The organism is Winogradskyella sp. ABM4_392 (assembly GCF_056160445.1).
In genome coordinates, this window is record NZ_JBSWXE010000005.1 from 115,344 (window position 1) to 173,014 (window position 57,671).

At 33.1% G+C, this 57,671-nt stretch carries 56 protein-coding genes (2 of these 56 cut by a window edge); 26 read left to right on the forward strand and 30 right to left on the reverse strand.

The genetic code is table 11. From position 1 onward, the window contains the following. The 5 genes from rplQ to ACXAFS_RS12170 form a co-directional block, all read left to right on the forward strand. Positions 1-79, forward strand: the 3' portion of a protein-coding gene (gene rplQ / locus ACXAFS_RS12150) for a 50S ribosomal protein L17 (protein WP_475307230.1). 398 nt of this gene lie to the left of the window's left edge; the window shows 79 of its 477 coding nt (coding positions 399-477); its start codon lies beyond the left edge, outside the window; it ends in the stop codon at positions 77-79. A gap of 114 nt (positions 80-193) precedes the next feature. Next, positions 194-1,297 carry a glutamine-hydrolyzing carbamoyl-phosphate synthase small subunit gene (gene carA / locus ACXAFS_RS12155; protein ID WP_475307231.1) on the forward strand — a complete coding sequence of 368 codons (1,104 nt, stop codon included), beginning with the start codon at positions 194-196 and terminating at the stop codon, positions 1,295-1,297. Between the two features lie 151 nt (positions 1,298-1,448). Beyond that, complete coding sequence (eno, locus tag ACXAFS_RS12160; protein WP_475307233.1) at positions 1,449-2,741, forward strand: phosphopyruvate hydratase; 1,293 nt, start codon at positions 1,449-1,451, stop codon at positions 2,739-2,741. 164 nt (positions 2,742-2,905) lie between these two features. Continuing rightward, positions 2,906-4,192 carry a citrate synthase gene (locus ACXAFS_RS12165; RefSeq protein WP_475307234.1) on the forward strand — a complete coding sequence of 429 codons (1,287 nt, stop codon included), beginning with the start codon at positions 2,906-2,908 and terminating at the stop codon, positions 4,190-4,192. A gap of 144 nt (positions 4,193-4,336) precedes the next feature. Next, entirely contained in the window at positions 4,337-5,248 is a 912-nt protein-coding gene (locus tag ACXAFS_RS12170; protein WP_475307235.1) for a dimethylarginine dimethylaminohydrolase family protein, read from the forward strand. A gap of 12 nt (positions 5,249-5,260) precedes the next feature. On the opposite strand, the gene ACXAFS_RS12175 is transcribed toward ACXAFS_RS12170, so the two are convergent. The 6 genes from ACXAFS_RS12175 to ACXAFS_RS12200 all read right to left on the reverse strand — a co-directional run bounded on the left by ACXAFS_RS12175 (position 5,261) and on the right by ACXAFS_RS12200 (position 10,313). After that, complete coding sequence (locus tag ACXAFS_RS12175) at positions 5,261-6,136, reverse strand: sterol desaturase family protein (protein WP_475307236.1); 876 nt, start codon at positions 6,134-6,136, stop codon at positions 5,261-5,263. Between the two features lies 1 nt (position 6,137). Further along, positions 6,138-7,064 carry a sulfurtransferase gene (locus tag ACXAFS_RS12180; protein WP_475307238.1) on the reverse strand — a complete coding sequence of 309 codons (927 nt, stop codon included), beginning with the start codon at positions 7,062-7,064 and terminating at the stop codon, positions 6,138-6,140. Next, positions 7,048-7,515, reverse strand: a complete 468-nt coding sequence (locus ACXAFS_RS12185) for a monoheme cytochrome C (protein ID WP_475307239.1) — start codon at positions 7,513-7,515, stop codon at positions 7,048-7,050. Before ACXAFS_RS12185 ends, ACXAFS_RS12180 begins: the two co-directional genes overlap by 17 nt. Beyond that, positions 7,515-8,735, reverse strand: a complete 1,221-nt coding sequence (locus ACXAFS_RS12190) for a sulfite oxidase (protein WP_475307240.1) — start codon at positions 8,733-8,735, stop codon at positions 7,515-7,517. Before ACXAFS_RS12190 ends, ACXAFS_RS12185 begins: the two co-directional genes overlap by 1 nt. 106 nt (positions 8,736-8,841) lie before the next feature. Further along, positions 8,842-9,303, reverse strand: coding sequence for a nucleoside-triphosphatase (locus ACXAFS_RS12195; protein ID WP_475307242.1), 462 nt, complete (start codon positions 9,301-9,303; stop codon positions 8,842-8,844). Beyond that, positions 9,303-10,313, reverse strand: a complete 1,011-nt coding sequence (locus tag ACXAFS_RS12200) for a hypothetical protein (RefSeq protein ID WP_475307243.1) — start codon at positions 10,311-10,313, stop codon at positions 9,303-9,305. Before ACXAFS_RS12200 ends, ACXAFS_RS12195 begins: the two co-directional genes overlap by 1 nt. Positions 10,314-10,448: 135 nt before the next feature. Between ACXAFS_RS12200 and ACXAFS_RS12205 the strand changes: the two genes are divergently transcribed. Continuing rightward, positions 10,449-11,135 carry a hypothetical protein gene (locus tag ACXAFS_RS12205; RefSeq protein ID WP_475307244.1) on the forward strand — a complete coding sequence of 229 codons (687 nt, stop codon included), beginning with the start codon at positions 10,449-10,451 and terminating at the stop codon, positions 11,133-11,135. A 9-nt stretch (positions 11,136-11,144) separates the two neighbouring features. On the opposite strand, the gene ACXAFS_RS12210 is transcribed toward ACXAFS_RS12205, so the two are convergent. From ACXAFS_RS12210 to rsfS, 6 genes are all read right to left on the reverse strand, one after another. Beyond that, positions 11,145-11,411 (reverse strand): acyl-CoA-binding protein, encoded by a 267-nt coding sequence (locus ACXAFS_RS12210; protein ID WP_475307246.1) that lies wholly within the window; start codon positions 11,409-11,411, stop codon positions 11,145-11,147. Further along, a complete protein-coding gene (locus ACXAFS_RS12215; RefSeq protein WP_475307247.1) occupies positions 11,412-12,065 on the reverse strand; it encodes a phosphatidylserine decarboxylase family protein in 654 nt (217 codons plus the stop codon). After that, on the reverse strand, positions 12,055-12,876 hold the full coding sequence (locus ACXAFS_RS12220) for a phosphatidate cytidylyltransferase (protein WP_475307248.1): 822 nt from the start codon (positions 12,874-12,876) through the stop codon (positions 12,055-12,057). Before ACXAFS_RS12220 ends, ACXAFS_RS12215 begins: the two co-directional genes overlap by 11 nt. After that, positions 12,876-13,484 (reverse strand): LUD domain-containing protein, encoded by a 609-nt coding sequence (locus ACXAFS_RS12225; protein ID WP_138434804.1) that lies wholly within the window; start codon positions 13,482-13,484, stop codon positions 12,876-12,878. Before ACXAFS_RS12225 ends, ACXAFS_RS12220 begins: the two co-directional genes overlap by 1 nt. 102 nt (positions 13,485-13,586) lie before the next feature. Next, entirely contained in the window at positions 13,587-15,530 is a 1,944-nt protein-coding gene (ftsH, locus tag ACXAFS_RS12230; protein ID WP_475307250.1) for an ATP-dependent zinc metalloprotease FtsH, read from the reverse strand. Positions 15,531-15,548: 18 nt separating this feature from the next. Continuing rightward, positions 15,549-15,920 (reverse strand): ribosome silencing factor, encoded by a 372-nt coding sequence (gene rsfS / locus ACXAFS_RS12235; protein WP_475307251.1) that lies wholly within the window; start codon positions 15,918-15,920, stop codon positions 15,549-15,551. A gap of 95 nt (positions 15,921-16,015) precedes the next feature. Between rsfS and ACXAFS_RS12240 the strand changes: the two genes are divergently transcribed. Then, complete coding sequence (locus ACXAFS_RS12240) at positions 16,016-16,747, forward strand: biotin--[acetyl-CoA-carboxylase] ligase (protein WP_475307252.1); 732 nt, start codon at positions 16,016-16,018, stop codon at positions 16,745-16,747. On the opposite strand, the gene ACXAFS_RS12245 is transcribed toward ACXAFS_RS12240, so the two are convergent. Beyond that, positions 16,744-17,139, reverse strand: coding sequence for an SRPBCC family protein (locus ACXAFS_RS12245; protein WP_475307254.1), 396 nt, complete (start codon positions 17,137-17,139; stop codon positions 16,744-16,746). The two genes, ACXAFS_RS12240 and ACXAFS_RS12245, sit on opposite strands and share 4 nt — an antisense overlap. Positions 17,140-17,244: 105 nt before the next feature. Beyond that, entirely contained in the window at positions 17,245-17,889 is a 645-nt protein-coding gene (gene pyrE / locus ACXAFS_RS12250) for an orotate phosphoribosyltransferase (protein ID WP_475307255.1), read from the reverse strand. A 121-nt stretch (positions 17,890-18,010) separates the two neighbouring features. Here pyrE and ACXAFS_RS12255 point away from each other — a divergent pair, with 121 nt between their 5' ends. Continuing rightward, on the forward strand, positions 18,011-18,592 hold the full coding sequence (locus ACXAFS_RS12255) for an NUDIX hydrolase (protein ID WP_475307256.1): 582 nt from the start codon (positions 18,011-18,013) through the stop codon (positions 18,590-18,592). Between the two features lie 17 nt (positions 18,593-18,609). Here ACXAFS_RS12255 and ACXAFS_RS12260 read toward each other — a convergent pair whose 3' ends face one another. Next, positions 18,610-20,349, reverse strand: coding sequence for a M14 family metallopeptidase (locus tag ACXAFS_RS12260; RefSeq protein ID WP_475307258.1), 1,740 nt, complete (start codon positions 20,347-20,349; stop codon positions 18,610-18,612). Between the two features lie 184 nt (positions 20,350-20,533). Between ACXAFS_RS12260 and ctlX the strand changes: the two genes are divergently transcribed. After that, positions 20,534-21,466: a citrulline utilization hydrolase CtlX gene (ctlX, locus tag ACXAFS_RS12265; protein ID WP_475307260.1), complete on the forward strand. Its 933-nt coding sequence runs from the start codon at positions 20,534-20,536 to the stop codon at positions 21,464-21,466. Positions 21,467-21,478: 12 nt separating this feature from the next. Here the strand turns inward: ctlX and ACXAFS_RS12270 are convergent, their stop codons facing one another. Both ACXAFS_RS12270 and ACXAFS_RS12275 read right to left on the reverse strand, forming a co-directional pair. Further along, a complete protein-coding gene (locus ACXAFS_RS12270) occupies positions 21,479-23,527 on the reverse strand; it encodes a tetratricopeptide repeat-containing sensor histidine kinase (RefSeq protein ID WP_475307261.1) in 2,049 nt (682 codons plus the stop codon). A 386-nt stretch (positions 23,528-23,913) separates the two neighbouring features. Next, positions 23,914-24,285 carry a bleomycin resistance protein gene (locus tag ACXAFS_RS12275; protein ID WP_475307262.1) on the reverse strand — a complete coding sequence of 124 codons (372 nt, stop codon included), beginning with the start codon at positions 24,283-24,285 and terminating at the stop codon, positions 23,914-23,916. Positions 24,286-24,404: 119 nt separating this feature from the next. On the opposite strand from ACXAFS_RS12275, the gene argS reads away from it, so the two are divergent. Next, positions 24,405-26,186: an arginine--tRNA ligase gene (argS, locus tag ACXAFS_RS12280; RefSeq protein ID WP_475307264.1), complete on the forward strand. Its 1,782-nt coding sequence runs from the start codon at positions 24,405-24,407 to the stop codon at positions 26,184-26,186. 116 nt (positions 26,187-26,302) lie between these two features. Continuing rightward, positions 26,303-27,598: a carboxypeptidase-like regulatory domain-containing protein gene (locus ACXAFS_RS12285; RefSeq protein ID WP_475307265.1), complete on the forward strand. Its 1,296-nt coding sequence runs from the start codon at positions 26,303-26,305 to the stop codon at positions 27,596-27,598. 52 nt (positions 27,599-27,650) lie between these two features. Here ACXAFS_RS12285 and ACXAFS_RS12290 read toward each other — a convergent pair whose 3' ends face one another. From ACXAFS_RS12290 to ACXAFS_RS12305, 4 genes are read right to left on the reverse strand one after another with little or no spacing between them, the layout of a single operon-like run. Then, on the reverse strand, positions 27,651-28,196 hold the full coding sequence (locus tag ACXAFS_RS12290) for a YfiT family bacillithiol transferase (protein ID WP_475307266.1): 546 nt from the start codon (positions 28,194-28,196) through the stop codon (positions 27,651-27,653). A 10-nt stretch (positions 28,197-28,206) separates the two neighbouring features. After that, positions 28,207-30,504 carry a TonB-dependent receptor domain-containing protein gene (locus tag ACXAFS_RS12295; protein WP_475307268.1) on the reverse strand — a complete coding sequence of 766 codons (2,298 nt, stop codon included), beginning with the start codon at positions 30,502-30,504 and terminating at the stop codon, positions 28,207-28,209. After that, positions 30,497-31,387 carry a FecR family protein gene (locus ACXAFS_RS12300; protein ID WP_475307269.1) on the reverse strand — a complete coding sequence of 297 codons (891 nt, stop codon included), beginning with the start codon at positions 31,385-31,387 and terminating at the stop codon, positions 30,497-30,499. The genes ACXAFS_RS12295 and ACXAFS_RS12300 overlap by 8 nt, the downstream gene beginning before the upstream one ends. Positions 31,388-31,447: 60 nt before the next feature. Then, positions 31,448-31,963 (reverse strand): RNA polymerase sigma factor, encoded by a 516-nt coding sequence (locus ACXAFS_RS12305; RefSeq protein ID WP_475307270.1) that lies wholly within the window; start codon positions 31,961-31,963, stop codon positions 31,448-31,450. A gap of 96 nt (positions 31,964-32,059) precedes the next feature. Between ACXAFS_RS12305 and ACXAFS_RS12310 the strand changes: the two genes are divergently transcribed. The 4 genes from ACXAFS_RS12310 (at position 32,060) to ACXAFS_RS12325 (ending at position 37,495) form a co-directional block, all read left to right on the forward strand. After that, positions 32,060-34,336, forward strand: a complete 2,277-nt coding sequence (locus tag ACXAFS_RS12310; protein ID WP_475307272.1) for a hypothetical protein — start codon at positions 32,060-32,062, stop codon at positions 34,334-34,336. Between the two features lie 181 nt (positions 34,337-34,517). Beyond that, entirely contained in the window at positions 34,518-35,849 is a 1,332-nt protein-coding gene (gene ffh / locus ACXAFS_RS12315) for a signal recognition particle protein (protein WP_076620409.1), read from the forward strand. Positions 35,850-35,872: 23 nt separating this feature from the next. Then, positions 35,873-36,757, forward strand: coding sequence for a bifunctional 5,10-methylenetetrahydrofolate dehydrogenase/5,10-methenyltetrahydrofolate cyclohydrolase (locus ACXAFS_RS12320; RefSeq protein WP_475307273.1), 885 nt, complete (start codon positions 35,873-35,875; stop codon positions 36,755-36,757). 9 nt (positions 36,758-36,766) lie between these two features. After that, a complete protein-coding gene (locus ACXAFS_RS12325; protein WP_475307274.1) occupies positions 36,767-37,495 on the forward strand; it encodes a YwaF family protein in 729 nt (242 codons plus the stop codon). On the opposite strand, the gene ACXAFS_RS12330 is transcribed toward ACXAFS_RS12325, so the two are convergent. The 8 genes from ACXAFS_RS12330 to ACXAFS_RS12365 all read right to left on the reverse strand — a co-directional run bounded on the left by ACXAFS_RS12330 (position 37,477) and on the right by ACXAFS_RS12365 (position 43,811). After that, positions 37,477-37,899, reverse strand: coding sequence for a VOC family protein (locus ACXAFS_RS12330; RefSeq protein ID WP_475307276.1), 423 nt, complete (start codon positions 37,897-37,899; stop codon positions 37,477-37,479). The two genes, ACXAFS_RS12325 and ACXAFS_RS12330, sit on opposite strands and share 19 nt — an antisense overlap. A gap of 33 nt (positions 37,900-37,932) precedes the next feature. After that, entirely contained in the window at positions 37,933-38,883 is a 951-nt protein-coding gene (locus ACXAFS_RS12335) for a YybH family protein (protein WP_475307277.1), read from the reverse strand. A gap of 73 nt (positions 38,884-38,956) precedes the next feature. Then, positions 38,957-39,724, reverse strand: a complete 768-nt coding sequence (gene rluF / locus ACXAFS_RS12340) for a 23S rRNA pseudouridine(2604) synthase RluF (protein WP_475307278.1) — start codon at positions 39,722-39,724, stop codon at positions 38,957-38,959. Between the two features lie 24 nt (positions 39,725-39,748). After that, entirely contained in the window at positions 39,749-40,471 is a 723-nt protein-coding gene (locus ACXAFS_RS12345) for an acetolactate decarboxylase (protein WP_475307280.1), read from the reverse strand. 9 nt (positions 40,472-40,480) lie between these two features. Then, positions 40,481-41,308 (reverse strand): alpha/beta hydrolase, encoded by an 828-nt coding sequence (locus tag ACXAFS_RS12350; RefSeq protein ID WP_475307281.1) that lies wholly within the window; start codon positions 41,306-41,308, stop codon positions 40,481-40,483. Between the two features lies 1 nt (position 41,309). After that, positions 41,310-41,678: a cupin domain-containing protein gene (locus ACXAFS_RS12355; RefSeq protein WP_475307282.1), complete on the reverse strand. Its 369-nt coding sequence runs from the start codon at positions 41,676-41,678 to the stop codon at positions 41,310-41,312. 17 nt (positions 41,679-41,695) lie between these two features. Continuing rightward, entirely contained in the window at positions 41,696-42,253 is a 558-nt protein-coding gene (locus ACXAFS_RS12360; RefSeq protein ID WP_475307284.1) for a hypothetical protein, read from the reverse strand. Positions 42,254-42,272: 19 nt separating this feature from the next. After that, entirely contained in the window at positions 42,273-43,811 is a 1,539-nt protein-coding gene (locus tag ACXAFS_RS12365; RefSeq protein WP_475307285.1) for a helicase HerA-like domain-containing protein, read from the reverse strand. Positions 43,812-43,949: 138 nt separating this feature from the next. Here ACXAFS_RS12365 and ACXAFS_RS12370 point away from each other — a divergent pair, with 138 nt between their 5' ends. After that, entirely contained in the window at positions 43,950-44,582 is a 633-nt protein-coding gene (locus tag ACXAFS_RS12370) for a 7-carboxy-7-deazaguanine synthase QueE (protein WP_475307286.1), read from the forward strand. 53 nt (positions 44,583-44,635) lie between these two features. On the opposite strand, the gene ACXAFS_RS12375 is transcribed toward ACXAFS_RS12370, so the two are convergent. Then, on the reverse strand, positions 44,636-45,184 hold the full coding sequence (locus tag ACXAFS_RS12375) for a DUF2911 domain-containing protein (RefSeq protein WP_475307288.1): 549 nt from the start codon (positions 45,182-45,184) through the stop codon (positions 44,636-44,638). 234 nt (positions 45,185-45,418) lie between these two features. On the opposite strand from ACXAFS_RS12375, the gene asnB reads away from it, so the two are divergent. From asnB to secDF, 10 genes are all read left to right on the forward strand, one after another. Further along, on the forward strand, positions 45,419-47,080 hold the full coding sequence (gene asnB, locus ACXAFS_RS12380) for an asparagine synthase B (RefSeq protein WP_475307289.1): 1,662 nt from the start codon (positions 45,419-45,421) through the stop codon (positions 47,078-47,080). Positions 47,081-47,275: 195 nt separating this feature from the next. Beyond that, positions 47,276-47,845 carry a magnetosome magnetite crystal formation protein family gene (locus tag ACXAFS_RS12385; RefSeq protein WP_475307290.1) on the forward strand — a complete coding sequence of 190 codons (570 nt, stop codon included), beginning with the start codon at positions 47,276-47,278 and terminating at the stop codon, positions 47,843-47,845. Positions 47,846-47,866: 21 nt separating this feature from the next. Further along, complete coding sequence (locus tag ACXAFS_RS12390) at positions 47,867-48,574, forward strand: lysostaphin resistance A-like protein (RefSeq protein WP_475307292.1); 708 nt, start codon at positions 47,867-47,869, stop codon at positions 48,572-48,574. A 324-nt stretch (positions 48,575-48,898) separates the two neighbouring features. Then, positions 48,899-49,378 carry a lysostaphin resistance A-like protein gene (locus ACXAFS_RS12395; RefSeq protein ID WP_475307315.1) on the forward strand — a complete coding sequence of 160 codons (480 nt, stop codon included), beginning with the start codon at positions 48,899-48,901 and terminating at the stop codon, positions 49,376-49,378. Positions 49,379-49,782: 404 nt separating this feature from the next. Further along, entirely contained in the window at positions 49,783-51,720 is a 1,938-nt protein-coding gene (gyrB, locus tag ACXAFS_RS12400; protein ID WP_475307317.1) for a DNA topoisomerase (ATP-hydrolyzing) subunit B, read from the forward strand. A 156-nt stretch (positions 51,721-51,876) separates the two neighbouring features. Next, on the forward strand, positions 51,877-52,893 hold the full coding sequence (locus ACXAFS_RS12405; protein WP_475307293.1) for a DUF6588 family protein: 1,017 nt from the start codon (positions 51,877-51,879) through the stop codon (positions 52,891-52,893). Positions 52,894-53,029: 136 nt separating this feature from the next. Then, on the forward strand, positions 53,030-53,956 hold the full coding sequence (gene mdh, locus ACXAFS_RS12410; RefSeq protein WP_475307294.1) for a malate dehydrogenase: 927 nt from the start codon (positions 53,030-53,032) through the stop codon (positions 53,954-53,956). Positions 53,957-54,040: 84 nt separating this feature from the next. Further along, positions 54,041-54,700, forward strand: a complete 660-nt coding sequence (locus ACXAFS_RS12415) for a DUF4412 domain-containing protein (protein WP_475307296.1) — start codon at positions 54,041-54,043, stop codon at positions 54,698-54,700. 69 nt (positions 54,701-54,769) lie between these two features. After that, positions 54,770-55,384, forward strand: a complete 615-nt coding sequence (locus ACXAFS_RS12420; RefSeq protein ID WP_475307297.1) for a hypothetical protein — start codon at positions 54,770-54,772, stop codon at positions 55,382-55,384. A 153-nt stretch (positions 55,385-55,537) separates the two neighbouring features. Continuing rightward, positions 55,538-57,671 carry the 5' portion of a protein translocase subunit SecDF gene (secDF, locus tag ACXAFS_RS12425; protein ID WP_475307298.1) on the forward strand. 923 nt of this gene lie beyond the right edge of the window, so the window shows 2,134 of its 3,057 coding nt (coding positions 1-2,134); it begins with the start codon at positions 55,538-55,540; its stop codon lies off the right edge, out of view.

The window sequence follows — 57,671 nt, forward strand, 5'->3', positions numbered from 1 at the left end:
TAGAAGTAGAAGAGGTGGTAAGAAGAGCACAACTGCTGTTCCGCCAGTAGAAACTCAAGCTTCAAACGAAGAAGAATAATCGATGTTAATAATCATTGATAAATATAAAGGATAGACTTTTTAAGTTTATCCTTTTTTTTTGGAATTTTGTAAAACTTTTTCTGTCAAGGCAGAAATCTCATAAACATTGCACATGAAATATAAACAAAGAAAAAAAGCACTGATTCTATTAGAGGATGGTACAATTTTCTATGGTAAGTCCATAGGCAAAGACGGTACAGCATTTGGTGAAGTATGTTTTAACACAGGTACAACTGGCTATCAAGAAATTTTTACAGATCCTTCTTACTATGGTCAACTTATGGTAACTACAAATGCTCATATTGGTAATTATGGTACTAAGGAAGATGAGATGGAATCTGAGAATGTAAAAATTGCTGGTTTAATTTGTAAAAACTTTAGTTTTGAATACTCTCGTCCTGCAGGCGATAGTTCATTAGAAGATTTCTTTGAAAAATACAATACACTTGCCATTGCAGATGTAGATACAAGAGCTCTGGTGAGCTATATAAGAGATAATGGAGCGATGAATGCTGTTATTTCTACCGAAGTAGAAGATATAGATAGTCTTAAAAAACAACTAGCAGAACAGCCAAATATGAAAGGGTTGGAGCTAGCTTCAAAAGTGTCAACAAAAGAACCGTATTATTTTGGTGATGAAAATGCCACTTATAAAATTGCTGCATTAGATATAGGAATAAAAAAGAATATTCTTAGAAACTTAGCAAAGCGAGATGCTTACATAAAGGTATTTCCATACAATTCTAAATTTGAAGATTTAGAAGCATTCAATCCAGATGGTTACTTTTTATCAAACGGACCAGGTGATCCTGAACCATTGGTAGAAGCGCAAACAGTTGCAAAAGAAATTATTTCCAGAAATAAGCCATTATTCGGTATATGTTTAGGTCATCAAGTTATTGCTTTAGCTAATGGAATTTCTACTTATAAAATGCATAATGGACATAGAGGTATAAACCATCCGGTAAAAAATCTTATTACAGGAAAAGGTGAGATTACGTCTCAAAATCATGGCTTTGCTATTAATAGAGAAGAAACCGAAGCCAATGAGAATGTAGAAATAACGCATGTGCACCTTAATGATAATACAGTAGCAGGTATAAAAATAAAGGATAAAAATTGTTTTTCGGTACAGTATCATCCAGAAGCAAGTCCTGGACCTAACGATTCAGTGTATTTATTCGACCAGTTTATTGAGAATATTAAAAACAACTAATAGAAAAAACGCAACAAAAATTCAGATTTGTTGCGTTTTTTTAGTTTCGAAAACATTATAGTAAATATTAATCGTAATTATGATTTTTGTTCTGTTTTACGGTCTATATTTTCGTAATTTTGGAATAATCAACAATTAAAAAGATAAAGAAATGAGCATTATAGTTAATGTACACGCAAGACAAATTTTAGATTCTAGAGGTAATCCAACTGTAGAAGTAGATGTTGTAACAGAAAATGGTATTATGGGAAGAGCAGCAGTGCCTTCTGGTGCTTCTACTGGTGAACATGAAGCTGTAGAATTAAGAGATGGAGGAGATACTTACATGGGTAAAGGCGTGTTAAAGGCTGTAGAAAATGTGAATTCAACTATTGCACAAGAATTACTTGGTATATCTGTTTTTGAACAAAATATGATTGATCAATTAATGATTGAAATCGATGGAACAAAAAATAAAGGTAACTTAGGTGCCAACGCAATTTTAGGAGTTTCACTTGCCGTTGCAAAAGCTGCAGCTAATGAATTAGGAATGCCATTATATCGCTATGTTGGTGGTGTATCTGCAAACACGTTGCCATTACCAATGATGAATATCATTAACGGTGGTTCTCATAGTGATGCACCAATTGCATTTCAAGAATTTATGATTATGCCTGTTAAAGCCAAAAACTTTACACACGCTATGCAAATGGGAACTGAAATTTTCCATAACCTTAAAAAGGTATTACACGACAGAGGTCTCAGTACAGCTGTAGGTGATGAAGGTGGTTTTGCTCCGAACTTAGAAGGTGGAACAGAAGACGCCTTAGATTCTATAAAATTGGCCGTAGAAAAGGCAGGATATACATTTGGTGAGGACGTTAAGATTGCTTTAGACTGTGCAGCAGCAGAGTTTTATGTAGATGGAAAATATGACTATACAAAGTTTGAAGGTGAATCTGGTAAAGTAAGAACTTCAGCAGAACAAGCAGAATACTTGGCAGAATTGGCTTCAAAATACCCAATCATTTCAATTGAAGATGGTATGGACGAAAACGATTGGGATGGGTGGAAAGTTTTAACAGACAAGATTGGCGATAAAGTACAGTTGGTAGGTGACGATTTATTTGTGACTAACGTAGAGCGTCTATCTCATGGAATAGAAAATGGTATCGCTAATTCTATCTTAATCAAAGTAAATCAAATTGGTACTTTAACTGAAACTATTTCGGCAGTAAATATGGCCCATAATGCAGGTTATACTTCGGTTATGTCTCATAGATCAGGTGAAACAGAAGATAATACTATTGCAGATTTAGCAGTGGCATTAAATACAGGTCAGATTAAAACAGGTTCTGCATCACGTAGCGATCGTATGGCAAAATACAATCAGTTATTACGTATAGAGGAAGAGCTTGGAGATGTAGCTTATTTTCCACAAGAGAAAGCCTTTAAAGTGAAGTAAAAAGTCTTTAAGAATAAATTTTAGAGCGATTATCTAACTAGATAATCGCTCTTCTTTTATATAAAGGTTTAAGGTGTTAAATCATTGATAAATTGACTTCCGAAATCGTTTGATATTTCGTAAATTAGCAATCCTTAAAAATTCACAAAAACAAGTAAAAAAATATGTCAGATAAAGCTACCTTAGAAATTAATGGTGAAAAGTACGAACTACCACTCAAAGTAGGAACTGAGAATGAAGTTGCCATTGATATAAAAACCTTGAGAAGTGCAACAGGAGGTGTTATCACCATAGATCCTGGTTATAAAAACACAGGAAGTTGCGAGAGTGCAATAACGTTTTTAGATGGTGAAAAAGGAATACTAAGGTACAGAGGTTATTCAATTGAAGAGCTTGCTGAGAAAGCTGACTTCCTAGAAGTTGCTTATCTTTTAATATTTGGTGAATTACCAACTAGAGAGCAGTTAGATAAGTTTGAAAATGACATAAAGGAAAAATCTGTTGTAGATGATGATGTAAAAAAGATTTTAGATGCTTTCCCTAAGTCTGCTCATCCAATGGGAGTGTTATCTTCTTTAACAAGTGCATTAACGGCATTTTATCCTTCTTCAGTAGACGTAAATTCTGAGGAAGCTATGTACAATGCCATAGTTAGAATAATGGCGAAATTTCCAATTCTTGTAGCATGGACAATGCGTAAGAAGCAAGGATTACCTTTAGATTATGGTGATAAAAATTTAGGTTATGTAGAGAATGTTCTTAAAATGATGTTTAAGAGCCCAAATAGTGAGTACGAACAAAATCCTATTTTGGTAAATGCATTAGATAAATTATTAATTCTTCATGCAGATCACGAGCAAAACTGTTCTGCATCAACAGTAAGAATTGCAGGTTCTTCTCATGCAGGCTTATTTGTATCGTTAGCTTCTGGTATCTCTGCACTTTGGGGACCATTACACGGAGGTGCAAATCAAGCCGTATTAGAAATGTTAGAAGCTATTAAGGAAGATGGTGGTGACACTAAGAAATATATGGCAAAAGCTAAAGATAAAGAAGATCCTTTCCGCTTAATGGGCTTTGGTCACCGTGTTTACAAAAACTTTGATCCAAGAGCAAGAATTATTAAAAAGGCCGCAGATGAAGTATTAGGAGATTTAGGTGTAGAAGACCCTATTTTAGATATTGCTAAAGGATTGGAAAAAGAAGCTTTAGAAGATCAATACTTTGTGGATAGAAAATTATATCCTAACGTAGATTTCTATTCAGGTATTATTTATAGAGCAATGGGTATACCTGTAGAAATGTTTACTGTAATGTTTGCATTAGGTCGTTTGCCAGGTTGGATTGCACAGTGGAGAGAGATGCGCATGCGCAAGGAGCCAATAGGTCGTCCAAGACAATTATATATTGGTGAAACTTACAGAGAATTTAAAACTATCGATAAGAGATAATTTATAATATTGAAAAGCAAAAAAGCTTCATAAAACTATGAAGCTTTTTTTGTGCCTATAGAGATAATAACTATCGAATTTAGTCAAAACTAAACAGAAAGTAAATAGTCAAAGCCATTAGATAAATTACTACAAGCATTTACAATGAAACTTAATATACCAAACGAAACGTCTCGCTTAAGAGCTGTTATTTTAGGAACGGCAAAAAGTAATGGTCCTACACCATCTGTAGAGGATGCTTACGACCCAAAATCCCTAGAGCACATCAAAGCAGATACATATCCTAAAGAAGAAGATATGGTAGAAGAAATGGAAGCCGTAGCTAAGGTATTTGAAAAGTACGATGTAAAAGTTTACAGACCACAAATTATAACAGACTGTAATCAGATTTTTACAAGAGACATAGGTTTTGTAATTGATGATATTTTTATAAAAGCAAACATATTACCTGATAGGGAAGAAGAGTTAGATGCTATTCAATATGTAATTGATAAAATGGACAAGGACAAGGTAACAAGACCGCCTGCAGAAGTACATATTGAAGGAGGTGATGTTATTGTATGGAATGACCACATATTTATAGGTACATACAGAGGAGATGATTATGCTGATTATATTGTAGCTCGTACCAACAAAGCAGGTGTAGATTACATTGCAGAAAAGTTTCCACACAAAACCGTTAAGAGTTTCGACCTGAGAAAGTCACAGACAAACGCAATGGAAAATGCATTGCACTTAGATTGTTGTTTTCAACCCATAGGAAAAGATAAAGCTATACTACATAAAAATGGATTTTTAGAAGAAGCAGAATACCAATGGCTAGTAGATTTCTTTGGTAAGGATAATATTTTTGAAATTACAAAAGAAGAAATGTACCATATGAACAGTAATGTGTTTTCAATTTCTGAGGATGTTATCATTTCAGAAAAGAATTTCACAAGATTAAATACTTGGTTGCGTAAAAATGGCTTTACAGTTGAAGAAGTGCCTTATGCAGAAATAGCAAAACAAGAAGGGTTATTGCGTTGCTCTACATTACCATTGATAAGGGACTAGTCTATATAAAAATCAACTTTTGTTTTTTCCAAAGCCATAGGTGTTTTGCCCTATAAAATCTTGAGGAAATTTATCATCGCCTTTAAAACCTATTTCTATCGTTCCGCTATCTTCAGGAACATAGTTTGTTTTGAAAATGTAATCCCACAGACTTAAACTAATGCCATAATTAACACCATTTTTACCTTCTGGTAAATGATAGGCATGATGATATAAATGCATTACAGGATTATTAAAAATGTATTTTAACGGTCCCCAAGTTATTTTAATATTGGAGTGGTTAAAGTGACCTATAGCTATAGCTATAAAGTGCACTATAAAAGCTTGTTCTGGTTCAAAACCTCCAATAATCATAACACCGAATGTTTTTAATGGCTTATATAAGATGTTTTCCATCCAATGGAATCTTAAGTGAGCTGCAAATCCCATTTCTTTTACACTATGATGAACTTTATGAAAATTCCATAGAAATTTATATCTGTGTAGAAGCACGTGTGTAAACCATTGCACAAAATCTAGAATTATAAAAAATACTAGTAATTGCATTCCAGTAGACCAATTAGACATATCTATCAACGCTAAACTTTTAGCAGTAATATTTACTTCAGCAAATAACAATTCTAAAATCTTATAAAAACCACTGATAACAATAGAAAACATAAAGAAATTAAAAAACATATAAAATGCATCTAACCAAAAGTCGCGTCTAAAAATAGATTGATCCTTTCTCCATGGAAAGGCAATTTCTAATAGCCATACAAAAATAGATATAGCTATAAGTCCCCAAAAATAGTTAGTGTACCATGGCACTTCAAAAACTATTGATTTCCAAGTCCAGTTTAATGTGCCTTCAAATGCGTTAATAAATGCGTCTAAATACTTTTCCATTTTAATTTTTAATTTGTGAGATATGATCACTTTCTATAGGTAAGTCATCAAAATGACTCCATTCGGTCCATGATCCATCGTAGTTCATAATATTTTTATATCCCAATAATTCTGATAGAACAAAAGTGGTATGTGCTGACCGTACACCACTATGACAATATAAAATTATGGAATCTGTTTTTTTAATATTTAAATCTTTATAGATTGATTCTATAGCATCATTGGATTTTAACTTTTTACTTCCGTGATAATCAATAGAATTGGCCCAATCTACATGAATGCTTCCAGGTATTCTACCAGCACGTTTAGCACCAGCTTTAAGTAATTTCCCCGAAAATTCATCTTCTGTTCGTGTGTCAATAATAGTAAAGTTCTTACCTAATGATTCAAGGAGTTTTTCTTTGTTTATATAGTGTTTCATATTAGGTTCTCCAGATAGCTTAAATTCAGATTGTTTTAAAATAGGTGTGAGGGTATCTAAGCTTCCCTCTGATTCAATCCATGCCGAAATGCCACCATTTAAAAGTTTGACAGTATTAAAATTGTAATTTTTTAATATCCACCATAGTCTTGCAGACTCACACATACCTCTGTCATCATATATTATTAAAGTATCTTCAGAGTTGATACCAAGTTTTTGAAACAATGATTCTATCTGTTGTTTACTTGCCATCATTCCGCCATATGAATATGAAGAATCTTCAATATCTGATCTCCATAAGTTTAACGCTCCAGTTATATGCCCATTCTTGTAATCTTCTTTTTTTCTAAAATCTATTATTTTTATTTGTGGTTCATTAAGATATTTTTTTAGGGTGTTTACCTCAATTAAGGCACCAGTTTCCAAATCATTTGGTTCGGTTACTTTTTCATTTTGGCAAGACCAAAAGACAACAGATAATAGAACTAAACTAATCCTCCAACTCATACCATTCTATATTAGTCAATCCCATACGTCTACCTTTGGATTTTGGTGGATAATTAGTGACTAAATAATTCACAATGATTTCTTGATTACCTCCTAAATCCCATAAATTTTGAGTTTCTTGCATCCATTTTATAGTAGTATTCCAACGTTCTTTTGTCATTCGGTTTTGGGTTATAAGTTTTGCGGAATGGCAATTGGTACAGTTATTAACAACAACCATTAAGCCTTCAGCATCAACTAAACCAGTCCTTACATGAATACCATTTTCAATTAAGTCTTCATCTTCTGTTTGTTCTACACTTACCATATCTTTAGAAGTGTTTTTAAACATATCTGGATTATTTGCATAATATAACAGACCACCACTGGCAACAACAAAAAGCACTAATAATGCAAAAAGTGTTTGGTGTAAAGATTTTACTTGATTGCTGAATGTTTTTTCTTTCTCCATCATTTAACTTTCACAGCAATTCGATGACAGGCATTATTAAGATACCCTTTAGGATTCCATCCTGGCAATAACATAGGTTGTGATATGCCATCTGAATCTGTTGCTTTTGCCCAGACTTCATAATACCCTTTTTTAGGGAAACTTATTGAAGCACTAAAATGTTGCCAGGCCAATCTATTGACAGGTGGTTCTACTTTACATTCTTTCCAAGTAGATCCAAAATCAATAGAATACTCCATTGTTGCAACTTCTAATTCTCCTGCCCAAGCATGACCTCTTATATCAAGATTTTTTCCATGTTTAATGATAGCACCTGTTTTTGGGTAAGTAATTAATGATTTAACTGGCATAGATTCAATAATGCACATGTCTTCATCTTTTACTTTCTCACCTGGTGCTACAGTTTCACAAGGAACTCTATAGGCGGTACCAGTCATTTTTGCACCATCATGAATTTTATTTCGTATACTTATTCTATTAACCCATTTACCAGAAACTGAAGCAGGCCAACCACCAGCCACTAAGCGAAGAGGGTAGCCATGAACTAGAGGTATGTCCTTACCATTCATTTCATAGGCTAATAAGGTTTCATCCTGAAGTGCTTTAGACATTGGACAACCTCTTGATATAGGTTCTTTATTTGGGTCTTTGCTAAGATGTTGGTCAACAGCATGATACCCAATATAAACTGCGTTATTTTTAATACCAGCATCTTCTAGAACATCTCTAAGTCTTACACCACTCCAAGATGCGCAATGTACAGCACCAACAGTCCACTGATTACCTTTAGCTGGTGGATCAAATTCTGCTCGACCATTTCCACCACATTCTAGAGTGAGTTGGTAGGTGTGTTTTTTGAACTTAGATTTAAGCTCTTCTAATGTATATATCTTTTTTGTTTTAACAGATTCACCATCAATTGTAAGTGTCCATGTCTTAGCGTCAATAGCTTCTGGTACAAAGCCATTATTTCTAATAAACATTGACGGATTACTTGTAACTTTTTCGTCTAATAAATGGGCTTGAGCTTCAATATTCCAAGGCTTGTCATTTAAGACAATCATATCTTTATGCTTATTGAAGAGTTTGTAGGGATCTGGATCTTGAAGAGCTAAAGGTGTGTACCCTTCTGGCATTTTAGACCCAAAAACAACTTCAGCACCTATCAAAGCTGCTATTGATCCTAAAGTTCCTTTTTTAACAAAATCTCTTCTTTTCAAACCTGTAAAATATTAATGATTAGATTGTAATTTAACAAATTACATTTTAAATGTTTAATGTTATGTAACCATTGTTACATATCTGTCATCTTTAGATGTTGCAATGTTATTTTAATGTTAGATAGTTGGTAATACTATAATGAGAAAGTACTGACTGTAACAAAGATGTTCTTACAACAAGGATGGAGTGTAATTTGTCATTATCTTTCGTTTTTTCAATAACTAGTTTACCAGAATCATGCAGTCCTTTATTTATGAGCTCTAATTTACCAAGTTCATCAACAATAATGTATCCTGAATCTTGATTCATAAGAGCCTCTTCAATTATAGAATTTGCCCTTTTAAATGCTGACTCAAGAAAATGAAAACGTCCAATCGATATTGTAGTTTCATCAACTTTATTTGTCTGTATTTTAAAAGTATCTTTTGATTTTATGTCGAAGACGTGTCTTATATTGTATTTGTCTTTAAGACATAGGATTCCACCAACATTCTCTTTATCTTCTATCCATTTATGAAGAAAAGAACTTTTACCAGATTCAATTTTACCAGAAACTATATAGATCACTATTTAGAAGGATTAAAATGCAAGCTATATACAATACTTTTTGCTAAAAAGTTTTGCATTCTATTAATTCCTTTTAGAGATTTACTTTCTTGCCAGGCATAACGTATTATAGACTTTAAGCTAGGTAAAAGATTAAGAATTTCATTAATTTCTGACTGATATTTTATTTCTTTTTTACCTAGAACGGTATTTATTTTTTTCAGTATAATTGGTGCAAGTACAATATACCATAAACCAATTATTAATAAACTTCTGGCAATTAAATAAAGGCCTGATTTCCATCCGAAATAATTACCGCTGAAGAATATTAATGGTAAAAGAATTATTACAATAGAGGTTAACCAAAAAACAACATACCTATTTAATCGCTTAGACTTATTTCTTACTTCATTATTATTTGAATTATAAATTGAATTAAAATCTAATTTCTTTTCATCTATAGTATTCATCAACTTAATGGTTTTAAGTATAATAATACCTACAACAAAACCAGAAAGAATGTAAAACAATATATAAATAGAGGCCAATAAACCTGATGAAATTTTGAATGATGCGATATTAAACTTAGAAGTTATCCAATCTAGATAAGTGTCAATAGCTAGCCATAAGGATTCTCCATATATAATAGTTAGAGTAAGGAGTTTTTGTATAGCGGACTCAAAGAATGATAAAATACTAAGAGATAAAATGGTAATTTGATTGATGGAAAATAAACTGTATAAAGCCAAACCCATAAAAGCCTGAAAAGAAACAGCAAAGTATGCAGTTACTGGTGAATGTGGACTAACACCCAATTTGACTATTAAAACGATGCATAAAGCTTTGATTAAAGAGGCGCTTATTTGAGTACTATTTAAAGCGATAAGGCTAATAAGTAATACAGAAATTCCACCGACTACAATACCTGTAAAAGGGGAGCTCAACGCATGCATAAATCCACCCAAACCACATTCGTTTAATGCCCACAATGCGGTTAGTCTTGTAATAATAACATTTTGATTGTTAGTCATAAACTCATGCAGGTTAAAAAAACACTTTAGCTTGTAAGTTAATAATATCAGTTATACGAGTAATGTAACAAATGTTACATAAAATTATTGATGTATCTCTAACTTGAAAGATTAAATAGTAAAAAAATTAAGAAAATGGTACATATCCAAAAAGATTTTGAAACAAGATTTACTGGCTGGGCATTTATAATGGGTGCTCTACTTTTATGGTTGGGTTGGGCATTATCTCCACACCATATTGGGGAATATATAAAGGCTTCAGATTTTGAGGCAATAGGCGAGAGTGTTTGGACTTGGATTTGGATGTATCGTATTCATATTTTTGGCTGGGTAACTATGGGAATTGCGCTATTTGCATTGGTTTCTATTACAGCCAGAAAACCATTTAGGGTTTTAATTTTACCAGGTGCTGGTATGGTAATTATTGGTACTTTTTCATTGGCTATAGCAAATGCATACTATTATAATTTTGGTGCTTGGGGAGTTGGTCAGATTACTGGTATGACTCCTGTAGAAGTAGATTCTTTTATGAACGATATCTTATTTACCAACCAATATGTAACATGTTTTATACGTTTTGGTAGAATATTTTCAGGTGTTGGTCTTGTATTATTAGGTTTCGCCTTTTTGAAATGGCATATATTTAGTAAATGGTTGGGCTGGTTTACTTTACTTCTTGGATTAGCTGCTATGGGTATAATTCTAAGTATACCTGATAATTTTGAAGTTTACAAACCACTTTTTCATGTTAAGGTTGTTTGGCTAGTGGCAATGGGATTTGTAATATTAAGGAAAGGTATCCATTTACCAAAAGTTGCTTAAATCAATTAACTAATTTCTGTACAAAAAGTAATTATTCACTAGGTTTATATACTCTTTCTTAGCTTCATCTGGACTTATGTCTTGTACCTGAAAGAGTGCATTGGTCTTAAAAGCATTAATTATAGGCTTACGGCTATTTGGTCTTCCGTAATCATTGGTTGCTTTTTTATAATAGGCATATAGGCGAAGCAAAAAGTCAGCAGGAAATGGATCGGTATGAGCATTAATACGATCTACAGCATTTTCAAACTCTTTATGTAGTTCTTCTGAAGTCATTTATTTCATTTCTGCAATAATACTTTCACCACCTCTTACCTTTTGATTGAGTTTTACTTTAATCTCAGCATCTAAAGGTAAAAATAAATCTACTCTAGAGCCAAATTTTATAAAACCAGAGTCTTCACCTTGCACAGCTTTAGAATTTATAGTAGCATAGTTTACAATACGCTTAGCAAGCGCTCCTGCAATTTGTCGATAAAGTACCTTGCCAAAACTTTCATTCTCAACGACTACTGTAGTACGCTCGTTTTCTTCACTTGCTTTTGGATGCCAAGCCACTAAGTATTTTCCGGGATGATATTTGCTAAAACTTACATTACCACTTATAGGATATCTTGTAACATGGACGTTAATAGGAGACATAAAAACAGATACCTGAATACGTTTATCTTTAAAAACCTCATTTTCCATCACTTCTTCAATTACTACAACTTTTCCATCTACAGGTGATAGAGCATGCTTTTCATTAGCATGCGTATGGCGTTTTGGGTTTCTGAAAAATTGAAGAATAAGGATAAAGAAAATAAGTATAGTTATCATTAAACCTTTTCTAAGCCATTCGTTGGTTATAAACTCATCTATTGCAAAAAATGAGCCTACAACAAGGACTAATGTGATAAATATAATTTTATGACCTTCTTTATGAAACATAGCTTAGTATTCTTAAAAATAAATATATAAATGGTGATGCAAAGATAATACTATCTAGCCGGTCTAAAAGACCTCCATGGCCAGGCATTATAACTCCGCTATCTTTTACACCTGCTTGACGTTTAAATTTTGATTCTATTAAATCACCCAAAGTACCAAATACACTTACAATGATACCCATTATTAACCAACTTGTAAAACCTAAAGTCTCAGTATACTTTGCAATAAAATAACTAGAAATACAAGCAAAAAATAAACCTCCAAGAAATCCTTCAACAGTTTTTTTAGGTGATATGCTAGGAAACAATTTTTGTTTTCCAAAGTTCTTACCAACTAAATAAGCAGCACTATCATTTACCCAAATAAGTATAAAGCTGCCTAATAGCAATAAGGGTGTAAATTCATTTTTATAATTAGCAATAAGGAGCATAAAAATAAAACCACTTGTTAAATAGAAAGTAGTTACAATAAAACTTTTTGAACTAAATATTGGAATACGCTTAGTTGTAAATAAATCTTTTATGAGGATTAGATTGACAAAAATAGTGGTGACTAATAGAATTTGAATTGCTTCATCACTACCGTTTACATTTTTATTTAAAAGACATAAATACCAAAAACCTCCAAATAGAAGTATAAATACTACATACTGAGCAATTGATTTTAGCTTAATGAGTTTACTAAATTCTACTAAGCTTAGCATTCCAAATAAGACTAGTAATGCAGTTAGCGTATTTTGCATATACAAAGATCCAATAAGTAATAAAACATAGATAACGCCAGATATGGCACGTATATAGAATTCTTTCATTACAAATCTTCTAAAAGAAGTAGGTATAGATTTTTTGCACTACTTCCATAGGTGAGAAAATCTTTGTCGTCTGCAGTTTTAAAATGCTTTATAGTAGTAATGTTGGTTGGGATTTTAGATTTACTTTTTGCCTTAATACCTTTTAATCCTTCACCAATATTTTCTGCAAATTGACTTGTTGTGGCATAAATAATAAAATGTTCTGGTAGCTCTTTTAATTTTTTCTCTGCTATTTGATTAGATGATATTAGTAAAGAACCATCATCAGAAATCAAATATTCACAAGTTGATAAAAAGTATTTACTCTCAGAAATTTTATTGGTACTGTTAAGTTTGAAATCCTTAAACAGGTCTAATAAACGTTCGTCAATAACAAATACTTTATCATTGTGCCATTGGTTTTCATGAAGAATAGCATTGAAACTTTCTTTTACCTCGTCCATATTTTCACAATACAAGAACTTGCCTCCGTTTGCCTTGAAGTTTATTGTAAAACGTTCGTCGGCAGGCAACTTAATTTCAGGCATATATTTGCCACGCTCTTGATTTGGTATTTGTTCTTCGGACTGATTTGATTTTTTTCCGAAGAGTTTACGAAATAAGCTCATTCAACTGCTACTATTAATCCTAGGTTAGTGCATTTCTCAAATATAAAAAAACTTAAATTAACTAGAAGTCAATTTAAGTTTTTTATATGATTGCAGTGTAGTTTATTCTTCTTCCTCTACAACTGTTTCTTCTTTGTCAAAAGCACGTTTTCCGAAGATTTTTTCTAGGTTGTCCTTGAAAATCACTTCTTTATCTAATAGCACTTCAGCAAGTTCAGTAAGTTTATCTTTATTTTCTTGTAAAAGTTTTACTGCTCTGTCGTATTGCTTTTCAATAATATCAGAAATCTCTTTGTCGATAAGTTCAGCAGTTTGTTCACTATATGGCTTTGTAAACCCATATTCAGACTGACCTGAAGAGTCATAATAAGTTAAGTTTCCTACCTTATCACTTAAGCCATAAATTGTAACCATGGCTCTTGCTTGCTTGGTTACTTTTTCTAAATCGCTTAATGCACCAGTTGATATTTTACCAAAAATTACTTGCTCAGCAGCTCTACCACCTAATGCGGCACACATTTCGTCTAGCATTTGCTCTGGTCTTACTATAAGACGTTCTTCAGGTAAATACCAAGCAGCACCAAGAGAACGACCTCTAGGAACAATAGTAACTTTTACCAATGGTGCAGCGTGCTCTAGCATCCAACTTACAGTAGCATGACCAGCTTCGTGAAATGCAACTGCTCGTTTTTCTTCTGGTGTTATAATTTTGTTTTTCTTTTCTAGACCACCTATAATTCTATCTACAGCATCTAAGAAATCTTGTTTGTTAACTGCTTTTTTTCCTTTTCTGGCCGCAATTAAAGCAGCCTCATTACAAACATTTGCTATATCTGCTCCAGAGAAACCAGGAGTTTGCTTTGCTAAGAAATCTACGTCTAGAGTTTCTTCTTTTTTAAGCGGACGAAGGTGTACCTCAAAAATTTCTTTACGCTCCCTAACATCTGGTAGGTCTACATAAATCTGTCTATCAAAACGACCAGCACGCATTAAAGCACTGTCTAAGACATCTGCTCTGTTGGTTGCAGCCAGTACAATAACATTTGTATTAGTGCCAAAACCATCCATTTCAGTTAGTAACTGGTTTAATGTATTTTCACGTTCATCATTAGAACCAGAGAAATTGTTTTTTCCTCTTGCTCTACCAATGGCATCAATCTCATCAATAAAAATAATTGATGGTGACTTTTCTTTAGCTTGCTTAAATAGATCTCTTACACGAGAGGCACCAACACCTACAAACATCTCTACGAAGTCCGAACCAGATAATGAAAAGAAAGGTACTTTAGCTTCACCAGCAACAGCTTTTGCTAATAATGTTTTACCTGTTCCTGGAGGTCCTACAAGCAATGCACCTTTAGGAATCTTACCTCCAAGAGAAGTGTATTTTTCTGGGAATTTTAAAAAGTCTACAATTTCTTGAACCTCTTCTTTTGCACCTTCTAAACCTGCTACATCTTTGAATGATGTTTTTGTGTCAGATTTCTCATCAAAAAGTTTAGCTTTAGATTTTCCTATATTGAAAATCTGTCCACCAGCTCCGCTACCACCACCAGATGACATACGTCTCATTATAAAGATCCAAACACCAATGATAAGTATGAATGGTAAAAGTGTAAGTAAGAAATCTCCCCAAACATTTTGTTCAGTTTCATATTCAACAACAGTCTCAAGATTATTGTCTTCTATACTTTTTCTTATGTCTTTTTCAAAATTTTGAAGATCACCAAATTCAAACTTATAATTAGGAATTGGAGTTACCGATGGTAAAATAGTCTGAGGTTTAGAGTTTTTATGAACCTCTTGTTTTTGAGCTTCTTTGGTTAAATAAACTCTAGCTTCACGTTTGTTTACTATTTCTACCTTGGCAACATCACCTTTGTCTAGATAATCTATAAATTGTGATGGATTAATCTGCTTGCCAGTAGATCCGCCAAAACCACCAGAAAATAATTGAATTGATAAGAATATAGCAATGATTACTCCGTAAATCCAATACGGATTTACTTTAGGTTTTTTATTTAAATTTTTATTGTCTTTTGCCATTATTAGCCTTTTCTCTTTTTAGTAACTTGTTTCTATTTGCGTCATTTTAGCGTCTCCCCAAAGACTTTCTATGTCGTAATATTCTCTAATATGTTTTTGAAAAACATGTACTACTACATTTACATAATCCAATAAAACCCACTCGGCATTGTCAGTACCTTCTACATGCCAAGGTTTGTCTTTAGTGGTTTTGCTAACTAACTTTTGTATGGAGTTGACGATTGCGTTAACTTGTGTATTAGAAGTACCCTCACAAACTATAAAATAATCGCAAACCGTATTTTCAATATCTCTTAAATCTAAAATTGTAATTTCTTTTCCTTTAACCTCTTCTATTCCAGCAATGATTGTTGTAATGAGTTGGTCTGCACTAGTTTTTTCTTTCGTCATTAAATTGAATTAAATTTATGCAAAGTTATTATTTTTTTAGTTCTTGTAGACCCTAAATGTCATAAGAAAACTATAAAAATAGACCGTTAATTAGTATGTACATTATCAAACTTGATGCCATTGACTCTACAAACAGTTACCTAAAGGCTATGGCTGCAGTTAATTTACCTAAAGATTTTACGGTTGTAGTGGCTGACCATCAGACAAAAGGAAGAGGGCAGATGGGTACAATATGGCAAACGGAAGAGGGTAAAAACCTTACGGCTAGTGTGTTTAAAGAGGTTGTTACAGTTAATGTAGAGAAGCAATTTTATATTAGTATGGTTGTGGCTTTGGCAATTTGTAAAGCGCTTAATCAATTAAAAATTCCTCAACTTTCTATAAAATGGCCTAACGACATTTTGTCAGCAAATAAAAAGATTTGTGGTACGCTAATAGAAAATGTAATAAAGCAAAACCAGCTTAAAGGTTCTATTATTGGATTTGGGTTAAATGTTAATCAAAAGAATTTTGTGGATTTACCTATGGCTTCATCAATGAATTTGCTTACTGGTATTGTATATAATAAAGATGAAGTTTTATCAGCTATTTTAACGCAATTCCAATTCTATTTTAAGTTATTAGAGTCTAAAGAATATGCCGTAATAAAAAAGCAATATGAAGCACTTTTATTCAGAAAAGATAAACCTTCAACATTTAAAAATGAAGATGGTACTATCTTTTCTGGAATTATAAAAGGTGTAACTGAATCAGGTAAACTTAACGTTTGGACCGAAGATGATGTAATAAAAACTTTTGATTTAAAACAAGTGACCTTGCTTTATTAGATCGCAGTTTTCATATTGGTTACAAGGGTTTCAATAAATTTATTTATTGGTCCTTTTATCATCATTGCCATCATGGTATTAAACTCTCCACTAAAAGTTAACTGTACGTCACTTTTATTAGCTTCAACTTCTGTGATATGACCAATAAGTGAGAAATCTAGCTTTCCGCCAGCTGCTCCTAGAACAATTTTGTTATGCGGAACCTCTTCTTTTTTCTTAAGTACTATTTCTGGCATTCCTTTTAAAGCAAAAAGAAATTTGTCATTGTCAAGAACTTCAAACTTGCTAATGTTCTCAGGCATTAGAGTTTCAAAATTTTTAACGTCTGATAAGAAATTGAAAGTTTCTTCTGGTGTTTTATCTAAGGTTACCTTTGGTGATTCTAAATTCATTGTTTAATAATATTAAGTTGTTTATTTGTTTATGCGTTAAGTTGATGACGTTTTATTTTAATGGATTTAAACGAATCAACAACTAAACGACTCAACGATAATATATCAATTAGCGTTCCATTCACTAGGATTAGCATTCCATTGTGCTAAAATGTCTTGTTCTGCTTTGGTTATGTAGTTAGTATCTAAGGCTTGCTCTAAAAGATTTTCGTAGTTGCCAAGGGTGTGTAATTCTATATTGGCGTCCTTAAAGTTTTTTTCCGCAACATCAAATCCGTAAGAAAAAATAGCAACCATACCTTTTATATTAACTTCAGCCTCTTTTAAGGCAGCAACAGCGTTAAGGCTACTTTTTCCGGTGCTTATTAAATCTTCTACCACAACTATAGTTTGTCCTTTTTCTATGTGACCTTCAACTTGGTTTTGGCGACCATGTTTTTTAGCTTCAGGTCTTACATAAACAAAAGGAAGATTAAGATAGTCTGCCACTAAGGCTCCAATACCAATAGCACCAGTTGCTACACCAGCTATTACATCTGGTTTTCCGTATAGTTCTTCAATCTCTCTAGCTAATGTTTCTCTTATATAGTTTCTTATTAATGGATAAGAGAGTACAATTCTGTTGTCGCAGTATATTGGTGATTTCCAGCCAGATGCCCAAGTAAAAGGCTCTTTTGGTTGTAGTTTTATTGCGTTAATCTGCAGTAAAACTTCTGCGGTTTTTTTTGCGGTTTCTTTATTAAAAATCATGCCGTAAAATTAATGATTTTTATAAGTTTTTAAATTTTAAAACTAATTTAATTCTAAGTTTAAAAGTGGTTTAATAAAAAATAATACTTTTACAATTGATAAGTTATAACTAACCCAATCTATGTACACTATTTATGTAGGCGATAAGCCTATAATTTTAACTAATAAAGTTGAAAAGGAAACAGATTTTAAATCCTTCCTTCTTAAATCTGTTAACATTGGTAAGGTTATAAAAATGCTAAATAGTACAGATCTTAAGGCTGTACATTTAATTCACAATAATCCAGATAAACTTTTAAAACATTTTCTAAAACTGTTGCCAAATGTTGTTGCAGGTGGTGGTAAGGCATATAATGAAAACAATGAAGTGTTGTTTATCTATAGAAATGATAAATGGGATTTACCCAAAGGTAAGATAGAAGGTAAAGAATCTATAGAAGAAACTGCTATTAGAGAAGTAGAAGAGGAGACTGGAGTAGAAGGCCTTAAAATTACCAAAGCTCTGCCGACGACTTACCACATTTTTAAGCGCAATGGTAGGCATAAAATTAAGATTACCTATTGGTTTGAAATGAAAACCAAATTTAATGGTAAGCTCTATCCGCAAGAAAAAGAAGGTATTACTAAAGTAGAATGGTTAGACAAAAAAGCTGCTCAAAAAGCTTTAGAAAATAGTTATGCTAATATTAAGTTATTGGTGTAGCTATTTAGAAAGATCTTTTAGTTTAATCTATAAATAGGGTACTGCAAATGGGCTTTTTCGTAGTGTTTGCTTTTTTTGTGAAGCCAATCTAATTGAGCAAACCAGTTGTTTGCAAACTCTTCATCGTAACTTATTTTAACGTTGTACTCTATTTGTAAGGTTGGATTTTCTCTAAGCACCTGTTTTGCTTTGTCTTCCCAAACATAAGGTGAAAATCCTTCTTTTTGTTGTAATATGGTATCAAAGAAGTTCCAATTAAAAAACGAGTCTGGTGCTGTTGGTTCGAGCGTTTCAATAAGATAACGTATTGCTTTTTGGTCTGTTTTTACTAAATAATCTCCTTTTCTAAAAGTTAAGTTTTCCTTTGTTGTTTTTACTTTAGTATTGTAGTGTGGGTAATGTCCTTCGTATGGAGATGTTCTTGTTTTGTAATCCTCAATTTTATAAGACTCAACGGTTAAAGTGGTGTCCTTTACAAATGGTTTTAAATCTACTTTATTCAACTTTAGTAATTCTACTACATTATGCCAACCTTGAGGAATTACATATGCCTTAGGTATAGTAACTTTATTTGTTGGGACAAAGAAATTTTGGTATTTCACAGGCTTTGTAAACGGTTTAGACCTGTCATATTTTAATCGCTGAGCACCTGTTAGGTCACTCTCTATCATTTGGCCTTCGTAACCTTTAAACTGAAGCGTTGTAGATTGTGTTGTATCGATTGCCCATGAAATAGGATAGTCGTTACCAGATTTCCATTTGTGTTGTTGAGCACTTCTTAACTCAGCTATTTTGTCGGCATCTTCTTCTGTGATTTCTATCATGCTTTTCATTAATTCATATGTGCCTTCAACGCGTTGTTTGTAAGGTTTCAACATGTGTGTTTCGACCATCATACCAAGCGTGTTAAATAAAGTGGTATAACCTGTGGAATAACGTGGAGAGTCCAAAAATTGAGAAAAACCAGACTCAGGTGTGCGATTAAAAACATTGACATATGGAGTGATATCCCACTCTTTTTGTGCCAATTTTTGCTCTAGTTTTGGCATCATTTCCAAATGGAGATAAGCTCCCAAATTACCACCTAACTTGTTGTGTTGGGTAAATAAATGCGTTAGTGTGTATTGGTAATCTGCACCGTTGCTTACATGGTTATCTATAAATACATCTGGCTGTACTGTGTGAAATATTTCAGCAAAAGCCTTTGCATTTTTGGTATCACACTTTATAAAATCTCTGTTTAAATCATAGTTACGTGCGTTACCTCTAAATCCATATTCTTTAGGTCCATTTTGGTTGGTGCGTGTGCCAGAATTTCTATTAAGGCTTCCACCAATATTATAAATAGGAATTGTAACTAAAACGGTATGTTTAGGTGCTTTAACCTTACCTTGTACAATATCTCTATAAAGCATCATAGTAGCATCTATGCCATCAGATTCACCAGGATGAATTCCATTGTTAATTAACATGATTCTATTTCTATCTCTTAATAGTCTAAAATCATTATGAATTTGCGTTGGATTGTATATTACAATATGTAAAGGTTCACCAGAATCTGTCTCACCCATTTCTCGGATTGAAATTTCTCTGTAATTATCTGCTAAATCTGAATAAAACTGAATAGTCTCTTGGTATGTTGCTGTTTCGGTTCCGTTGCTTTTTTCAAAAACTGTTGTGAAATCTATAGTTTCATTGTGGTTACTTTTTTCTGTGCATGATACAAGAAATAACAGAAGAATTATAAGTTTTCTCATTTAGTTAAAAATTTTCAAGAGTTTTTGGTTCAGTAATTTAATTACATGTTTGGTAAAGCTCATTGTATGCCAAATGCCCATTATGGGCTTTCAAACTTACAGATTTTTAATCTAAAAAATGTTAACATCATAAATTTCAAAATAGAAAAAAGACTAATTTTGCATCACTTTCAAAAATTAGATAATGCAACAAACTACAGATACTATTTTAATGATTCGTCCTGTAAATTTTAGGATGAATGAGCAGACTGCTGTTAACAATTATTTTCAGGAGGATATTGATTTAAAAAATGCAGAAATCAATGCTGAAGCTCAAAAAGAGTTTGATGCTTTTGTCGAAAAATTAAAGGCAGTAGGTATTAATGTTGTTGTAGAAAGTGATGATGAATTAATGGATACTCCAGATTCTGTTTTTCCAAATAATTGGGTGAGCTTTCATAGTAATGGTGATATAGCTCTGTATCCAATGTTCGCAGAAAATAGGCGTAAAGAACGACGAGATGAGGTATTTATTAGACTAGAAAATGAAGGTTTTAAAATTGAAAATATTGTAGACTATACTGCTGCTGAAGAGGAAGATGTATTTTTAGAAGGTACAGGTAGTCTTATTTTAGATCGTGTTAATAGAAAGGCTTACTGTGCATTATCACCAAGAGCAGATGAAGATTTGTTAATTGAGTTTTGCGAAGATTTTGAATATACACCAATAGTTTTTGTAGCTAATCAAACCGTAGAAGGAAAGCGATTACCAATCTATCATACCAATGTAATGATGTGTATAGCAGAAACTTTTGCTGTGATTTGTTTAGATACAATTGATGACAAAAAAGAGCGCAAAAATGTAATTAAGCATCTAAAGGAAGATGGTAAAGAAATTATATCAATTTCTGAAGCGCAAATGCATCAGTTTGCTGGTAATATGTTACAACTTAGAGGAAAGGATAATCAGCGTTATTTAATTATGAGTGAAGCTGCACATAATAGTTTAACAAAGGACCAGATTAATAAAATTGAAAAGCACTGTCCTATAATTTCAAGTTCTTTAGAAACTATAGAAACATGTGGTGGAGGCAGTGCACGTTGTATGATGGCAGAGGTGTTTTTACCAAAAGCGTAATACACTATTTTATTAAGCCTTTGGAGCTGACTTAGGAAGTTCTATAAAGAATTTACTACCAACATTTAACGTACTTTCTACCCAAATGCGTCCATTATTTAATTCTACTAAGTCTTTAGCAATAGTTAAACCAAGACCTGTCCCTTTTTCATTTTTAGTCCCAACGGTAGTGAAGTTTTTATTGGCATTAAAAAGTTTGTTAATGTTTTCTTCAGAAATACCAACACCAGTATCTTCAACACAAATTAAAGCTTTACCATTTATATCTTGATTAGATACGGTAATAACATCACCAGTTCTGCTGAATTTTACGGCATTAGTAATTAAATTTTGAATTACAATTTCCACCATGCTCTTGTCTGCATAAACAAAGTCGCGTTGAGATTCATCAATTAGAACAATGCGCTTATCTTCAACCTTTTGTTCTACCAATGCCATTTTTGTATGAAATACTTCCTGAATATTAAATAGTTCAGGGTTTGGTTCTAAATTCTGCATTTGAGATTTAGACCAGTTTAGTAAATTAAACAAAAGTGAAGACGCATTATTTGCATTTTCACTTAACTCAGGTATTAACTCTCTAAATTCTTCTTTAGATATACTGTCTTCTTTCAATAAATCTAAAAAAGCTTTTATGGATGAAATGGAATCTTTTAAATCGTGCGAGACTATTGAGAATAATTTGTCTTTAACTTGGTTTACCTCTTCGAGATGATGGGTTTGCTCTAAGATAGCTTCACTTCGTATTTGCTCCTGTTTTAGTTTTTCTCTCTGTTCTACAATGGTTTCTCTATACTTTTTGTTTTTTAAGTAATTGAGTAATAATAACGTAAGTAGAATAGCAGTAGCAGCAAGAGCACCATAGACAACTAAAGGATTGTTTAACCATGTTTTTATGGTTTTATTGTTGTTTTCTTCTCCTTCAAAATTGTCTATTTCTTCTTCGATTGGGTTAGAGTTAATAAGATCGAGAGGTTCAGTATCAACAGGAAAAACTGGCTGATCTATTTTTGACAATTTATCCTTTAAATCGTAATATTTGTTTTGCCAGAAAAATGCATTCTGAAAATAACCTCGAGTAGAGTCTAAGGCAATATGAAGCTTGTAATTTTCTAAAAGTGCTGGTTTATTGTTAATCTTTTGAGCAATGTTATAAGCTTCATTAAGTTGAATTTCTGCTAACTTAACTTTTCGTTTTTGAAGGTTTAGATTGCCAATGGCATTAAGGGCTAGTAAAATACCTTCATCGTTATTCTGTTTACGGTTATATTTTAATCCTTCAACTAAATATTCTGAAGCTTTATCATATTCTTTAAATTCTAAATATTCACTGCCAAGTTTTGGGAGTATCTCACCACGTAAGTTTTGGTCTTTGGTAGGGTTTAACATTTCTAAGACCTTTTCGTAGTATTCAATAGACTTACGATGTTCTTTTCTAAGTGAATAAAGATCTGCAATGTTTTTTGTAGAAGTGATAATGCCAGTACGATCATCTATCTTTTTTCTAACATCAAGCGCCTTAAAATTAAAATCTATTGCCTTGTCAATCTGGTTGGTTTTAAAATATGCTTCAGCCAAATTGTTGTAAGCCGTACTGAGTTCATCAAAAAGATTTTGTTTTTCAAAAATGTCAATGGCCGAAAGTGAGTTTTGAAGTCCAACAGAATAGTTTCCGCGTTTTATTTCTACAAGTCCAATGCTATTGCTCACTTTCGCTACACCAAGTGTGTCGCTGATTTGTAGATAGTATTTTCTGGATTTATCGTAGTTATCAATTGCATTAAAATAGTCATTGCGCTGGGTGTAGATTAGCGCTCTGTAGTATGTGCTTTCTGCAAGACCTTTGGTGTAGTTTAATTTTTCTGAAAGTTTTGCAGTCTGATTTACATAGAGCAAAGCTTTATCAAAATCTTCAACAGCATATAGTTCATCAATGAGCATTAACGAGAGGTCAACCTTTGTAGAATCAGCTTCTTGGTATGCTAATTTTACCGTAAGGTCGTCTATTCTTTCATTTTGAGAAAAACTAATGAAAGTTAGTAGACAAACAGTTAATGTCATTAACTGCTTCATCATTTAGCGGTTGATAGACGAAGTGTTATGTTTTGGTTTACGTAACTTTTATAGTGAGGTGTAAAAAGTAAGTCAACACTAAACAATAACAATGCGGTTAATGTTCGATTATAAAGCCTCATTTAATGTTTGGGACATTTGTTAATAGCCTACCAAAAATGCCATAATGCACTTAAATACGCTAATTATTGGGATTTAATGCTAATAAATTAGATGAAATGACAGATGAAATTCACAAAAAAAATGATGTATCGATTAACGGCAAAAATCATAGGAAAACGACCATTTTATCGATGAAATGCATGTTTATTGTAATGTTTTGAAATTCAGTATTTTGAGATATGGAAAGTAGTGTGATTGAATTTTTAGTCTTGCTATTGATTTTCAATTTCCTGACCAAATTTAATTAAGTTTCCGTCGAGATCTAAAATGGCAAATTCTCGCATGCCATAAGGATGATTTTTTAAGGTGCCATTTGGGTGAATTACACCAAAAGTTTTTAACTCTTCATAGAGCGTATCGATATCTTCAACATCTACATAACAACTTGTGTTCTCTGGATGAATTTTGTCGTTACATTTCCAAAAATGAACCACAAAATTGTCGCGTGCAATTACTGCATAATTGTCGTCGAGATAACCAACTTTATTAAAGCCAAGTTTAGTTTTATAGAACTCTACAGTCTTTTTAATATTTAAAGAAGCTAAAACAGGAATACCTTTTAGGAGGTGCGATTTTCGTTTCATTTTTAATTGATGTTTTTGTAAGTCTTTAAAAATAGGGAATTATGATGCGCTATTGTCTTAATAGAATAATAAAACTGCTATCTTTGCAAGCGTTTTTAAAAGCCTAAATTAAAATTAATATGAAGCTTCAGGATACTTTAGAATTACACGTAAAAGCAGCTGTAAAGGAATTGTTTCAGGCAGATTTAGAATCTGTAGAATTTCAGGCAACTCGCAAAGAGTTTGCTGGCGACATAACTGTTGTTGTTTTTCCTATGTTGCGCGTGGTAAAAGGAAATCCTGTGGTTATTGGTGAGCAGATAGGGCAATATCTTCAGAATAATGTTACTCTGGTTAAAGGATTTAATGTTGTAAAAGGCTTTTTAAACATAGAAATTGATGATTCGTATTATGTAGATTTCTTCAACAAAATAAAAGATCAAAACAACTACGGTTTTGCAAGCCTTAAAGACGATAAAGCCGTAATGGTAGAGTATTCTTCGCCAAACACTAACAAACCACTACATTTAGGCCATGTTAGAAATGTACTTTTAGGGTATTCGGTTTCTGAAATTTTAAAAGCTTCAGGAAAGAAAGTTTATAAAACGCAGATTATAAATGATAGAGGTATTCATATTTGTAAAAGTATGTTGGCTTGGAAACGATTTGGCAATAGTGAAACACCAGAATCTACTGGATTAAAAGGTGATAAACTTGTTGGGAATTATTATGTAGAATTCGATAAAGCCTACAAAGCGGAAATTGCAGAACTGGTGGCTCAAGGGCAAAGTGAAGAAGAAGCTAAGAAAAACGCGCCAATTCTTTTAGAGGCTCAAGAAATGCTAAGACAATGGGAAGCAGGTGATGATGAGGTTGTAGCACTTTGGGAAAAAATGAACGGTTGGGTTTACGAAGGTTTTGAAGCAACTTATAAAGCTATAGGAGTAGATTTTGATAAATACTATTATGAAAGCCAAACCTATCTTTTAGGTAAAGAATTTGTTGCCGAAGGTTTACAAAGTGGTGTGTTCTTTAAAAAGGAAGACGGATCAGTATGGTGCGATTTAACCGATGATGGTCTCGATGAAAAAATAGTGCTTAGAGCAGACGGAACAGCAGTTTACATGACTCAAGATATTGGTACTGCTATACAACGTATTAAGGATTATCCAGATGTTGGTGGTATGGTGTATACTGTTGGTAATGAGCAAGATTATCATTTTAAAGTATTGTTTTTAATTCTTAAAAAGCTAGGCTTTGATTGGGCGAAAAATCTTTACCATCTAAGTTATGGTATGGTAGACTTACCAAGCGGTAAAATGAAGAGTAGAGAAGGTACTGTAGTAGATGCGGACGATCTCATACAAGAAATGGCAGATACTGCAGAGGAGATTTCTAAAGAATTAGGAAAGCTAGATGATTACTCAGAAGCCGATAAAAAAGCACTGTACAAAACCATCGGTTTGGGCGCACTTAAATATTACATCTTGAAAGTGGATCCTAAAAAGCGAATTTTATTCGATCCTAAAGAGTCTATAGATTTTCAAGGAAATACAGGACCTTTCATTCAGTATACGTATGCGAGAATTCAGTCTATTTTAAGAAAGTCTAACATAGATGAAAATATTACGCTAAGCGCAGGAGAAGTGTCACTTCACGATAAAGAACGAGAGCTTCTTAAACAACTAGAGCAGTTTCCTGATGTTATTCAAAGTGCAGCAGAAAACCATAGTCCTGCATTAGTTGCAAATTACACTTACGATTTGGTAAAAGATTTTAATTCGTTCTATCAAAATGTATCTATTCTTGGTGCTGATAAGGAAGAAGAGAAAGTCTTTAGAGTACAGTTGTCTAAAACTGTAGGGCAAACTATAAAAAATGCGTTTAGTGTTCTAGGTATTGATGTGCCAGAGCGCATGTAGGTTTATTAAGAAATATCTTACTAAGTATAGTGTTTGCGGTAGTTTTAACAAATCGCTGTATAGTGTTGTGCTCGTTTTTTAGTATCTTAGATGAGGTTAAATTAACGAATTGCGCTATGAAAACTTCACAGTATTTTAAATTTTTGGCCAACACATTCCTAGCTATTTTGTTGGTGACTTTTACTCTAAATGCTCAAGAGAATTTCTCAGAATTTAGTGGTAAGGTGGTAGACGGTAAAACAAATAAGGCTCTTGAAGCTGCTAGTCTTAACGTCAATGAAACTAATGTTGGGACTATAACAAATTCAGAAGGTGAATTTGTATTAAAAGTTTCAAAAGAATATTTAGACTCTAAAGTTATTATCAGTTTATTAGGCTATAGTACTAGAGTTATCCCATTATCAGAGTTGTCTGCTAAGGACAATAAGATTGAATTGTATAGAACAGTTACTGAATTATCTGAAGTAAATATTTCTGCCTTTAAAAATGCCGAAAGTCTTGTTAGAAAAGTGTTTGATAATAAAAGTAAAAACCATCAAGATGAATCAGTATATATGACTGCTTTTTACAGGGAAACCATTAAAAGACGTAATAGAAATGTGTCACTAACGGAGGCAGTGGTAAATATTCTAAAGTATCCGAACAGATCTTCTGTTGCAGATGCAATTGAATTAAACAAAGCTAGAAAAAGTACAGATTATAAGCGACTAGACACTGTTTCTGTAAAATTACAAGGTGGTCCATTTTCAACTATTTATTTGGATATTATGAAATATCCTGAATACATTTTTACAGATGCTACTATAAATAGTTATAATTTTTCTTTTGACAATCCATCTAACATAAATAACAGAAATGTTTATGTTGTTAATTTTAGTCCTAAGAATAATGCTTTAAACTATAGTTATAATGGTAAGTTGTTTATAGATGTTGAATCTTTGGCTCTTGTAAGTGCAGATTACTCATTGGATCTTAGTAATAAAAACAAGAGTAAAAACCTTTTAGTGAAAAAGAAACCTAGTAACGTTATTGTTTATCCATTAGAAGCAAACTATAAGGTTAACTATAAGGAGAAAGGTGGAAAGTGGTATTATAGTTATTCCAATTTGTTTTTAGAATTCAAGGTTAATAAAAAGCGAGAAATTTTTAATAAGGTTTATTCATTATCAAGCGAGATGGCTGTAACCGATTGGGAAATAAACTCAACAGATAGAAGAATAAAAAGTAAGGATAAATTGAGACCTTCTGTTATTATTACAGATGCAATTTCAGGTTTTTCAGACCCAGATTTCTGGGGAAAATATAATCTTATAGAACCAGATAAATCTATTGAGTCTGCTATAGAAAAAATTAAAAAAAGTATTGAGAAACAAAAACAAAAGGCGGAACGTGCTGCAAATGGTAAGCCTTAAATAAGTGAAGATATACCAATCCAAAAAGCCTGAATTACGCATTCAGGCTTTTTTAGTTAAAAGCTCCTTTGTGTTTTAATGCTTGCTCTATATGAGCAAAATGATGATTACTGTGCCAAGCATAAACACCAATGGTTTCTTCAATCGAAAATTGTTTGCCATGTTCTGGGTGAATAAATGTTCGTTTTAGATCATCTTCAGAAAAATTATTTAATAGTACACCAAGCTTGTGATGTACACCTTTTAAAATAAATAATGAAGCGTCAATTGGTTGAGAGTAATCTATAAGCGTAGCAAACCTATCTTCAAAATATGGTCTTATAGTTGGTGTGTTTTCAGTTATTGCAAGCTTAAATCTAATTATGCTATTTATATGGCTGTCAGCACAATGATGCACTACTTGTTTTATTGTCCACCCATCTGGTCTGTATTTGTAATTGAGTTCTTCTTCGCTAAGATTTTTTGTAATATTTTCTATTCTTTGAGGAAAGTCTTCAATGATAGAAATCCAGCCTTTGATTTGGTCTTTAGTAATTTGTTCAGGCTTTTCAAATTCACCAATCGGAAACCTTAGTTTATATAATTCTTGTTCATTCATTCTAAGTAATTTAAAAGTTAACTCTAAAACTTAAATTTGGTGTAAATTTTAACGATCGATTGTCAATTTCAACAATAGTATTATCTGTGTCTAAAGTGTAATAACGATTAATAATGTTGTTTTGGTTAAACATATTCCAAACAGAAGCAGCTGCTTCGGCTTTTATGCCTTTTGAAATTTGAAATTTATAGATTGCAGATACATCTGCTCTAAAATAATCTTCTAGTCGAGAGCTATTTGGGCTTTGGTATTCTATAGAAGAATTACTGTTGTCTTGTATTTGTAATGGCTCAGTGTAGGCTCTGCCAGAGTGCCAATTAACACCCAAACCTATTTTAAAGTTTTTTAAGCTATAAGTCAATGATGCGTTGGCTACATGTGTTAAATCTACGCTATTAGGAAACGAATTACCTTCATTTATAACATCAAATTTATAATCGTTATTACTTAGGGTATAGCTCAACCAAGTACTAAAATTATTAAAGCGTTTGTTTATTAAAAAATCTAAGCCAGTAACAGTATAAGCACCTATATCATTCACAAATTGAAATTGGTTTTGAAACCCTTGGTTTTGAGAGGTAATGCCCTCTACATTTTTGTAATACCCTTCAAGAGAAACCAATAAATTGTTTTGGTTGTAGCTTAACCCAAGTGAAACTTGCTGGCTTTTTACAAGCGGTACATTTTCTAAGTCAGATAATTGCCAACGTCGTTTCTCGATACCAAAAAAGTCTTGCTGTAAATCTATTACTTGAGAAATAGTTTGACTTTTTAGTTCGCCTAAAACTTCTAATCTAATATCATCAGAGATTTTTTGATTAAAAGCAAATCTTGGCTCTAATACAAGTTCTTTTAATTTTTCAAAATAACTGATACGAGCACCTAATCGTATATATGTGTTTCGAGATTTTGAATAACGCTCTGTTTCACCAAAAATAGCGTGTGTTCTTACAATTTCTTTTACTAAACGTGTAAAGTCAGGGTTAGATACATCTTCAAAATTAGTAACTCCTACTTCATTAAATTGATAACCACCTCTTACTTCTATATTATTATCTATTGTTTTATTTATATCGATACGTAAGCCGTAATCTTCAACTTTATTTTCTTGAGTGAGTAATTGATTATTTGTTATATCATTATTTTGAGCATATAAGTCATAATTAGAATAATATAATTGTGCCGAAGTGTGTATGTCATTCTTAAAAATTTTAGAATAAGTTGCACTTGCTCCATAGCTTACTTGGTTGAGCGCGCTTCTTGTATCTTGAATATTATTATCTGAGTTGGCAAAGGTTTGATTGTAGTCTAGATTGTTGTAAATATTCAGTAGGCTAATTCTAAGTTTAGAAGTATTGTCAATGTTATAGAGAAATTTAGCATTTACATCATAAAATAAAAAGCGTTCATCTAGAGCCAAGAGTGTACTTACATCGTTTGCAATATTGAGTTCAGAATCTCTAAAAATTCTATCGAAATAAGCATCATAGGTCTTGGAAACTAAGACATCAGTAAAAGAGCGTCGAGCAGAGAGTTGTAATTCTGTTTTTTTGCTCAATGGTAGCTTGGCATAACCATCTACACTGAGCAAATTACTGCCTAATCCAGCATTGAACTTATGATCTAATTCATCTAAGTTTTTAATAGAGATTGTACTAGAAACCGCATCACCATAAAGTGCACTTGTGCCATTTTTTGAAATACGAATGTCATCTGATAGATAAGGATTAAATGCTGAAATCAATCCAAAGAAATGACCAGATTGGTACATACGAATACCTTCGTAAAGAATAAGGTTTTGATCGTTGGTGCCACCTCTTACATTAATGTTAGATATGCGTTCGTCAACACTAACTACACCAGGTAGATTTTGTACTATTTGCAAAACATCAGGTTCTATTAATCCAGGTAAAATGTCAAAGGCATTGGCATCTACAGTAATGGTGCCATTGTTGGTTTTAGAAATACCTCTAGATAAATAGTTGTTAACGACGACTTCTTCTAATGTATGAACAGTTTTATCGCTTGGTGTAATAGCAATAAAACGTCGACTTAAAACTTCAAAATTAAGGTTGGTAATAGATTTGAGTTGGTTTAATGCTTCTTCTAATGAGAGTTCTTCCTTTAATGGATAAAGCTCTATGTTTAGAATTGTTTTAGTTTCAAAAGAGAATTTTACTTGGTATCGGTTTTCTAAAGTTTCTAGAATTTGAACAAGTTGTTGTGGTTCCTCTTTTTGACAGTTTGCAAGATTAGAGAAGGTAAAAATTAGTAGAAATAAAACAATACGATGTATAAGTTTATTCACGCTTTAATACAATAGAAGTTCCAGACTTACTATAGCTTAAATTTAATGGTATTGTTACAGATTTCAATGCTAAATCCAGATTTTTATGTGTAAAACCTCCAGTATAAAGTCGGTCTGCATCAGCTTTATCTACAACTATTTTTATATCATAATAATTTTCTAACTCAGTAATAACGTGTTTAAAGGGAGTATTAACAAAATTACTTTCACCACGCAACCAACTTGGTTGCGTAGTGATTTCTTTTTCATTGGCAAATAACTTCCCATCAATTATTTTTAGTCCATTTCCTGGCGTTAGCTCAGTGTAATTATCTTTTGTTTTTACACCAACTAAACCTTCATAGCATTTTACTTCAAAGTAGTTGTCACGGTATTTTACATTAAATTGAGTTCCAAGGACACTAACAATACCTTTGTCCGTAACCACGTCAAATTTCTCGCCCTTAGCAACTTTAAAAAATGCTTCACCATTAAGTTTTACTTCACGTTTGTCGTCCCAACTACTTTTGTTGAAAACCAAATTAGAGTTTGCATTAAGTATAACTTCAGAAGTATCAGGTAAATCTATAGTGGTTTGTTGTGCAATTTCAGTATTAAATGTGCTGTCTAATGTAGTTGTGTAATAATAGACGCTAAAGCATATTGCTAGTAAGGCAGCTACTTTAAGTAATGGTTTGTACCAAGATTGTTTAGACTCTTTCTTTAAACTAGGTCGTAAAGCTTGGTAGTTTTTATCAACAGAGAATTCAGGAGACTTAAAAGAGTTTAATGCTTTATCAAGTTGCATTAGATCGTTGTAGTCCTCTAACTGCTCAAAAGCCTTTTGTTCTTCTGAGTTAAGTTTATGGTCTAACCATTTTTGTATGAGTTCTTCTCTTGTCATAAATTTCAATTCAGTTATAGAACAGTTAACTTAATAAATTTCCTACCCACAATTTTTATTTTATAATTCATCAATGTCTTCTCTAAGCTTTTTTAGTGCGCCATAAATGCGTTTTTCTACGGCTTTTGTAGAAATATCTAATAGTGTTGCAATCTCTTTAAATTTTTTACCTTCAACTCTGTTCATTAAAAATGCAACGCGTTGTGCTTCTGTTAATTTACCAAGTGCTTTTTGTAGCTTTTCGTGGTATTCTTTTTCTTGTAAAACAAACTCAGGAGTTTCATTTGTAGATTTTTTTTGAGGTGTTTTCTCAAATTTTAGAACTACTTTACGGTGTGCAACAGCATTAAGCATTAGGTTGTTTGCAGTGGTGAATAAAAAACTTTTAGCTTTATCTGGTGTTACTTTGCCACAATTTTGCCAAAGTTTTATGAATGCTTCTTGCACTTTATCACTTGGGTTTAAGTGGTCACCAAATTTATAGTACAAAAAATCATGCAGGTTTTTTGAGTGTTTTTTATAGATACGCTCAAATAACTGTTCCTCGCAAATATGATTTTTAATTGGTTGGCTCATAATTTCGCGTACAAATTATGAATTAATTTTTCTAAAGCAATGGTAGGAGATTTAAAACCTTAAATGTTATATATTAAAATTATAAAGCTCCAAAAGATGAAAATTAAATTCAATTATCTAATCATTTATGCCTTTTTTGCCCTTTTGGCATTTACATCTTGTCAAGACGAAACTATTGATGTCAATGATCCTGAAGAACAAGAGATGATTCAGCCTAACTCAGAGTTGGCAAGATTTATTGGTAATGTAACTGCCAACTATGGTGAATACGATAATATTTTAGATGACTCTAGCTGTTTTTCTGTTGAATTACCGGTAACAATTATAGTTGGTGACATTACAATTGTTATAGAGACTTTAGAAGATTTAGAAGAACTAGAAGATATATTTTCTCAATATGAAGACGAAGATGATTTCTTCGATTTTGTATTTCCAGTTACAATTATTTTTAGTGATTACACTGAAGTTGTAATAGAAAACGAAGAGCAATTAGAAGATTTTATTGAAGATTGTGAAGTTGAAGATGATGAAGAAATTATTGAATGTGTAGATTTTGTGTATCCAATAACATTCTCTGTATTTAATGGTGACTTTAATATTGTAGATACAGTGACAATAACAAATGATGAAGCGCTTTATAATTTCTTAGATGATTTAGAAGATGATGACAATGCACTTATTGTTAGCCTTAATTATCCTGTAACACTTGTTTATGCAAATGGTGATACTGTTGAGGTAAATTCAAATCAGGAGTTGTCTGATGCAATTGAAGCTGCTGAAGGAGATTGTGATGACGATGATGAAGAATGTGATCTTAATATTGAAGGTATAGAAAACCTATTGCTAGAATGTGGTCTTGAAGCTGAATTTTATAACGAAAGTGGAGATTTAAGCGACACACTTCAGCTTTATTTTAATGAAAATGGTGAAGTAACAGTAACTGGAGATCCAACAGTTGTTGAAACAGGTGAATGGGATGTCATAGAAACAGATTTAGGATATAAACTTGTTATAGAAGGATTAGAAACTTTCGGTATTGCTAATGGCTTATGGTTATTAACCGATTGCGACGACGATGAAGAGCTTGAGTTTGAAAAAGAAACTGAGAACGGTATAGTTACTATGGAATTAGAACTAGATTGCGATGATGTTGCAGACTGTGATGCTCAAGAAATTGTAGAAGAGTTAAAAGAGTGTTTATGGTATTTAGGAACAGACTTATTAAGCCCTAACTATAATGGACCATTAAATTTCTTCGAAGGCGGAACCGTTGCCATAGGAAACAATGAAGAGCTTACAGGATCATGGGAAGTTTTAGTTGGTAATACAGGCACATTCTTAATTTTAGATTTACCAGGCGATTACGGAGTATTGTCTTATGATTGGAGGATTGTTGAGTGTGAAGATGATAGGCTAGTACTTGTTGCAGATGAAAATGAACTGGTGCTCGAACAAGATTGTGAAACTTATGACGAGGTTTTTGAATGTTTCGGTGATTTTGAACTCGAAGAATGTTTAGGGTCAAATAATGAGGCTGAGTTTAATCTCAGTGCAGATACTATTGGTTTAATAGATTGCCAGTATGCTTTTGAAGCTAGTTTCCATGAATCTGAAGCCGATGCTGAAGCAGGAGTTAGTGCTATTGTAGAAACAGAATCGTATTGGTCTGGTGCTGGTGAAGTGTACTTGAGAATTGAGGCAGAGAATGGAAATTTTGAAGTGTTTACCATTTATCTTAATACAGAAGAATGTAACTATTTTGAATGTTTTGAAAGTTTTGATGCTGTTATAGAACAATGTGACGATGGTACTGATGGACCATATAACTTTGACCTAACTATAGCATTTTCAAACTGTAATCCTAGTGCTGATGTTGTAACTTATCATGAAACTTTGGTAGATGCTGAAACTGGTGTTAATGTAATTTCAAATCCAGAATCATATACGATCATTGGAGTAGAGGCTGTTGTGTATACTCGAGTTGTAATCGAAGATCAATTTGAGGTGTTTCCTATTGTTCTTGTTGTTCAAGACTGTAATCCTTCAGGCTGTTCAGAAGAAGATGTAGACGGCTTTTTAGTGGAGTGTGTTTGGAATGCTGTAAACTACAATGGAAGTGATAATCTTATGAGCTGGAATTTTGATTTTGAACCAAATAGCCAAACTGTAGTAATTTATAATAACGAAACTACAATTGATGCCACATGGACAACATCACAATCTAATGATGGTGTAATAGTTACATTTTCTAATGTAGCAGGACCAAATATTCAAGCAATAAACGGAGAGTGGTTGATTGTAGAATGTGAAGAAGATCGTTTACAGTTGCACAGTGGAGATGATATTTTAGTTCTTGAGAGAACATGTGAATAATATATAAAAGAACCGCTTAGTTAGTAATTTTAGTAAGTTTAAGTTGAGGAAAGGAGTTGCCAACCGCTAGGCAGCTCTTTTTTTTTGTATTCTTAAATATTGAAGTGTAGAATTATAGATATGCCATTCGTTTATCTCTTGTAAATTCTTAAATTTGCAACTTCAAAAAGAGATAAAGATTATGTTCAATAATTTAAGTGATAAGTTAGATAAAGCGTTACACGTATTAAAAGGACATGGAAGCATTACCGAAGTTAATGTTGCCGAAACTTTAAAAGAAGTAAGACGTGCGCTTTTAGATGCCGATGTTAACTTTAAAATTGCTAAAGAATTTACCAATAAGGTTAAAGAAAAAGCACTTGGCCAAAATGTATTAACGACACTTCAACCAGGTCAGTTAATGGTTAAAATCGTTAAAGACGAGTTAACCGAACTTATGGGAGGCGATGCAGAAGGCATTAATCTTTCTGGTAACCCAAGTGTGATTTTAATGTCTGGTTTGCAAGGTTCTGGTAAAACGACTTTTTCTGGTAAGCTTGCTAACTATCTTAAAAATAAAAAAACAAAGAAGCCTTTATTAGTTGCCTGTGATGTTTACCGTCCTGCAGCGATAGATCAGCTTCATGTCGTTGGAGATCAAATCAATGTAGAGGTTTATAGCGACAAAGGAAATAGTGATCCGGTTGCTATTGCGCAAGCAGGTATTGCTCATGCAAAAGCTAACGGTCATAATGTGGTGATTATAGATACCGCAGGTCGTTTAGCGGTTGATGAAGCAATGATGACCGAGATTTCTAACATCCACAAAGCTATTCAGCCACAAGAAACGCTCTTTGTAGTAGATTCTATGACAGGTCAGGATGCTGTAAATACAGCAAAAGCCTTCAATGACATCTTAAATTTTGATGGTGTTATCCTTACCAAGTTAGATGGTGATACACGTGGTGGTGCAGCAATCTCAATTAAGTCGGTTGTAAACAAACCAATTAAATTTATTGGTACTGGAGAGAAGATGGAAGCTATTGATGTCTTCTATCCTTCGCGTATGGCAGACAGAATTCTTGGGATGGGTGATGTTGTGTCTCTTGTAGAGCGTGCCCAAGAACAATTTGATGAAGAGGAGGCGCGTAAACTTCAAAAGAAAATTGCCAAAAACCAGTTTGGGTTTGATGATTTCTTAAAACAGATTCAGCAAATCAAAAAAATGGGTAACATGAAAGATTTAATCGGTATGATACCTGGAGCTGGAAAAATGATGAAAGATATAGATATTGACGATGATGCTTTTAAAGGTATTGAAGCCATTATTCATTCTATGACACCAGCAGAACGTGCTAATCCTTCAATTATAAATTCAAGTAGAAAAAAGAGAATTGGTAAAGGTTCTGGTACATCAGTACAAGAGGTTAATCAGTTACTTAAGCAATTTACACAAATGAGTAAAATGATGAAGATGATGCAAGGTGGTGGCGGTAAACGTATGATGCAGATGATGAAAAATATGCCTCGTTAATATAAATTTTTAAGACCAACAACATGACAATCTTAGACGGAAGAAAAACCAGCAAGGACATTAAGGACGAAATAAAAGCTGAAGTTGATAAAATGAAGGCTAATGGTGAAAAGGTGCCTCACCTTGCCGCAGTGATTGTTGGTAATGATGGTGCGAGTTTAACTTACGTAGGTAGTAAAGTAAGAGCATGCGAGCGTGTTGGTTTTGAATCTACTATGGTGCGTTTGTCTAGTACAACTAGTGAGATTGAATTGTTGGATAAAATCGAGGAATTAAATAACAATAGTGATATTGATGGTTTTATTATTCAATTACCATTACCACGTCAAATAAACACACAAAAAGTTTTGATGGCTGTAGACCCAAATAAAGATGTAGATGGATTTCATCCTATGAACTTTGGTAAAATGGCATTAGATATGTCTACATTTATTCCAGCTACACCATTTGGTATTTTAGAACTACTAGAACGATATAACGTAGAAACAGATGGAAAGCATACGGTTATTATAGGTCGTTCCCATATTGTTGGTCGCCCAATGAGTATATTAATGGGAAGAAAAGGATTTCCAGGAAACTCAACGGTAACATTAACTCATAGCCACACTAAAAATATTACCCAAATAACATCACAAGCAGATATTATTATTTCCGCTTTAGGTATTCCTAATTTCTTAAAAGCTGAAATGGTAAAAGATGATGCTGTTATTATTGATGTAGGTATTACAAGAGTTCCAGACGATTCAGAAAAAGGCTACTACATAACGGGAGATGTGGATTTTGAAAACGTAAGTAAAAAGGCAAGTTTTATCACTCCAGTTCCGGGCGGAGTAGGGCCAATGACTATTGCAATGTTACTTAAAAATACGCTTTTAGCGAGAGAGCAACATAGAACTAATCATAAGTAATTCTATACTATGTTTTTAGTGCAGTTTCTTATCGGTTTTGAAAAAGTTACGATAGGAAGCTTACAGCACGTCTTTCCAATACTTATTGCTTTAGGTTTTACAATTTGGCTCATTAAATACTCCAAGAAGTATTTAAATCAAAAACAGCAAGAAAATATAATACATGTATTAGCTTGTTTTGTGTCTATTACAATTATTAGTTTTCACTTGTATCGGATAGGTTTTGATAACTACAATTTTAAAACGGATCTACCCTTATATCTCTGTAGTTTAATGGCTCTAATAATTCCCATATTTACTCATTATAGAAAATATTGGATGTTTGAAGTATTAGTCTTTTGGATTATTGGAGGAACATTTCAGGGTGTTATTACACCAGATATTGCAGTAGGAATACCAAGTTTCGATTATTTTAGGTATTGGATAGCTCACTTAGGTTTATTGTCAATAATCTTCTATTTCATTTTTGTCTTAGAGATGAAACCAAGATTAAAAAGTGTTTTTAAGTCTTTTTTTGCACTGCAATTGTATGTTGTTCTAATGGTAATAATTAATTATGCGCTTGATGCTAATTATTTTTATCTCAATGAAAAGCCAAGATCTGCTTCATTATTAGATTATTTTGGCGATTGGCCTTATTACATTATAGTAGTACAACTGATAGTTGTTCCTTTATTTTTATTGATTTATTTACCATTCTATTTAGCAGAAAAAAAATACTACTTAGCAAATAATTGACTCATATCTCTAAATGCTTTAAACTCTAAGGCATTTCCTGAAGGATCTTTAAAAAACATTGTAGCTTGTTCGCCTACTTGTCCTTCAAAACGTATATATGGTTCAATAATAAATTTAATGTTTTTACTTTTTAGCAATTCTGCAAAATCCTGAAACTTTTGCCACTGTAAAACTACACCAAAATGAGGTACAGGTACATCTTTACCATCTACAGAATTAGTATGTGTGTCTTCTTTGGTTTTTGGTTTTAAATGAATTACTAATTGATGTCCGAAAAAGTTATAATCTACCCAATGGTCGCTACTTCTACCTTCTTCAAAATTTAAAATATTAGTATAAAAATCTCTACATTCCGAAAGGTTATGAACAGGAATGGCTAAATGAAAAGGTGACAGTTGAGACATAAAATATAATTGTGTTTCTGATAAAAGTAAGAATTACTTAGCGACGTTATTCCAAATATCTAGATAAATTTTCCATTCATCGTTTATCTTTTTCCAAACTATAATATACTTCCCTTGCCATGAGATTTCTTTATTATCCTTAGTTAAGGTTTTACCTTCGTAATAACCATAATCGTAGGCTGTGTCATTCTCAATAAAAATTTTATCGGGTGTTACCTTATGATGAAGTATTTTTACACCTTCAGGAAGTGACCAGTAAGATTTTAGTTCAGTATGGCCAGAGAGAATCTTTCTGTTATTTGGAAAAATTTTGCCATTATCTGTATACATCTTTACTAGTGCGTCGATATTACCATCCATATAAGCTTTTGAAAATGCTGAGATATTAGCTTTAATAGTTTCTATATCTGAAGTGCTATTAGTTTCTCTTTTACAATCTATTTTCCAGGTAGGAAATGTTACTTTTTCAGTTTTGTCAACCCATTCGCCAATCCACTTGTAACCTAAATCACTAATATCGTAGAATGTAAGTCGGTAAAAACCATCCATACCGTTTGGTGCTTTTTGGTCACGGTATAAAACAATGTTGCCATTTTCTTTTTTACCACCCTCCCAGGTAGGTAAAGAGGTTGTAGGTGCGCCAGACGAATAGTAATGTACATACCACTTGCTACTGTCTGCAATAAATTGTCTTATACTTCCTGAATGCTTACCATCTGCTTTAATGGTTTCATCTTGCACAGCCATACCATTCATTATGTATTTCCATTCCCAAGTCATATCTACGGGTTCAGCCCATGTTTGGTCTTGATTTCTTGTAACAGATTTACAATTACATTTACCAATTAAACTTTCAAAATCCAGTATTTGTTCAGGAGCTCCAGGATTTGGTAAACCATAAGGATTTGTATCTGATGCTGAATATTCATTTTGAGAAAAACCTAATGCCGAAATTAAAATGATGAGTGTAAAGATTGATTTCATTGTACTAATTGATTGATTATTACTCTTAAATTTAAAAATCAATTAGGCAACTAAGCTGTTAATTAGGATATTATTAACGTCTGCTTTTTCTTTGACGTTGTTGTTTTGGATCGGAGGTTTTCTTAGAGTCGCTTATCAACTCACTCAAGGTTTTAAACTCCTCTTTGGTGAGTTCTCGATATTTTCCTATTGGGACATCGAGCTTTATATTCATTATTCTAACGCGCTTTAAGGTTTGTACGTCGTAGTTTAAGTACTCGCACATTCTTCGTATTTGTCGGTTTAAACCTTGGGTTAGTATAATGCTAAACGTGTATTTATCTATTTTTTTAACGACGCATTTTTTGGTACGCTGTTTAAGTTCTTCAATATAGATGCCGCCTGCCATACGTTGAATAAATGTTTGCGAAATAGGCTTATCTACTGTTACAACATACTCTTTTTCGTGATTGTTACTGGCACGTAGAATTTTATTAACGATGTCTCCATCGTCTGTGAGTAGAATTAACCCTTCGCTTGGCTTATCTAATCGACCTATTGGAAAAATGCGTTTTGGGTAATTGATGTAATCTATAATATTATCTTTCTCTACACGAGTATCTGTAGTGCAAACAATACCAACAGGCTTGTTAAACGCTAAATAGACGAAGTCTTGTTTGCGTTCGCCAATAACTTCTCCATCTACTTTTACCACATCGTCAGGAGCAACTTTTGTTCCCATTTCTGGAACAGCATCATTAATCGTTACTCTGCCAGCATCAATTAATCGATCGGCTTCACGACGCGAGCAATAACCTGCTTCGCTGAGGTATTTGTTAAGGCGTTTTAAATCATCAGACATGTCGCAAAAATACAATAAAGTCTTTTAGGACTTAGGTAATAATAATGTCATTTCGTCAAAAACGACGCTATCTAAGTGTCCCATTTTAGTTTCATCTTTGGTAATAAGATGCATGTGTAAAAAAGAATCATGATGTGTAAAAACACCTTGGTGTTCGGTGGAGAAGAAGCCAATTATATCAACATGCTCATTTTCTAATTGATAATTGGTTTGACCTTGATGTGCTTCTTTTGGAGAAGACACTTTAGTGCCTTCAGGCAAATTTTGAATATGAATTGTAGCTTTAGAAATACTACCTTCTAATTTAAAAGCGAAAGGTCTTTTTTTGTCTTTTGATTTACTGTCGATAAACGTTTCTAAATCTTTAATAGATTTTACAGAACTAGGCAATCTGATTTCGTTCCATTCATTAACATTGGCATAAACAAAAAATGGTGCTTCGGCATCTGGAATTTCTTTAACAGTCATCGTAGAGTCTGAAAGTACACTTGATACATAAGTTTTACCATTATTGATGAGAATTTCACCACGTAAAAAGGCTTCAGGACCAAGACCGTAAAGTCCTTTTTTGGGATTAATAGTGTCTAATTGTATTTTACTAAATAGTTCACCTTTCCACATGACATCTTTCATGGCTGCAACACTAACAGCATCTGTGTAAGTATTGTTTTGTTGCTCTTTGGTGTTTGGTTTGCAACTAAAACAAAGAGATATAAAAAGAAAGAAAAGTGTTTTATTATTTAGCATAATGAGGAATTAACGATTTATAAACTCTATAATTTTTGGTGTTAGTGAAGCGTCTTTAAGACCATGGCCAAAACCTTCGGTTTCTATAAGCTCAGAGTTTTTATAGCGATTGGCAAATAAGAGCGCATCTTCAAAAGGAATAATCCTATCTTTTTTATCGTGAATGATTAATCCTTCAGCTTCAATAGTCTTTGTGAAGTTGGCTGCAGAAAAATAATCGACAGGTTTCCCAAAACGTTCGTAAACGATATTGTCAAGGCCTTTAGAAATTCGTCTGTTATAACCCATCATAGATTTGTATCTGGAAAATACACCAGTAAAATGAGCTGGTGCACCAAGCGAAACAATCTTGTTTACAAATGGTAAATTATAGTTGTGTAAACTAAAAATTGTTGCCATGCCACCTACAGAGTGACCAAGAATAACTTCGGGTTTAAACTTTTTTGCAACTACAGAAATACATTCAGCATATAAAACAGCATTAAATTGACGACCACTGGATTTTCCATGTGCAGGTGCGTCTAAAGCAATAATATTGTACTCTTGAGCTTTCAAGTCATTGAGGATATAACTCCAACGCGATGCATTACTTTCCCACCCATGAGCTAATAAAATGGTTGGCTCATTACCTTGCCAATGGTATGTTGCAATGTTTTGTCCGTTATGGGACAAGGTTTCAAACCTAGCAGAATCAACTATTGTTTTTTGGTTTTCTGTATAGCGTCCTTTGCGAGGAGAAGCGAACAGATGTAATGCCTTTTTTGAAGCGTATTTAGAAGAGATTAAGCTTGTAGCATTTAAAGCGTTACCGATAGATTTTATAACAAAACTACTCATTTTACTTGTTTTCTCTGTTTACGGCTTCTATTGAAAATGCAGGTAAGCAAATAGCAATATATTCACAGGGTTGATCAAAAGGATTAGAATATTGAAGTCTTGTATTCTTTTCAACTTTAATAGATTGTCCTGCTTCTAAAATTATAGTTTCACCTTCTATGATAAACTGTTTTTTCCCTTTTATGATAAAGGTGTATTCGTCAAATTCTGGTGTTTGAAAAGGTTCACTCCAGCCAGGAGGTGCAACCATATGAGCAATACTTATTTCCGAATTGCCATCAGATGCATTTCCAAAATGCTCTTTAATGATTTTGCCGTCATCAGTTGGTACAACAAATGGTGAGTTTTGGATTGTATATTTCTTTTTCATCGATTGCTTGTTCTGTTTTACCAATGAATCATAAAATACTTAATCTTTGCCTTTTCTGGTATTTGAATAGGATCAATAGTTGCGTCCATGTCAAATCTTAGACTGCTCGGTAATTCTTTTTTGTCAATAGTAAATGAAGCATTTATCTCATTAACTGAAACAACGATAGTATTGATAAGGTTATCAACTTTAGAAATTTTATAATTGTCTTTTATATCCTTAAACGTACTTAACGTTGAGATGTTTTTTTCTGTTCTGTAGCGCTCATCATTAATACGTACACTAGAAATTACAGAAGTAGAGTCTAGTGCTTCTTTCGGTGATAAGTCTAAGAGTTTTTTACCGTTTTTATCAAATATTTCAATAACATTAACAGTACCTGCAAATTCATCACCAGAAACATATTTTACAACAGAGTCATTGCTGAAAACAGCATCTAAATCTTTTACAGTTGTAGAGTCTGTTAGCAATCCTATATTATACTTTTTAACTAAAAAAGGGTCTATGGGTTTATCGTTAGAGCAACTCGTTATAAATACTGATACAATTACAATTGCAAAAAAGATGTTTTTCATATCAAAGATTCAGGGTTTGTTATTTTAGCATTTTGGTTAATATTCCTAGTACACTTCTAATTACTGTTGGGCTAGAGAGTACTTTTACTATTGGGTTTTGTCTTGTACTTCGTCTTCTGCTTGTACTGGCTTTACGTTTACTTTCAGCCTTTTTTAAAGCTGCTTTTTCCTCTTCAGCTTTACGTTTGGCTTCTTCAGCTTCCGCTTGTTTTATTTTTTCGTTTAGCATTTCATAGGCACTCTCTCTATCGACCTCTTTATTGTATTTCTGGGCTAATTTGGATTGTGCTAATAAACTACCAAGTTCACTTTCTGTTAAGATATCCATACGACTCATTGGTGCGCGCATCATTGTAGCAGCAAGAGGTGTTGGCTTTCCTTTTTCGTTTAATGCCGAAACTAAAGCTTCACCAATTCCTAAGGAAGTCAAAACTTCTGCAGTGTCGTAATATTCTGTGTCTGGATAGTTTTGTGCAGTTAGCTTTATTGCTTTTCGATCTTTAGCAGTAAAAGCACGTAAGGCATGTTGCACTTTTAGTCCTAATTGCCCAAGAACAGCTTCCGGAACATCTGTAGGATTTTGAGTTACAAAATACAAGCCAACACCTTTACTACGTATTAGTTTTACAATACTTTCAATCTGGTTTAAAAGTGCATCTGAAGCCTCATTAAAAATCAAATGTGCTTCATCAATAAACATAATAAGTTCTGGTCTTCCGCTATCTCCTTGTTCTGGAAAAGTAGAATAAATCTCAGCCAAAAGACTCAACATGAACGTTGAAAATAACTTCGGTTTGTCTTGAATGTCCGTTAGTCTGATAATGTTGATATAACCACGGCCATTTTCATCTATGCGAAGTAAATCTTGCGTATCAAAAGAGGTTTCTCCAAAGAATAAATCACCACCTTGTTGTTCTATTTCAATAATTTTTCTCAGAATTGCACCTGTTGATGCTGTAGAGATGCGACCATAAGCTTCTTCGAATTCTTTTTTGCCTTCGCTTGTTGCATATTGTAAAATTTTCTTGAAATCTTTTAAATCTAAAAGCGGTAATTTATGATCGTCACAATATTTAAAGATAACAGATATAATTCCGGCTTGTGTTTCGGTAACACCTAATATTCTCGAAATAAGAACTGGTCCAAATTCACTAATAGTAGCTCTAAGTATAACACCATCTTGTTCGGATAAGGTTAAAATTTCAACAGGAAAGGACTTTGGTGAAAAAGGAAGTCCAATCTTTTCATGACGCTCATCAATTTTTGGATGACCTGGACTTGCTTTTGCTAATCCACTTAAATCACCTTTAATATCCATTAATAAAACTGGTACACCTTTTTCAGAAAGATTTTCAGCCAATACCTGAAGTGTCTTTGTTTTTCCTGTACCTGTTGCTCCAGCAATCAGACCATGACGGTTCATTGTTTTTAAAGGAACATTAACAAAAGCGTTTGTTTTAGTTTCACCATCTAACATTGCAGCACCTAAGGTGATATAATCTCCTTTAAAAGTGTTGCCAGAATTAATATCGTTTATGAATTTTTCAGAATTACTCATTGATCAGAAAATTTGCATAAAAATAGTGTAATTTTAATCAAGTATAAAATTGAATTCATCTCTAAAGTGCTAACTTGTTTAGTACTTTAGCCCTATCAATAACAGAATACTGAAGACTTATTGATATATTTGCCGACTATGACGAGAAGAGAACGACAAGAATTAATAGACAAAGGACATTTGTTGCCTTTAATGGAAGAGTTTTATACTATTCAAGGTGAAGGTTACCATAAAGGTACTGCAGCATATTTTGTGAGAATTGGTGGTTGCGATGTAGGTTGCCACTGGTGCGATGTAAAGGAAAGCTGGTTGGCAGAATTGCATCCGCCAACCGAAACAGAAAAAATTGTAGCCAATGCTGTAAAGTATAGTAATACTATTGTGGTTACAGGTGGTGAGCCACTAACTTGGGATATGGGACCACTAACTGAGCAGTTGAAAGCTAAAGGTGTACAAACACATATTGAAACTTCTGGAGCTTATAAATTATCAGGAGTTTGGGATTGGATTTGTTTATCTCCTAAAAAAGTAAAATTGCCAACAGAAGAAATCTATAATGAGGCAGACGAATTAAAATGCATTATCTATAATAAGGATGATTTTAAATTTGCAGAAGAACAAGCTGCTAAAGTAAATAAGGATTGTATTCTATACCTACAGCCAGAGTGGAGTAAGCGCGATAAGATGATGCCTCAGATTGTAGATTATGTAATGGCTAATCCTAAGTGGAAAGTGTCTTTACAAACACATAAATATCTTAATATTCCATAAATAAAAAAACACCTTGAATTTTCAAGGTGTTTTTATTTAATTGTATGTGTAACTTAAGATTTAGAAAAAGGAACAGCAACTCTAACAGTTCCCCAGCCTAAATGCATATCAACACCATTATCAGATGCTTCAAAAGCTATGGAAAAAGCTTCTAAAGATTCATCATCCTTACTGGTAGGTACAGTAATTCTTGCTACATCATTTTCTTCATTGTAAAAATAACTTCCCCAAACATTTAAATCTGTACTTATTATAATTGTCCATTCTTTCTCACCAGGAATTGCATAAACAGTATACGTACCTTCTTTTACGTCTTTCCCATTTAATTCCATATCAGTATATACATGGAGTTCAGCTGCTTCATTGGCACCTAGTCTCCATACTTTTCCAGGCTTAGCTAAATCATATACCTCTCTGTCCTTTAACTGAGGTCTACTGTAAACTATTTTTATCAGTTTGTCAGATACTTTGTAATCACTTGGGTAAGATGCCGCATCCATAGGGCTTTTATCTAATCCTGAAAATTTTTGAGCTTCAGCATTAAAAGATAGAAGTAAAGCAAATGCAAATGCAATGGTTGAAATTAGTCGTGTTGTTTTCATGTTTTTGGTTTTTTAGTTTTAATAAAATTAGGTCTTGATAAATCAAATGGTCGAAAAGAAATCATAAAGTTTACAGATTAAAAGTTAAATAGGTAAATTAAGCTGTTTTAACTTTTAATAATTTATAAAATTGCTAATTAATATTTTATATTGAAACTATTTTAATTATTTATGTTTAAAATTTGAAAGTTTAATTACATATTTGTCTCATAATTAATAATAAAAGAAAGAGTTATGTGCGGAATAGTATGTGCGTTTGATATAAAACAAAAATCAGAAGACTTAAGACCTCAGGTGTTAGAAATGGCAAAGACCATTCGTCATAGAGGGCCAGACTGGAGTGGTATTTATAGTGATGATAAGGCAATTTTGGCTCACGAGCGTTTGGCCATTGTAGATCCTGCATCAGGAAAGCAGCCACTATTTAGTGAAGATAAAAAGTTGATTTTAGCTGCAAATGGCGAAATCTATAACCATAAAGCCTTACGTGCTCAATTTCCAGATTATAAGTTTCAAACTGAAAGCGACTGTGAAGTTATTCTTGCACTTTATAAGGAGAAAGGAGTTGACTTTGTAGATGAAATGAACGGCATTTTCGGTTTTGCTATTTACGATGTTGATAAAGATGAGTACTTCATTGCAAGAGACCACATGGGAATTATCCCATTATATATAGGTTGGGATAAACACGGAACATTTTACGTAGCTTCAGAATTAAAAGCTTTGGAAGGTGTGTGCACAAAAATTGAATTATTCCCTCCAGGGCATTACATGTCTAGTACAAATGGCGAGTTTGTTAAATGGTATAAGCGTGATTGGGAAGACTATGATGCTGTTAAAGACAATGAAACCAGTATTGAAGAAGTTAAGCAAGCACTCGAGGATGCGGTGCACAGACAGTTAATGAGTGATGTACCATATGGAGTTTTATTGTCTGGTGGTTTAGATTCATCGGTAACATCTGCTATTGCAAAAAAATACTCGCAAAGACGTATTGAAGCTGATGATAAAGAACAAGCTTGGTGGCCACAATTGCATAGTTTTTCTGTTGGGTTGGAAGGGTCACCAGATTTGGCTGCAGCACAAAAAGTTGCAGATCACATTGGGACGATTCATCATGAAATAAAATTTACTATACAAGAAGGATTGGATGCTATTAAAGATGTCATATACAATATTGAAACGTATGATATAACTACAATCCGTTCCTCTACACCAATGTATTTAATGGCTCGCGTTATTAAATCCATGGGAATAAAAATGGTGTTGTCTGGGGAAGGAGCAGATGAGATTTTTGGTGGCTATCTTTACTTTCACAAAGCGCCAAATGCACAAGAATTTCATGAAGAGACGGTCCGTAAGTTAGATAAATTACATATGTATGATTGTTTACGCGCTAACAAAAGTTTAATGGCTTGGGGAATAGAAGGACGTGTACCGTTTTTAGACAAAGAGTTTATTGATGTTGCTATGCGTATCAACCCAAAAGACAAAATGATTAATGGCGAGCGTATGGAAAAATGGGTAATTCGTAAAGCCTTTGAGGATTATTTACCTGAAAGTGTAGCGTGGAGACAGAAAGAACAATTTAGTGATGGTGTGGGTTACAGTTGGATTGATACTTTAAAAGAAATTGTAGAAAAAGAAGTCACTGACGAGCAATTGACAAATGCTAAATTTAGATTTCCAATAAATACACCATTAAATAAAGAGGAATATTATTATCGCTCTATTTTTGAGTCGCATTTTCCAAGTGATGCAGCAGCTTTAAGTGTGCCACAAGAAGCAAGTGTTGCTTGTAGTACTGCCAAAGCACTAGAATGGGACGAAGCGTTTAAGAATATGAATGAGCCTTCTGGTAGAGCTATTGCAAATGTGCACGATGATGCATATTAATATATTTAGTTTAAGTTTTTTAAAGGTTGGTTTTTATACCAACCTTTTTGTTTTTAAACAATCTCTGTAATTTATAAGATGGCATTATGTGGTTGGAAACCCTTATATTTACTGTAAATGACAGATAGATGACATTTAAATGTCGTGTAAAAAACCAATTCTTAGCTCTAGATTTGTGTCATCAAAATACACGAAATGAAGAATCAAACATTAGGTGAAAATTTAATCTACCAAAGAAAGCTAAAAGGATTTACGCAAGAAGAACTTTCTGATAAAACTTCAGTAACCGTACGAACGATTCAGCGTATAGAAAAAGGCGATGTGCAACCACATTTACAAACGGTAAGATTGTTGGCCACTGGATTGGGTATTGAAGTAGAAGATTTATTGGTGCTAAATGATCCAAAAGAAGAAATTATTCAACGTAAATGGATGTTGTTAATACACGGTTCGCCTTTTTTTGGTCTCATTATTCCACTAGCAAATGTGTTATTTCCATTATTCATCTGGATAAGTAAGGCCAATGACAATAAAATTTATGACGAACATGGGAGAGCAGTAGTCAACTTTCACATTACCTTAAATGTACTCTTGTTAATTTCATTACTTACATTTTTCATAATACCTGGGTTTAACTTTTTCTTTACTGGAGGTATTTTTCTTTTCGGAATAATTGTAAGTATTATTAATGTTTCTTCTGCCTTAAACAAACAAACTTGTAAATACCCTTTGTCAATACCTTTTTTAAAACCTAAAAAAGACTAACACTAATTACATTTATAGAATATGCTAGGATTATTAATCATAATAGTAATCTCTTGGTTGCTATTGCATTTTTTTGAGAAGAAAAGTATTGATGCACTTGGTATTATGCCAAGTGTTAACAGAGCCTTTCAATTTTTTGTGGGTTTCAATGCTATCTCGCTTATAGTATTGATTAACATCTATGTTGAAACCAGAATTTTAAATATAGACTGGGAATTAAAAACAGTAAGTTACAGGACTATTTTTAACGCTTTATGGTATCATTTAAAGTCTGCATTAACCGAAGATTTAATATTTAGAGGAGCTATTCTTTATATTCTCATAAGAAGAATTGGTGCAAAATGGGCCATTCTAATTTCTGCACTGTTTTTTGGTGTGTATCATGTGTTTTCTTATGGAATGACAGGAGAAAGGCTTATCCCTATTCTTTATGTCATTTTGGTAACTGGGTTTACAGGATATGTTTGGGCATACAGTTTTTATAAAACTAAATCTATAATGATGGGCTTAGGTTTTCATCTTGGTGTAAATATTATTAATGCATTCTTTTTTGAATCTCAGCCTTATGGTGAACTCATTTTTAAAGCCATATCTAAAGTAGAATTGAGAGATTGGGACTGGCTTTGCTTTAGTCTTTTTAAAGGTTTGTTTCCTTCAATTGTCACTCTAATTTTTGTAATGCAATACTTAAAGTTTAAGTCAAAGAATATTCTAAAGGAACTAAATTAATAAGTATATGAAGCCACTGATAAAAAAATTTCCTAATACAACTATGTTTGTTTTAGCAATTGTTTTGTTTGCCTTTACATTAATTGTAAGTGTGATAATTAATAAAGGTATAGTAAAGCAATATTTTCCTTACATAGCTCCAATATTGTTGTTTGTTACTACTTTGTTCTTATATAAAAGGGAGGGGAAAACACTAAGTGCAATTGGATTAAATTTTAATATAAGGAATTTATCGTTTATGCCATTAGGTATTTTAATTGGTACTTTTGCTTTTTTTGGTGCTAAGTATTTAAGAGCTTTATTTGTTGGTGAAACATTTGAGTTATCTACGTCAATAGATTATTCAACAATTTTTACGCCTTCTATTTTATTTTACCACAAGTTGCTACCGAAGAATTATTGTTTAGAGGCTACTTGTTTAAAAAAGCAATTGAAGTTTCTAATGTTGTTGTAGCTAATGTTATATTTTCGATTGTTTTTATGCTTATTCATGTGCTTGATGAAAATGTGTTGAGTAATGTTGGTATGGTAATTATGTTAGCAATTACAATACCTGTAGGACATTTACTATTTGCAACAGCATTATTAAAATCTAAAACATTATACTTTCCTATAGGTCTTCATTTGGGGAATAATTGGGCTACACGCCATTTAATAAGTAGTGATAGTTCAGGTGAAAGTATCTTTTTTATTGCTAATTTGGCTACGTTTGATTCTTGGCCTCCGTTTATCACAATGCTAATTTTATTCAATGGCTTTTATTTACTGGTAACACTTGTCATCTGGAAATGGAGTAAGTTTTAGCATTTTTTAAAAATTAAATTGCATAATATTCAGATTGAAGTTAGGTAGTTTGTAGAAAAACCGATTCAATTTATAGCAAGGTGCAATCGCTAAAAGTGATTAACTAGTGATATAAAAAGCTTCAAAAATCACTAATTCTAAATCTTAAATAAACCCTTCTAAGCGTATTTACTTATTATAGCTTCAGACTATGTTTAAAAAAACAATCAAAATCTAATTTAAGGCACTTTTTAGCTGTTTTAAGACATTTTTTTTGTTTTTAACAATTGTTGATAATTATTACTTAAAGTCGATAAAAAGCTATGCTAAGGCTTTAATTTTTTGTATCTTTGAAAGTACTCAAAAGAGACGCGACAAGCGTCTTTTTTGCTGTAAAGTTAGAACTAAATCTTATTAATAATAAAATGAGCGAAGAAAACAAAAAACAGTATGGCGCAGACAGTATCCAAGCCCTAGAAGGTATGGAGCACGTACGTATGCGTCCGTCAATGTATATTGGTGATGTTGGTGTAAGAGGTTTGCACCATTTAGTTTATGAAGTTGTAGATAACTCTATTGATGAAGCATTAGCTGGCCATTGTGATAATATTACTGTAACTATAAATGAAGATAATTCTATAACTACAGAAGATGATGGTCGTGGTATTCCGGTTGGTCTTCATAAAAAAGAAGGAGTATCTGCGTTAGAAGTTGTTATGACTAAGATTGGTGCAGGTGGTAAGTTCGATAAGGATTCCTACAAGGTTTCAGGTGGTCTACATGGTGTAGGTGTAAGTTGTGTTAATGCATTATCAGAGCATTTAAAGGCTACCGTTTACAGAGAAGGTAAGATATGGGAGCAAGAGTACGAACGTGGTAAAACTATGTATCCTGTAAAAGTTGTTGGTGAATCTGACAAAACAGGAACTATTGTAACCTTTAAGCCAGATCCACAAATTTTTCAGCAAACATTAGAATATAACTACGATACGTTAGCTAGTCGTATGCGTGAGCTGGCATATCTTAATAGAGGTATTACCGTTCATTTGGTAGATCGTCGTAACAAGAAGGAAGATGGCTCTTTTGAAGGTGAAACATTCCATTCAGAAGAAGGACTTTCAGAATTTGTGAAGTTTTTAGATGGCAACAGAGAGCCTTTAATGAATGATGTTATTTCATTTGAAGGTGAAAAGAATGGAGTTCCTGTTGAGGTAGCGATGGTATACAACACATCCTACGCAGAGAATTTACACTCTTATGTAAACAATATCAACACGCACGAAGGTGGAACACACTTATCTGGTTTCCGTCGTGGTTTAACACATACCTTAAAGAAGTACGCGGATAGTTCTGGTATGCTAGATAAATTAAAGTTTGATATTTCTGGCGATGATTTCCGTGAAGGTTTAACAGCGATTGTTTCTGTAAAAGTTGCTGAACCTCAGTTTGAAGGTCAAACCAAAACCAAACTTGGCAACCGTGAAGTTTCTGCTTCTGTTTCTCAGGCAGTTTCTGAGATGTTAACTGACTACTTAGAAGAGCATCCTGATGATGCTAAAACTATTGTACAAAAAGTAATCTTGGCAGCACAAGCACGTCACGCGGCACAAAAAGCACGTGAAATGGTGCAGCGCAAAACAGTGATGAGCATTGGTGGATTACCAGGAAAGTTATCTGACTGTTCTGAGCAAGATCCAGCAAAATGCGAAGTATTCTTAGTAGAGGGTGATTCTGCAGGTGGTACAGCAAAGCAAGGTAGAGATAGAGCTTTTCAAGCTATTTTACCATTAAGAGGTAAGATTCTTAATGTTGAAAAAGCAATGCAACACAAGGTGTTTGAAAATGAAGAAATCAAAAATATTTTCACTGCTCTAGGGGTAACTATTGGTACAGAAGAAGATCCAAGAGCACTAAATTTATCTAAATTAAGATATCATAAAATTGTTATTATGTGCGATGCCGATATTGATGGTAGCCACATTGCAACGCTAATTTTAACCTTCTTCTTTAGATACATGAAAGAGTTGATAGAACAAGGTCATGTATATATTGCTACACCACCATTATATTTGGTTAAGAAAGGTGCTAAAAAACAATACGCATGGTCAGATCAAGAACGAGATGAAATCGTTGCTCAATTTGGAGACAATTCCAAAATACAACGTTATAAAGGACTTGGTGAAATGAATGCAGAACAACTTTGGGATACCACTATGAACCCTGAATTTAGAACTATGCGTCAGGTTCAGATTGATAATGGTACAGAAGCAGATCGTATTTTCTCAATGTTAATGGGAGACGAAGTGCCACCACGTAGAGAGTTTATAGAAAAGAATGCTATTTATGCAAATATTGATGCATAATTAGAGTTTTTAAAAACTAAAATAAAAGCAATTACGTTTATAATGTAATTGCTTTTTTAATGCTTCTAAGTTTCGATAAAAAGCAATTAATAACGTTAAAATGCATTTTTAAGCGTTATTTTAATATATTTGTAACTAATGATAAACTTAACCTAAATGAAAAAAATTGTTTTATCTCTAGTCTTATTTGTATGTGTTTTTTCTCTAAAAGCTCAAAATGATATAGATGTACTGTTATCGGCAGGTGTCGATGATGCGCAGCGTTTTGCTAATGATTATCTAGCACCAGGAACAAATGGTGTTATGCATAGTATGAATACCAATTGGTTTAACTCTGCTAAAGTTAAACCACTAGGAGGTTTTGAGATTTCGCTTGTAGCTAATGCATCTCTGGTTGGTGATGATGATAAGAGCTTTAGTATGAACACAGCCGATTATAATAACGTTCAGTTTGTCACAGGACCTAGTGTACAAGATGTAGCAACTGTTTTAGGCGAAAACGACCCTTCAATTTTTGTTGAAGTAGAGTACGACGACCCTATTTTTGGATCTCAAACTGCAGAGTTTGAATTACCTCAAGGTATAGGCGAAGACAGTTATAATTTAATTCCTTCTGCAGCTTTGCAAGGTGCAGTAGGTTTAGGAAGTGGCATAGAGGTTAAAGCACGTTACTTGCCAAAAATAGATACAGATGAAGTAACCTTTAATATGTATGGTGCTGCACTTCAGTTAGAATTTACAGAATGGTTGCCAGCAGATAAGATTTGGCCAGTTGCATTATCTGCATTAGTGGCTTATAATCACATAGATGGTTCATACAATCTTACGGAATCTTCAGGTATTGAAGGTGAAAATCAAAGACTAGAAAACAAGACAAATACATGGTTGTTTCAGATGATAGTATCTACAAAATTGCCTGTGTTTAATCTTTACGGAGGTTTAGGTTACTTAAAAGGTACGTCTGAGTCAGATTTATTGGGTTCTTACAGGGTAACCGATGGTATTTTAACTTCACAAACTATAGTAGATCCTTTTTCGGTATCTAGTGATGTGTCTGCTGTTAGAGGTACAGTAGGTGCGAAGTTAAAATTAGGATTCTTTAGGTTAAATGCAGAATATCATCTTTCCGAGTTTAATGCCTTCTCAGTAGGTGTTAATTTTGGGTTCAGATAAAATCAAATTAGATATATCCTAAAGCAGTCTGAAAAGGCTGCTTTTTTTATTTAGATAGATGACATAAATCATGGAATTTAGATTGTAAAACCGTAAATTTGTGTCAGATTTTTAACGATTTAAAATAAAAAATAAAATGAAAGTAACCGTAGTTGGCGCTGGTGCAGTAGGCGCAAGTTGTGCAGAGTACATCGCGATTAAAAATTTTGCATCTGAAGTTGTTTTATTAGACATCAAAGAAGGTTATGCAGAAGGTAAGGCAATGGACTTAATGCAAACAGCTTCTTTAAATGGCTTTGATACTAAAATTACAGGAAGTACAAACGATTATTCAAAAACTGCAAATAGTGATATTTGTGTTATTACCTCAGGTATTCCTCGTAAGCCAGGTATGACTCGCGAAGAGTTAATAGGTATCAATGCAGGTATTGTAAAAACAGTTTCTGCCAGCTTAGTTGAGCACTCACCAAATACAATTTTAATTGTAGTGAGCAACCCTATGGATACAATGACGTATTTAGCTCACAAAACTACAGGTTTACCAAAACATAGAATTATAGGAATGGGTGGAGCTTTAGATTCTGCTCGTTTTAAGTACAGATTAGCTGAAGCTTTAGAAGCGCCAATTAGTGATGTAGATGGTATGGTAATAGGTGGTCATAGCGATAAAGGTATGGTGCCATTAACATCTCATGCTACAAGAAATAGTATTAAAGTTTCTGAATTTTTATCAGAAGAACGCTTAAATCAAGTAAAAGAAGATACTAAGGTAGGTGGAGCAACCTTAACAAAATTATTAGGAACCTCTGCGTGGTATGCGCCAGGTGCTGCTGTTAGTGGATTGGTACAGGCAATTGCTTGTGACCAAAAGAAAATGTTCCCATGTTCTACATTACTAGATGGAGAGTACGGTTTAAGTGATCTTTGTATCGGTGTGCCAGTAATCTTAGGTAAAAATGGTATCGAAAAAATAGTAGATGTACCATTAAGCGATGCAGAAAAACAACACATGGCAGAAAGTGCAGAAGGTGTTAAAAAGACAAATGGTCTTTTAGAATTATAAAAAATTCTCTCATTAAAATAATAAAACCTCACTGGCATGCTTGTTGGTGAGGTTTTTTCGTATATTAAAAAAAAACTTATTAAAATGAAAAAAACACTAATGCTTGCCATATTGTTTGTATTAAGCTTTACGGTGTCAGCACAAGAAGAACTTAAAGAAGGGGTCATTACATTAAAGCAAAGCTATAGCTCTAATGATGAGGCAACCCAAGCACAACTTGATATGATGGGAGAAATGATAACTACCACATTTTTCAAAGGAAAAAAATCTAGGGTTGAAGTATCTAATCCTATGTCTGGTGATGTTACGGTTATAACTGATGCCGAAAGCATGGAAAGTCTTACTTTGATGGACAATCCAATGTTAGGTAAGAAGTATCAAAAGCAAACTATTAAAGTACCAAATGATAAACCTGACGATTATAAGGTTGTAGAAGGTACAGAGACCAAAACCGTATTAGGTTATGAGTGTAAACAAAAAAGTTTAACCATAAGTGAAGGTGGTAATGACATAAAAATGATTATGTATGTTACTGATAAAATTGCTCCAGTATTAAGTCAGCAGAACGCACAATTTGGAGATAAGCTTGGTGGTTTTCCACTTTATACAGAGATGACTATGACTCAAGGTAATGTAGAAGTAAAAATTATTTCTGAAGTTACAGAGGTTAAAAGTGAAAAGTTGGATGATTCTAAATTTAGTCTAACTCCTCCTGAAGGCTATACCAAAATGGAGGGAATGTAGAATCGTACCAATAAAAATTAAAATAAAGACTGCAGAAATGTGGTCTTTATTTTTTGTTATATTTGCCGAATGCGCACCAAATTACATTTTGGTATTATAATAGTTCTATTAGCTTTTTTAGGAAGGTTTATAGAAACTCCTGCTACTCCTAATCAAGAGATTACTGTTCAGTTTTCTGATGTAAATGTTACCAAAATTGAAGTGCAAAATGCGCTTCAAGACATTCAGCAAAAACTACATAGAATAGGTGCTGAAAATTTTGTTGTAAGTCATGACGAATTAGGAAATCTTAAGATAGCATACTATAGCGCTACAGATGCTCAAAGTATAGAGCAAATTTTATCTAACAACAGTGATTTCAACCTTTTGTTCGGTGTAGATTCAAATACTTCGAATAAAAATTCCGACACTAAAATTGTAAAGGACTACAAACTTAATGTGTCTGAAATAAAAAAGGATAGTCAAACTAATGACTGGGATTTTGATAGAGTTCAAATTACAGAACACAATCAAAAAACAGATCGGTTTAATACAATAAAAAAAGTTGTTTCAGGCTATTTAAACCAAGTTGATACTATAAATCAACTCACACAAACCGCTTTTAAAATTAATGCTTCTGTATATAATTTAAGTGGTAAAAAAACGTATTGCATACCAGAGGTTAGAGCAGGACCTTTAGCTTAAGGAATTCATCTGAAAAAATTCCACACTTCACATACAAACTTTTGAATCAATCAAAAGGCACAAAAAATAATTTATAACATAAAAAATCAATTGTCTGATTATGCGGTAAATTCTATATTTGCGCGTTAAAAATTAGACGTAAAACAAAACAAAATGCAAAACAAAGGAATAATTAAACTGTTTGCACTACTATTTGGTTTGGTAAGTATTTACCAATTGTCTTTTACATTTAAGGCAAACCAAATTGAGGATGAGGCAAAGCAAGCTGCCATAGCAAAGTACGATGAAACAGTAGATGGTTACCAGGATTTAAGAACTCAAGCTGAGATTAATTACTTAGATTCTTTAAAAACTTCTAAAGTTCAGGTTGGAGACAATTACGAGTCTATAGAAGTTTATAATATGTTAGGTGTATCTCAATACACGTATAACGAAGTTGAAAACAATGCCATGAAATTAGGTTTAGACCTTAAGGGTGGTATCAACGCTATTATTCAGATTTCTGTAAAAGACATCTTAAAAGGTCTGGCAAACAATAGTAAAGACCCTGTTTTTAATAAAGCACTAGCTGATGCTGAAGAGTTACAAAAAGACGCACAAGAGTCGTATTTAGAGTCATTTTTTAGAGCGTTTGATGCTATTAAAGGTGATACTAAATTAGCATCTCCAGATATTTTTGCAAACAGAGACTTAAGTGATGACATTAAATTTGATATGTCAGACGATGAAGTTAAAACCATCTTAGAAAAGAAAATAGATGAGTCTATAGTTTCTGCATTCGAGGTATTACGTAATCGTATCGATGGGTTTGGTGTATCATCACCAAACATTCAGCGTTTAGGAAACTCTGGTCGTATATTAATAGAATTACCTGGCGCAAGAGACAAGAAGCGTGTAGTAGACATTATAACTAAAACAGCGCAATTACAGTTCTGGGATACTTACAAAGCAGAAGAAATGCTTCCATACGTATTTCAGGTTAACCAAGCATTGGTAGAAGCTTCTAAAGATAAGGAAGATGAAGACGAAGTTGCTGAAGCTACAGAGGTAGAGCAAGACACCACAACAAGTACTATTGATGAGTTAACAGGGCAAATAGAAACAGATACTACCAATGTTGCAGATGTTAATCCATTGGGTATTCAAGGTCCAGGTGGTGGACCAATGATTGCAACATTTTTAGCAAAGGATAAAAAGAAAGTTTTAGAAGCACTTAACGATCCTAAGAATAGAGCACTTTTACCAGCAGAGATGCGTTATGCAAAATTTGTTTGGGGTATACAGTCTAAAGATTCTGAGTTCTCTGAGCTTTATGCTATAAAGAGTAACAGAGATGGTGTACCACAGTTGAGTGGTGCTGTAATTACAGATGCAAGACAAGATTATGACGAGCTTAGCAGACCAGCAGTAAGTATGCAAATGAATCCTAAAGGTGCAAGAGAATGGCAAGAAATAACTAAAAGAGCCAACCAAGAAAATGGATACATTGCTATAGTACTAGATGATATAGTTTATTCTGCACCAAGTGTAAGAAATCAACCGGAAGGTATTGCAGGTGGTAGATCTCAAATTTCAGGTGCATTCTCGCTGAATGAAGCAGTGGATTTAGCTAACGTGCTAAGAGCTGGTAAATTACCTGCGTCTGCAGAGATTGTTCAGGCAGATGAAGTAGGACCTTCTTTAGGACAAGAGGCTATTGATAGTGGAATGAAATCTTTTATCATAGCATTAGTGTTTGTCTTATTATGGATGGTATTCTATTACGGTAAAGCAGGTGTTGCTGCAGATATTGCATTATTATTAAATATCTTATTAATCTTTGGTGTTTTAGCAAGTTTAGGTGCAGTGCTTACCTTACCAGGTATTGCAGGTATCGTATTAACAATTGGTATTTCGGTAGATGCTAACGTACTTATCTTTGAGCGTATACGAGAAGAATTGGCAAAAGGTAAGTCACAAAAAGAGTCTATCAAAGACGGTTTCTCAAATGCTTTATCTTCAATTTTAGATGCTAACATCACTACTGGTTTAACAGCATTAATCTTATTTGTATTTGGTACAGGACCGATTAAAGGTTTCGCAACGACGCTAATTATTGGTATTTTAACATCGTTATTTACTGCAATTTTCATCACGCGTTTATTAATAGACTGGTGGGTAAATAGAGGTGGTACTTTAGATTTCTCAACAGCAATGACTAAAGGTTTATTTAAGAATGTAAATATTGATTTCTTAAAGAAACGTAAGATTGCTTATGTTATTTCTGGTGTGTTAATTCTAGCTAGTT

What these genes read in the sequence shown, in the direction of transcription:
- pyrE (WP_475307255.1), bottom strand. Translation starts at nt 17,889, where the DNA reads ATGATTTTTAATAAAGAAACCGCAAAAAAAACCGCAGAAGTTTTACTG.
- ACXAFS_RS12300 (WP_475307269.1), bottom strand. Translation starts at nt 31,387, where the DNA reads ATGACAAGAGAAGAACTCATACAAAAATGGTTAGACCATAAACTTAAC.
- eno (WP_475307233.1), top strand. Translation starts at nt 1,449, where the DNA reads ATGAGCATTATAGTTAATGTACACGCAAGACAAATTTTAGATTCTAGA.
- ACXAFS_RS12345 (WP_475307280.1), bottom strand. Translation starts at nt 40,471, where the DNA reads ATGCTAAATAATAAAACACTTTTCTTTCTTTTTATATCTCTTTGTTTT.
- ACXAFS_RS12260 (WP_475307258.1), bottom strand. Translation starts at nt 20,349, where the DNA reads ATGAGAAAACTTATAATTCTTCTGTTATTTCTTGTATCATGCACAGAA.
- ACXAFS_RS12350 (WP_475307281.1), bottom strand. Translation starts at nt 41,308, where the DNA reads ATGAGTAGTTTTGTTATAAAATCTATCGGTAACGCTTTAAATGCTACA.
- ACXAFS_RS12305 (WP_475307270.1), bottom strand. Translation starts at nt 31,963, where the DNA reads ATGAGCCAACCAATTAAAAATCATATTTGCGAGGAACAGTTATTTGAG.
- ACXAFS_RS12370 (WP_475307286.1), top strand. Translation starts at nt 43,950, where the DNA reads ATGACGAGAAGAGAACGACAAGAATTAATAGACAAAGGACATTTGTTG.
- ACXAFS_RS12290 (WP_475307266.1), bottom strand. Translation starts at nt 28,196, where the DNA reads ATGAATGAACAAGAATTATATAAACTAAGGTTTCCGATTGGTGAATTT.
- ACXAFS_RS12170 (WP_475307235.1), top strand. Translation starts at nt 4,337, where the DNA reads ATGAAACTTAATATACCAAACGAAACGTCTCGCTTAAGAGCTGTTATT.
- ctlX (WP_475307260.1), top strand. Translation starts at nt 20,534, where the DNA reads ATGCAACAAACTACAGATACTATTTTAATGATTCGTCCTGTAAATTTT.
- ACXAFS_RS12215 (WP_475307247.1), bottom strand. Translation starts at nt 12,065, where the DNA reads ATGTTTCATAAAGAAGGTCATAAAATTATATTTATCACATTAGTCCTT.
- ACXAFS_RS12275 (WP_475307262.1), bottom strand. Translation starts at nt 24,285, where the DNA reads ATGAAACGAAAATCGCACCTCCTAAAAGGTATTCCTGTTTTAGCTTCT.
- ACXAFS_RS12245 (WP_475307254.1), bottom strand. Translation starts at nt 17,139, where the DNA reads ATGAATTTAGAATCACCAAAGGTAACCTTAGATAAAACACCAGAAGAA.
- ACXAFS_RS12175 (WP_475307236.1), bottom strand. Translation starts at nt 6,136, where the DNA reads ATGGAAAAGTATTTAGACGCATTTATTAACGCATTTGAAGGCACATTA.
- ACXAFS_RS12240 (WP_475307252.1), top strand. Translation starts at nt 16,016, where the DNA reads ATGTACATTATCAAACTTGATGCCATTGACTCTACAAACAGTTACCTA.
- ACXAFS_RS12200 (WP_475307243.1), bottom strand. Translation starts at nt 10,313, where the DNA reads ATGACTAACAATCAAAATGTTATTATTACAAGACTAACCGCATTGTGG.
- mdh (WP_475307294.1), top strand. Translation starts at nt 53,030, where the DNA reads ATGAAAGTAACCGTAGTTGGCGCTGGTGCAGTAGGCGCAAGTTGTGCA.
- ACXAFS_RS12285 (WP_475307265.1), top strand. Translation starts at nt 26,303, where the DNA reads ATGAAAACTTCACAGTATTTTAAATTTTTGGCCAACACATTCCTAGCT.
- rluF (WP_475307278.1), bottom strand. Translation starts at nt 39,724, where the DNA reads ATGTCTGATGATTTAAAACGCCTTAACAAATACCTCAGCGAAGCAGGT.
- ACXAFS_RS12390 (WP_475307292.1), top strand. Translation starts at nt 47,867, where the DNA reads ATGCTAGGATTATTAATCATAATAGTAATCTCTTGGTTGCTATTGCAT.
- ACXAFS_RS12375 (WP_475307288.1), bottom strand. Translation starts at nt 45,184, where the DNA reads ATGAAAACAACACGACTAATTTCAACCATTGCATTTGCATTTGCTTTA.
- asnB (WP_475307289.1), top strand. Translation starts at nt 45,419, where the DNA reads ATGTGCGGAATAGTATGTGCGTTTGATATAAAACAAAAATCAGAAGAC.
- ACXAFS_RS12165 (WP_475307234.1), top strand. Translation starts at nt 2,906, where the DNA reads ATGTCAGATAAAGCTACCTTAGAAATTAATGGTGAAAAGTACGAACTA.
- ACXAFS_RS12335 (WP_475307277.1), bottom strand. Translation starts at nt 38,883, where the DNA reads ATGAAATCAATCTTTACACTCATCATTTTAATTTCGGCATTAGGTTTT.
- ACXAFS_RS12360 (WP_475307284.1), bottom strand. Translation starts at nt 42,253, where the DNA reads ATGAAAAACATCTTTTTTGCAATTGTAATTGTATCAGTATTTATAACG.
- ACXAFS_RS12220 (WP_475307248.1), bottom strand. Translation starts at nt 12,876, where the DNA reads ATGAAAGAATTCTATATACGTGCCATATCTGGCGTTATCTATGTTTTA.
- ACXAFS_RS12320 (WP_475307273.1), top strand. Translation starts at nt 35,873, where the DNA reads ATGACAATCTTAGACGGAAGAAAAACCAGCAAGGACATTAAGGACGAA.
- ACXAFS_RS12185 (WP_475307239.1), bottom strand. Translation starts at nt 7,515, where the DNA reads ATGGAGAAAGAAAAAACATTCAGCAATCAAGTAAAATCTTTACACCAA.
- ACXAFS_RS12325 (WP_475307274.1), top strand. Translation starts at nt 36,767, where the DNA reads ATGTTTTTAGTGCAGTTTCTTATCGGTTTTGAAAAAGTTACGATAGGA.
- ACXAFS_RS12330 (WP_475307276.1), bottom strand. Translation starts at nt 37,899, where the DNA reads ATGTCTCAACTGTCACCTTTTCATTTAGCCATTCCTGTTCATAACCTT.
- ACXAFS_RS12255 (WP_475307256.1), top strand. Translation starts at nt 18,011, where the DNA reads ATGTACACTATTTATGTAGGCGATAAGCCTATAATTTTAACTAATAAA.
- ACXAFS_RS12405 (WP_475307293.1), top strand. Translation starts at nt 51,877, where the DNA reads ATGAAAAAAATTGTTTTATCTCTAGTCTTATTTGTATGTGTTTTTTCT.
- ACXAFS_RS12415 (WP_475307296.1), top strand. Translation starts at nt 54,041, where the DNA reads ATGAAAAAAACACTAATGCTTGCCATATTGTTTGTATTAAGCTTTACG.
- rsfS (WP_475307251.1), bottom strand. Translation starts at nt 15,920, where the DNA reads ATGACGAAAGAAAAAACTAGTGCAGACCAACTCATTACAACAATCATT.
- ACXAFS_RS12385 (WP_475307290.1), top strand. Translation starts at nt 47,276, where the DNA reads ATGAAGAATCAAACATTAGGTGAAAATTTAATCTACCAAAGAAAGCTA.
- gyrB (WP_475307317.1), top strand. Translation starts at nt 49,783, where the DNA reads ATGAGCGAAGAAAACAAAAAACAGTATGGCGCAGACAGTATCCAAGCC.
- argS (WP_475307264.1), top strand. Translation starts at nt 24,405, where the DNA reads ATGAAGCTTCAGGATACTTTAGAATTACACGTAAAAGCAGCTGTAAAG.
- ACXAFS_RS12365 (WP_475307285.1), bottom strand. Translation starts at nt 43,811, where the DNA reads ATGAGTAATTCTGAAAAATTCATAAACGATATTAATTCTGGCAACACT.
- ffh (WP_076620409.1), top strand. Translation starts at nt 34,518, where the DNA reads ATGTTCAATAATTTAAGTGATAAGTTAGATAAAGCGTTACACGTATTA.
- ACXAFS_RS12420 (WP_475307297.1), top strand. Translation starts at nt 54,770, where the DNA reads ATGCGCACCAAATTACATTTTGGTATTATAATAGTTCTATTAGCTTTT.
- ACXAFS_RS12310 (WP_475307272.1), top strand. Translation starts at nt 32,060, where the DNA reads ATGAAAATTAAATTCAATTATCTAATCATTTATGCCTTTTTTGCCCTT.
- ACXAFS_RS12210 (WP_475307246.1), bottom strand. Translation starts at nt 11,411, where the DNA reads ATGACTTCAGAAGAACTACATAAAGAGTTTGAAAATGCTGTAGATCGT.
- ACXAFS_RS12180 (WP_475307238.1), bottom strand. Translation starts at nt 7,064, where the DNA reads ATGAGTTGGAGGATTAGTTTAGTTCTATTATCTGTTGTCTTTTGGTCT.
- carA (WP_475307231.1), top strand. Translation starts at nt 194, where the DNA reads ATGAAATATAAACAAAGAAAAAAAGCACTGATTCTATTAGAGGATGGT.
- ACXAFS_RS12355 (WP_475307282.1), bottom strand. Translation starts at nt 41,678, where the DNA reads ATGAAAAAGAAATATACAATCCAAAACTCACCATTTGTTGTACCAACT.
- ftsH (WP_475307250.1), bottom strand. Translation starts at nt 15,530, where the DNA reads ATGGCAAAAGACAATAAAAATTTAAATAAAAAACCTAAAGTAAATCCG.
- ACXAFS_RS12225 (WP_138434804.1), bottom strand. Translation starts at nt 13,484, where the DNA reads ATGAGCTTATTTCGTAAACTCTTCGGAAAAAAATCAAATCAGTCCGAA.
- ACXAFS_RS12205 (WP_475307244.1), top strand. Translation starts at nt 10,449, where the DNA reads ATGGTACATATCCAAAAAGATTTTGAAACAAGATTTACTGGCTGGGCA.
- ACXAFS_RS12270 (WP_475307261.1), bottom strand. Translation starts at nt 23,527, where the DNA reads ATGACATTAACTGTTTGTCTACTAACTTTCATTAGTTTTTCTCAAAAT.